This window comes from Streptococcus sp. 20925_1_77, from assembly GCF_041432125.1.
Lineage (GTDB): Bacteria > Bacillota > Bacilli > Lactobacillales > Streptococcaceae > Streptococcus.
Genome location: NZ_JAPVZB010000013.1, coordinates 1 through 57,671 on the forward strand (window position 1 = coordinate 1; position 57,671 = coordinate 57,671).

The window sequence follows — 57,671 nt, forward strand, 5'->3', positions numbered from 1 at the left end:
TTATTTATTCACGTTTTCCCATTTCCAGTTTTGAACTTCTGGAATGTCGTCTCCGTTTTCACGGATGTAGTCATGGTGGAAGGCGATTGTTTCGTCCATTTGAGCTGCGAATTCAGCTGCTTCTGGTCCAAGAGCTGCATTAGCTGCATCTTGTGCCAAGTGGAAGCGATCCAACTCAGACATCACACGCATATCAAATGGTGTGGTGATATCTCCGTTTTCACGGTAACCATGTACACGAAGGTTATGGTTGTGACGGTTGAAGAAGATATCACGAATCATGCCTTCGTAACCATGGAAGGCAAAGATGACTGGTTTATCAGTTGTGAAGACTTTGTCGAACTCTTCATCTGAAAGTCCACGCGCATCAACGGATGGGTGACGCAATTTCAAGATATCGATAACGTTAACAAAGCGGATCTTCAATTCTGGGAAGGCCTTGTGCAAGATTGTGATGGCTGCAAGAGCTTCTAAGTTTGGCTCTGTACCTGCAGCGGCAATAACAAGATCTGGCTCTTCATCTGCTGAAACAGTTGATGCCCAATCGATCACCTTGTATCCTTCACGAACCAATTCTTCTGCTTCAGCTGCTGAATAGAATTGAGGACGTGGGTGTTTAGAAGAAACAATCAAGTTGATCACATCTTCTCCCTTGAAGGCTTCATCCATCACTGCAAGCAAGCTATTGGTATCTGCTGGCAAGTACTCACGGATGTATTCAGGAGTTTTCTCAGCCAAGTGAGTCAAGATACCTGGATCTTGGTGAGTGTAACCATTGTGGTCTTGTTGGAAGACAGTTGAAGTTGCAATCAAGTTCAAGGCTGGGTAGTTTTTACGCCATGTTGTATGGGTCTTAGACTTACGCAACCATTTGAAGTGTTGAGTGATCATAGAATCTACAACACGAAGGAAGGATTCGTAAGAAGCGAAGAATCCATGACGACCTGTCAAGACATATCCTTCAAGCATACCTTCTGCTTGGTGCTCTGACAATTGAGAGTCAATGACACGACCAGCAGGGCTCAAGGCTTCATCGTAGTCTGGTTTCATACGTCCTAACCATTGACGGCTTGTACGAGTGAAGACTTCTTGAAGACGGTTTGATTTGGTTTCGTCTGGACCAAAGATACGGAAGTTATCTGGGTTCGCATCTACCAAGTCTGCCGCATACTTACCAAATTCGATCATGTCTTGAGCCATGATTTCACCTGGTGTGTTGAATTGAAGGGCATGTTTCTTCCAATCAGCTGTGTTCATTGGTTTGATCACACCAGCATTTGTGATTGGGTTCATCGCCATGCGACGGTCACCTTTTGGTGCAATTTCCGCAATTTCAGGAACTAGTTTACCAGTTTCGTCGAACAATTCAGCTGGACGGTAAGATTCCAACCATGAAAGAAGGGCATCAACATGCTCCATGTGGTGAGCATCTACTGGGATTGGCACTTGGTGCGCACGGAATCCACCTTCGATTGGTGTTCCTTCCCATGCTTTTGGACCAGTCCAACCTTTAGGAATACGAGCAATCAAGACAGGGTATACTGGTTGAGTTGCTTCTTCAGCAGAACCTTTACGAGCTTCTGCTTGGACTTTCTTGATTTCTTCAATTGCTTCGTCCAATTTTTCAGCAAACAAAGCGTGTGCAGCTTCGTGGTCTTCTGAAATTGCAGTAACATTCGCAAAGATTGGTTTCCAACCAAGACCTTCAAAGAAGAGGGCCAATTCTTCGTCTGTTTTGCGCTCGAAGATGGTTGGGTTGTGGATCTTCCCACCATTGAGGTAGAAGATTGGAAGGATAGCCCCATCGTTGACTGGGTTCAAGAAGGTATTTGACAACCATCCTGCCATCAATGGACCTGTTTCTCCTTCACCGTCACCGATAACTGTAGCAGCAATCACATCTGGATTATCCAATACAGCACCTGCAGCGTGAGAAAGGGCATAACCAAGTTCTCCACCTTCGTGGATAGATCCTGGTGTTTCAGGCGCCGCGTGAGAAGCGATTCCTCCTGGGAATGAGAAGATCTTACACAAGTGTTTGAAACCTTCTTCATTTTGTGGGATGTTTGGATTTAATTCAGTATAAGAACCATCTAAGTATGAGTTCGATACCATTACTTGTCCACCGTGACCAGGTCCTTCAATATAGAACATATCCAAGTCGTATTTGTTGATGGCACGGTTCAAGTGAGCATAGATAAAGTTTTGCCCTGGTACAGTTCCCCAGTGTCCGATTGGGTGAGCTTTCAAGTCATTTTCAACGACTTCGCGCTTCAACAATGGGTTATCTTTCAAGTACATTTGAGCAGCTGAAATGTAGTTGGCTGCACGCCACCAAGCGTCTACTTTATCCAAGTAAGCTTTGCTGTTATAATCGACAGTCATCTTGTCTCCTCACAATTTCTAGACAGGTCTGTTGAACAACCTGTTCGTTTGATCAATAGTTTAAACAATCTGTTTTCACGTCAAACAGATGATATTGAAGAAAATATTCAATATTACCTCTATTTTATCAAGAATTTCCCTTTTTGTACATCAGAAAGTAAGAAAAATATTCTTTGAACGTCAAATTTTAATTTCCCACTAAAGTGGTCCTATTCCCTACAGGGATACGTTTTAAAAAAAGACTTCGCTGATTTTTACAAACCAGCAAAGTCCCAAATGAAATGGAGTCGGTTAAATGACTTTTTGACCTTTCTTGTAGACATCTGTCACGAGATTTGTCGCAAAGAAATAGAAGAGATAATCTAGATTTGGTGCATCAAAGATGGTAATGTCAGCCTGTTTGCCAACATCGAAAGAGCCGATTGTTTTAGCACGATCAACTGAATAGGCTGCATTGATGGTCACCGCATTGAGAATTTCTACTGGAGTTAGGCGCATCATGAAGCAACCCAGATGCATGGCAAACTGAAGATTGGCTGTTGGACAAGACCCTGGGTTGCTGTCCGTTGTTAGGGTAATGGCCATGCCAGCGTCCAACATCTTACGAGCCGGTGCATAGGTATCTTCCATGAGGCTGAAGGTTGTAGCAGGCAAGAGATTGCCGATAACTTTTGCTGCAGCTAGTTTTTGAATGCCTTCATCGGTAATCACCATCAGGTGTTCTGCGCTGGTGGATTGCAATTCAGCCGCTACGTCAACACCTCCAATAGACTCAATTTCATCCGCATGGATCCGTAACTTGAAGCCCATTTCCTTAGCTTTCGAAAGAAGATAGCGAGATTCATCTGCTGTAAAGACCCCTTTTTCACAGAAGATATCACAGAACTCAGCTAACTGTCCTTCTTTCACTTTCGGAAGCATTTGTTCCACAATAAGATCTAAATATTCTTGGGAACGGCCCTTGTACTCTGTAGGAATCGCATGGGCTGCCATAAAGGTAGATACCAAGTCTATTTGATGATCCCGATCCAGTGCAGCGACAACATCCAACTGGCGTTTTTCAGTTTCCCAATCCAAACCGTAACCGCTTTTCGCTTCAACGGTTGTCACCCCATGGCGCAACATGTAGTCCAACAGTCGTTTGGACTTGTCATAGAGGGTGTCAAAAGAAGCTTCCCGTGTCGCCCGAACGGTGCTTAGAATCCCTCCGCCTTGGGCGAGGATGTCTAAGTAAGAAACACCTGCTAATTTTTTAGCAAATTCATGCTCCCGACTGCCTCCATAGACTAAGTGGGTGTGGCAATCAATCAGGCCAGGGGTCGCAACTTTTCCTTCACAGGATTTTACTTCTGTATGGTCATCGATCAGTTCTGGGGCTGGTTGCCCTGTCCCAACTGAAAGAATCTTTCCATCTTTAATGGCGATATAAGCATCTGAAAGAATTTTTGCCTCTGTCATCTCCTTCCCATAGAGAGGATGACCCAGATCATTTGGACAAAACAATTGGTAAAAGTGGGTTAATAGGATATCAGCTGACATATGAAACATTCCTTTCTATTTCCATCGTTATTCATTTTACAATTCTACAGAAAAAGCGTCAAAAAAAAGTCAAAAAGTTTTCCTCTCATTTTTTTTTGCTTTATTAAAAATTATATTTTTTTTTGACTCTTTATTGACGTTTCTTGGATACAATAAAGAAAATACAAATTCACAGTCCAACTATAAGGAGGGTTCTGCTATGTCATTTATAGACGAGAAAGAAATTGCAGCTGCTATGTCTGTCAAACTTGACTTTGATGTCCTACCTGAAAAGGCGACTTTTCAAGAAGGCATTCGTCGTGCACCGGATAGAGGCTTCCGCTTAACGCAGGCTCAGACCGAAATTGCCCTTAAAAATGCTTTGCGTTACATTCCTAAAAAATTCCACCAAGAGTTGATCCCAGAATTCCTAGAAGAACTGAAAACTCGCGGTCGGATCTATGGCTATCGCTTCCGTCCAAAAGATCGCATCTATGGAAAACCAATTGATGAGTACAAAGGAAAATGCACTGCTGCTAAGGCTATGCAAGTCATGATTGACAACAACTTGAGCTTTGAGATTGCCCTTTATCCTTATGAATTGGTTACTTATGGAGAAACAGGATCTGTCTGTGCCAACTGGATGCAATACAACTTGATCAAGAAATACTTGGAAGTGATGACAGAAGACCAAACCTTGGTCGTTGAATCTGGTCACCCTCTTGGCCTCTTTAAATCGAAACCAGAAGCTCCTCGCGTCGTCATTACTAACGGTCTCTTGATTGGTGAGTATGACAATATGCACGACTGGGAAATCGCTGAAGAAATGGGCGTTACCAACTACGGTCAAATGACGGCTGGTGGCTGGATGTACATCGGACCTCAAGGGATCGTTCACGGTACCTTTAACACCCTTCTCAATGCTGGTCGTCTTAAACTCGGTGTGGCTGATGATGGCGACTTAACTGGTAAACTCTTTATTTCATCTGGTCTCGGTGGGATGAGTGGCGCTCAAGGGAAAGCAGCTGAAATTGCAAAAGCGGTTGCCATTGTCGCTGAAGTCGACCGCTCTCGGATCGAAACGCGCCACTCTCAAGGCTGGATTAGTCAAGTGACCGACAGTGCGGAAGAAGCTGTAAAATTAGCTCAAGCAGCACTGGAAGCTGGTGAATCAACTTCGATTGCCTACCATGGTAATATCGTAGACTTGCTTGAATATGTCAATGAACACCAAGTTCACGTTCATCTCTTGTCTGACCAAACCTCTTGCCACAACGTCTATGATGGTGGCTATTGCCCAGTTGGTATCAGCTTTGAAGAACGGACACGTTTGTTGGCAGAAGACAAAGAAACCTTCCATCGTTTGGTCGATGAAACCTTGGCTCGTCACTTCGCAGTGATTAAAGATTTGACGGCTAAAGGCACCTACTTCTTCGACTATGGTAATGCCTTCATGAAATCTGTTTACGACTCAGGGATCAAGGAAATTTCTAAGAATGGTTTGGATGACAAAGACGGCTTCATTTGGCCATCTTATGTAGAAGATATCATGGGACCTATGCTCTTTGACTATGGTTATGGTCCATTCCGTTGGGTCTGCCTCAGCGGTAAACACGAAGACTTGATTGCAACTGACCACGCAGCAATGGAAGCGATCGATCCAACTCGTCGCTACCAAGACCGCGATAACTACAACTGGATTCGCGATGCTGAAAAGAACCAATTGGTAGTGGGTACACAAGCTCGTATCCTCTATCAAGATTGTATGGGTCGTGTCAACATTGCTTTGAAATTCAATGAACTCATTCGCCAAGGCAAGATTGGACCGGTCATGATCGGACGTGACCACCACGACGTATCTGGTACAGATGCTCCATTCCGTGAAACATCAAACATCAAAGATGGATCAAACGTTACTTGTGATATGGCGGTTCAATGTTACGCCGGTAACGCTGCTCGCGGTATGAGTCTTGTTGCTCTCCACAATGGTGGTGGTACTGGTATCGGTAAAGCTATCAACGGAGGATTCGGTCTCGTTCTAGACGGTAGTCACCGAATCGATGAAATTATCAAATCTGCGATTTCATGGGATACCATGGGCGGGGTTGCTCGTCGGAACTGGGCACGGAACGATCATGCTATTGAAACAGCGATCGAATACAACCGTCTCCATGCAGGAACAGACCACATCACTATTCCTTATCTTGCAGACGAAGATTTGGTCAAAGATGCGGTTCAAAAATTGTTTTAACATCAAAAAATAAAAATCTGAGAAAGGGGAGGAAAATGCAAAAGACTCCTCCTCCCCACTTCTCCTATAAAAAGAGGTAATTATATGGCAAAAATTGTTGAGTGTATTCCGAACTTTTCTGAAGGACGCAATCAGGCTGTGATCGACGGATTGGTAGCCACAGCAAAAAGCATCCCAGGTGTCACTTTACTCGACTACTCGTCTGATGCTAGTCATAACCGCAGCGTCTTTACACTCGTTGGGGATGAAGAAAGCATTCAAGAAGTAGCTTTCCAATTGGTGAAATATGCATCTGAAAATATCGATATGACCAAGCACGAAGGCGAACACCCTCGTATGGGGGCAACAGACGTTTGTCCATTCGTTCCGGTCAAAGATATCACTACAGCTGAATGCGTTGAAATCGCTAATAAAGTGGCCGAACGCATCAATCGCGAATTAGGTATTCCAATCTTCCTTTACGAAGATGCCGCAACTCGTCCAGAACGGAAAAACTTGGCTAAAGTGCGCAAAGGACAATTTGAAGGAATGCCAGAAAAATTGTTGGAAGAAGACTGGAAGCCAGACTACGGCGAACGCAAGATTCACCCAACTGCAGGGGTTACAGCCGTTGGTGTCCGTATGCCACTCGTTGCTTTCAATATTAACCTTGACACAGACGACCTAGATATTGCCAATAAAATTTCTAAAATCATTCGTGGATCAAGCGGTGGATACAAATACTGTAAAGCGATCGGTGTCATGCTAGAAGATCGTAACATCGCCCAAGTCTCTATCAACATGGTCAACTTGGAACAATTCCCATTGTATCGTGTCGTTGAAACCGTTCGTTTCGAAGCACAACGCTATGGGGTTCGAATCATCGGAACAGAACTCATTGGACTGGCTCCTGCTAAAGCTTTGATCGACTCAGCTGAATACTACTTGCAATTAGAAGACTTTGACTACAGCAAACAAGTCTTGGAAAATCACTTGTTAGGTTAGAAAGGGGATCTATGAAACTAGTTGACTTAAGTATTACAGAGTTTGCCAAGGTCCTTGGTTCAGATGCTCCAGCTCCAGGTGGTGGTTCTGCTGCTGCCCTATCTGCTGCGAATGGGATTTCCCTTACAAAAATGGTCTGTGAACTGACCATTGGTAAGAAAAAATACGCTGAATTTGAAGACCACATCAAAGGGGTTCACGAAAAAAGTGCCCACCTCCAAGACAAATTACTAGAAGCCATTGACAAAGATACAGAAGCTTTCAACGTCGTATCAGCTGTATTTGATCTTCCAAAAGAAACGGAAGAAGAGAAAGCCGCTCGTCGTGAAGCCATGCAAAAAGCTTTGAAACAGGCAACTGAATCTCCTTTCTCTATGATGGAGCTCATCGTTGAGGCGCTTGAAACCACCAAAGAAGCTGTTGGCAAGTCCAACACCAATGCGGCGAGTGACTTAGGGGTGGCTGCTCTGAATCTCAAAGCTGGCCTTCAAGGGGCTTGGCTCAACGTCCTGATCAACATTTCAGGAATCAAGGACCAAGACTTTGTCCAAGAATACCACGGCAAGGGTCTCGAACTCCTCCAAACAGGCTCTGATCTTGCAGACAACATTTACCAAACCATTTTAGAAAGTCTATCTTAAACCTAGCAAACAAATATTATCTTAAACCTAGCAAACAAATATAAAGAAAGAAGGGATTCTATGGTTTTATCGGATATTGAAATTGCCAATTCTGTCCAAATGAAGCCCATCACCGATATCGCTGCTGAACTTGGATTGACCGAAGACGACATTTCGCTCTACGGAAAATACAAGGCCAAAATCGATAGCAACCAACTGGAACAACTCAAGGATAAGGAAGATGGAAAGCTGATCCTCGTGACAGCCATCTCTCCGACACCTGCTGGAGAAGGAAAGACAACCACCTCTGTCGGCTTAGTCGATGCCCTCTCAGCTATTGGTGAAAAAGCCGTCATTGCTCTGCGCGAACCTTCTCTTGGCCCTGTCTTTGGGATCAAGGGTGGAGCTGCCGGTGGTGGATACGCCCAAGTGGTTCCAATGGAAGATATCAACCTTCACTTTACCGGAGACTTCCATGCCATTGGGATTGCCAATAACCTGCTTGCAGCTTTGATTGACAACCACATTCACCATGGAAATGAGTTGGGCATCGATTCTCGTCGCATCACCTGGAAACGGGTGGTCGACATGAACGACCGTCAACTCCGCCATATTGTCGATGGCCTTCAAGGAAAAACAAACGGGGTTCCTCGTGAAGATGGCTTTGACATCACAGTGGCTTCTGAAATCATGGCTATTCTCTGTCTCTCAGAAAATATCCTTGACCTCAAAGAACGCCTCGATCGCATCATTATTGGGTACAACTACCAAGGACAACCAGTCACAGCTAAAGACCTCAAGGCTGGAGGTGCTATGGCAGCCGTCCTAAAAGATGCCATCCATCCAAACTTGGTACAAACCTTAGAACATACTCCTGCTATCATCCACGGCGGACCTTTTGCCAATATTGCTCATGGCTGTAACAGTGTGCTGGCTACTAAACTAGCTCTCAAATATGCAGACTATGTTGTGACAGAAGCTGGTTTTGGAGCAGACTTAGGCGCTGAAAAATTCATTGATATCAAGTGCCGCATTGCCGGACTCAAACCTTCTGCCGTAGTCCTCGTCGCAACCATCCGAGCCCTCAAGATGCATGGTGGAGTTGCCAAAGCGGACTTGGCTACTGAAAATGTCCAAGCTGTTATCGATGGTCTGCCAAACCTAGACAAACACTTGGCCAACATCCAAGAAGTCTATGGCCTACCTGTGGTCGTTGCCATTAACAAATTCCCACTGGATACAGAGGCAGAGCTAGAAGCTGTCTATGAATCTTGTAAGAAACGCAATGTAGATGTTGTCATTTCGGATGTCTGGGCACATGGTGGTGCTGGTGGACGCGATCTAGCTGAAAAAGTCATTCAACTAGCTCAAGAAGAAAACCACTTCTCTTATGTCTATGACCAAGAAGACAGCATCGAAACAAAATTAACCAAGATTGTCACAAAAGTCTATGGTGGTAAAGGTATTAGCTTAACACCAGCAGCCAAACGCGAACTCAAAGAATTGGAAGCTCTTGGCTTCTCAAACTACCCAATCTGTATGGCCAAAACGCAATATTCCTTCTCAGATGATGCCAAGAAAATGGGAGCACCAAAAGATTTTACTGTTAACATCAGCAATCTCAAGGTAGCTGCGGGAGCTGGCTTCATTGTAGCTCTCACGGGTACCATCATGACCATGCCTGGCCTACCAAAAGTACCTGCCAGTGAAAAGATTGATATCGATGCCCACGGCAATATCACTGGTCTCTTTTAAGAAAGAAGGCGTCCTATGGTGACTATCCTTCATCTTACCCCCGCAGATTATCAAATTTCTACCTGGTCCGGTGGCCAAACCACCCAACTCTTTCTCTCCCCAGAGGGAGGAAGCTATCTAGATCGGACATTTGACTTCCGCCTCTCCACTGCAACGGTAGAGGTTGAAAAAAGTAACTTTACCGATCTCACTGGCTACCACCGAATCTTGATGCCCTTGAATGCCTCCATTCGACTCAACCATCAACAGAAAGAAGTGGTTTTGAACCCCTTTCAAAGCTACTTCTTTGATGGGGGAGATCCTGTATCTAGCCAAGGGACTTGTCAAGACTTTAATTTGATCTACAAACCTACTTATCAGGGGCATATGAGTGCTATATCCCCAAAAAAGAGTGTCAAAAGTCAGAGTCGCTATCAATTGATCTATGCTCTCTGTCCGCTAACACTAAAATGGGGAACAAATCATTCTCAAATCCTCCAAACTCACGAGCTCCTGGTGATCGAACAACCATCTCCCCTTCAAGAGATGACAATCACGTTTTTACCCCATCAGTCTGGGGAGCAACCGATTGCTATCTGGACTGGACTACAATAATGTTCACAAAGGAGAAACATTATGAACGGAGCACATAAACAGTCGATTGAGGAACAAGAAAAAGCGAAATTCAGCTTTAGTGGTGCCACTCTATACGGTATCAACGCCGTAATCGGATCTGGTATCTTCCTCCTCCCTCAAAAAATATATTCTGGCCTCGGACCAGCCTCTCTAGCTGTCATGTTCGGAGTAGCTATTCTTGTCATGCTACTATCAGCCTGTCTAGCTGAAACGGCTGGCTACTTCGATAAAAACGGTGGAGCTATGCAATACTCAAAAGCCGCTTTTGGAGACTTCGTTGGCTTTAACGTTGGGATTCTCGGTTGGGCCGTTACTATTATTGCCTGGGCTGCCATGTTAGCCGGCTTTGCTAAGATCTTCATCATTACCTTCCCAGCATTTGAAGGCTACAACCTTCCGATCAGTATCGGTATGCTGATTCTCTTGAGTCTGATGAACATCGCCGGTCTGAAAACCTCTAAGATGTTCACTCTGACAGCTACTGTTGCAAAATTAATTCCAATTGTCCTCTTCTCGCTCTTTGCCATCTTCTTCATTTCTGGCGGGGTAAGCAAGGGCAACTTCACACCTTTCCTTCAATTGGAAAGTGGAACAAGTCTCTTCAGCTCTATTTCTAGTACAGCCGTCTACATCTTCTACGGTTTCATCGGATTTGAAACCATGTCTATCGTTGCAGGGGAAATGCGCAACCCTGAAAAGAACGTTCCTCGCGCTATTCTAGGTTCTATCAGTATTGTATCTGTTCTCTACATGTTGATCATCGCTGGAACAATCGCCATGCTTGGTGGTCGCATTATGCAAACCGGTGCACCGGTACAAGACGCATTTGTCGAAATGATTGGCCCTATCGGAGCTCCACTCGTTTCTTACGGAGCCCTCATTTCAATTGCCGGTCTAAACATTGGTGAATCCATCATGGTCCCTCGTTTTGGTGCCGCATTAGCAACTGAAAAACTCTTGCCAGAGGGTCTTGGAAAAACAAACTCTAAGAATGCTCCTGTCATTGCTATTATCATTTCTGGTATCTTCGCCTTCTTACTCTTGTTATCTGGCTCTTTCGAATCATTAGCAACCTTTAGTGTTGTCTTCCGTTTCTTCCAATACATTCCAACTGCTTTGGCAGCCATCAAACTCAGAAAAATGTACCCCGACAAAAAGGTTACCTTCCGAGTACCATTTGGTCCTGTTATCCCTGTTCTAGCTGTTGTGATCAGTATCTTGATGATCGCAGGGGACAACCTAATGAACTTTGTCTGGGGGGCCATCGGTCTCGTGATTGCAAGTGGACTTTACTTTGTTTTCCACGGCGATAAACTACATAAATCGAAAACCCTTCCTCACTAATTTTCTTTACACAGTAGATGGGAACGTAGACGGGAGCGAAGCTCGGTTTTGCTCCCTAACCCATCTAAGACTCCACGAATGTCAAACCTGAGCCCTTTTCTCTAAGACTCTTCTCAAACTTCTTAAGATCAATAGACAATGGGCTCATGTTTGGTATTCAAACTGAAGTATACACATCTACTTCCACAGAACAATTATTCATAATCGGAGGTTTTATATGACTCAATTGATTCATTTAGACGGCAATAGCTTAACACTCGAAGACGTCATCGCTGTCGCTCGCCATGGTGCCCAATGTGAGCTTGACGAACAAGCAAAAGAAGCTGTCGTCGCATCCCGTAAAATTGTCGATGATATCGTCCGTGAAAAACGAGTTGTCTATGGTGTGACCACTGGCTTTGGTTCCCTCTGTAATGTCAGCATTTCTCCAGAAGATACAGTTCAACTGCAAGAAAACTTGATCCGAACACACTCATCTGGCTTCGGTGATCCACTTCCTGAAGATGCCGTTCGTGCCATCATGCTGATCCGTATCAACTCGCTCTTGAAAGGCTATTCTGGCATTCGTTTGTCAACTGTTGAAAAGCTGTTAGAATTACTTAATAAAGGAGTCACTCCTTATATTCCTGAAAAAGGCTCTCTCGGAGCTTCTGGAGACCTCGCTCCTCTATCTCACATGGTTTTACCAATGTTGGGACTTGGACAGGCCTACTACAAGGGGCAACTCTTAAGCGGTCAAGAAGCTCTCGACCAAGCTGGTATTGAAAAAATCCAATTGGCTGCCAAAGAAGGGCTTGCCTTGATCAATGGTACAACCGTTCTAACCGGTATCGGAGCTCTTGCGACTTATGATGGTATCCAATTGCTCAAACTCTCTGATATCGCTGGTGCTCTCTCAATGGAAGTCCACAATGGGATTACCAGTCCATTTGAAGAAGACCTTCATACCATCCGTCCTCAAAGTGGACAATTGGCAACCGCTCGCAATATCCGCAACCTCCTTGAAGGAAGCAAGAACACAACGGTAGCAACCCAACAACGGGTCCAAGACCCTTACACACTCCGTTGTATCCCTCAAATCCATGGAGCTAGCAAGGATTCTATTGCTTATGTAAAAGAAAAAGTTGAAATCGAAATCAACTCTGTGACAGATAATCCAATTATTACTAAAGAAGGCCACGTCATCTCCGGCGGGAACTTCCACGGAGAACCAATGGCACAACCATTTGACTTCCTAGGGATCGCCCTTTCTGAAATCGGAAACGTATCTGAACGTCGGGTGGAACGCTTGGTCAACAGCCAGCTTAGTAAATTACCATCCTTCTTGGTTAAACACCCTGGACTCAACTCAGGCTTCATGATTACCCAGTATGCGTGTGCATCCCTTGCATCTGAAAACAAAATCTTGTCTCACCCAGCTAGCGTCGATTCTATCCCATCTTGTGAAAACCAAGAAGACTTCGTCAGCATGGGAACAACAGCAGCTCGTAAAGCGGCTGAAATTCTTAAGAACTCCCGTCGCATCGTTGCTACTGAAATCATGGCAGCCTGCCAAGCCTTGGATCTCAAACCAGAAAATCATGAACTTGGTAAAGGTACAAAACCTGCCTATGACCTGATCCGCAACAAGGTTTCCTTCATTGAATTTGACAAAGACATCGAAATCTTTGAAGAACTCAATAAGGCATCTGCTGTTGTCGAAAGTGAAGAATTCTTAGCAACTATCGAAAAAGTAGTTGACTTAAGCATTCAATACTGATACAGTAAAGATATAACAAAAACAGAGGCTGGCGATTTTCTCAGCCTCTGCATGCTTTCAAAAAATATAAGGGAGGCAACGACCTTGCTCACAAACTACTATCCAATGACCTATAGCTACTACCAAGGTAGCATCGAGGACAATCCCTACACTGCCAAATGGGGAATGGTCACCAAATTTTTAGACCTAAACGATGAGACCCTCACTCCATTTGAGGGGATGACCTTTGGGATCATCGGCTTTAAGAGCGACAAAGGAGTCTATATCAACAATGGGCGCGTAGGAGCGGTCGAGGGTCCTACAGCTATCCGTTCTCAAATCGCTAAACTTCCATGGCACTGGGGAACCAATGTAACAGTGTATGATGTGGGAAATATCGACGGGCCCAACCATTCGCTAGAAGAACTCCAAGAAAGTCTCTCACAAGCGATCCAGCGCATGTACCAATTAGGAATCCAACCCATCGTCCTAGGAGGCGGTCACGGAACTGCTTACGGCCACTACCTAGGGATCCAATCGAGCTTGAAAAAGGATGAACAACTGGCTGTGATCAATCTGGATGCCCATTTTGATCTGCGTCCTTACGACCAAACCGGGCCCAATTCTGGAACGGGATTTCGTCAAATGGCTGATCACGCCAAAGAAAAAGGTCAGGACTTCCCTTACCTCATCCTTGGGATCCAAGAACACAATAACAACCTCTTCCTCTTTAATTATGTCGCTAAAACACCAAGCATTGATTTCTTAACTGGCCAAGATCTCTTCCAGATGAGTCACCAAGCCATTCTTGATCGAATCGATCAATTTTTAGAAAACCAAACCGCGATCTATCTGTCTATTGATATGGATTGCTTTGCGGTCGGCTCTGCTCCTGGTGTTAGTGCCATCCAATCACTTGGTGTCGATCCTAAACTAGCCCTCCTGCTTCTCCAACACATTGCTGCCAGTGGCAAACTAGTCGGATTTGATGTCGTGGAAGTTTCTCCTCCTCATGACATTGACAACCATACTTCAAACCTTGCTGCGACCTTTATCTTTTACTTGACCCAAATATTGGCGCAACAAAAACTGAACTAGGAAGATTTCTACACACATAAAAAGCATAGAAACACCCATTACTAGGGTATTTCTATGCTTTTTCTTCATTTTCAGACACAACGATTTTTGCCTGAAAAGAGGACAGGCCACTTAGCCTTCTCTTATGATTTAGACAAGAGACACTACAGGTCTTTTAATTTCTTAAGAAACTGACGATCTCTGTAAGGATTCAAGTGTTGCTCTGCTACCTTCTTGTAGTAATTCTTATCTTCTTTCAAGAAGGTACTCAAGGCAGGAGCGAGCTCTTCTCCTTTCCCCTTTTGATCAGATAAGTAAGCTAATAGATAATGAACCATTCCCTTATCCCGAGAATTGGCAGATTGTTTCATCGTCCTTTCTTTTCGAGCCAGATAATCCGCAACCTTCTCCTGATCCCCTTGCTGACAAGCAATCAAGGATTGGTAAAATTCGAGCAATTCTTCCTTCCAAGGGAAACGAACACTGGACAAAATCTTCTGAGCTCTGTCAAAACAGAGGCGAGCTTGAATCAAATCTCCCTTCCAATAATAGGCGATCCCAAGATCAATATCAAAGACGACACGGACAGAATCAACAGCTTGATCTCCCACCAAACGCAGAACCTCTTCTAAGTGGGTGACCGCTACTTGGAAATGGCCTCTCACTTGCTCGATTTCAGCGAGATAGGCCAAAGAAGCCGCAATTTGAATGGCATACTTAGTCTGCATGCTATTGGTCAAACTAAAGCAATCAATGGAGCGATACAGATGCCGAGTCGCCTGCTCCTCATCCCCAACCATCAGGTGATACAAGCCTTTCAAACGCAACTGGATCGCGATGACCTCATGATTATTAGCTTGGATGGCATCTTCCAAAGCCAAATCTGTATAATAAGCCATCTCAGAGATATTTTCCGTTTGAATGCAATAATAAATGATTTGCCGATAACCCTCTAAGAGGAAGTCGGATTGCTTGAGTTCCCGCGCATAGGAGATGACTTTTTGGATATCATGAATCCCCTTTTGATACTCCCCACTTCGAATAAAATAGCGACCTTCTAGGTACAAGTAACGCAGTTGTAAATGCTTGTATTCTCTATCTCTTTGGTGCCTTGAAAAGAGATTATCTAATTCTTGGCGTATACGGGATAGCTCTCCAAAAATGTCCAAACGGCTATTTGTACCATCTGATAGGAACCCCTCATCTACCTTGGAATAAATCGGAAACAGTTCATGCTCCAGCTGAAGGATTTCTTCTAAGTAGGTCAACTCAAACGATAAGGAACGCAAAAGATTTTGGGATCGCTTATATTGGTAGGCAATTTCCTTATAAAGAAGAAGGTCCGTCGAATCTTCTAAGCTTTCTTCCAATTTTTGCGCAATTTGTTGGTGGAAGAGCCGCCGTCTAGCTGGCGAAAGAAGATGGTAAAAGTACATAGCTACCAATTGCTTGCAGAATTGAACCAAGAGAGCCTCGTCTTCTTCTACGATTGAGACGATCGCTCTTTCAGATAAAGGCTCGATTAATTCAGTCAAAACAGGAAGCTCTGTAGCCGTCAATTCTGCCAAGATAGACAGAGAAATTGGCTTATGAAAACAAGATAGGTAGTGAAGAAGGGCCTCTTCTTCACTGCTCATATCCCCAAGTTCCTGAGAAAGATAGGCTTGAATGATATCAGGCAAGGGTTCTAAATTTTCATTTTCTTTCCACTCTTCGATATAGCTGGACAGTAAGAACGGACTGCCTTCACTCCATTCGACCATCTGCTCCATCACTGCCGGCTCTATTGCTCCCAGTTCCCCTTTCAAGAGAGCACGACTTTCACTTGGATCAAAATTGGTCAACTCTAGTTGAGACAGCCTTTTCTCTACCTTCAAGCTCCCCAAGAAGTTGACGAAAGAAGCTGGCAGAGGCTCTTCAGCTGTAAAAATCAGTTGCCATTTCTCCTGGTTTCTTCTCTCCTCTAGTTGTTTCACTTTTTCTAGAGACACTGCATCGATCCACTGGGCATTTTCAAGCAGAATCAGGAGCGGTTTTTCTTTGCTAAGGATCTGAAGCTGATTCCATACCGAAATGAGATCATCCTCCTCTTCCAGAAGGGAAATCCCCATCTCATCCCCCATTTTCTCTAGAGCTTGTCTGAGATCATTCCAGGTGCTTCCTTCGTAGCGTTGACTAGTAGCTTTTCCTTCAACCTTGATAAAGTTAAAACTGCGATTGGACATCAAGACCAACTGTCGTAACAGACGTTTCTTACCTGTCCCAGATTGTCCCATCACGAGAAAAGGACCTACTGCTTCACCCGTCTCGACTAAGGAAAGGTATTCCTCAAGTTGTGAGAGTTCTTGTTTCCGGCCAAAAAAGGAAAGTTCACGGATATTCAAGCGATTCGTCAGTTTATGAGTTCGTTTGGCTTCCAAAACGGAGTGATAAAGTTCCTCAATCGCTCGACTGGGACGCACACTGAGCTCGCGATCCAATAAATCGACAAGTTTATAATAGGTCTCGAAAAATTTTCCTAACTGGTGATGGAAACTATAATACTCCATCAAGAGCTGGTAGTTTTTCTCTTCAAATTCATCCAGCTCTACCAAATGATGGAGCAAGAGTTCTATACTAGGATCTCCGAAACCGACCTTTTTAATTTTTTGATAGCAGCTTTCGACGTAGAGCTTCCTATAAGCATCCCGTTTGCGAGAAGCCCACTGATCAAATTCTTCATCATCTTTGACATAGAAGCCCTCTAAAAAGTCTCCCCGATATAGATCCAAGGCACTTAGTGGATCTCTTTCAAAGAACTGGACATCCAAAGAAAGACTCAAATCAGGATTAAGAGCCAAACTGCTCCGGTTTGGAGAGACAATGATATCTCCCTCAAAGATTTTATTGGCTTGGTAAACCGTATTCCGTAAGTTTTTGCGGGCTACTTGGTTTTCCTTAGCTCCCCAAAGAATACCGGCGATTTCATCACGGTTTACCTGGCCCATAACTGCTAAATAATAAAGTAAGGCCTCCATCTTCGAAAAAGAAAAACGAATATCTTTCTGATTAAAAACAACCTTAGGGGGTCCAAATAATTTCAGCTTAAGCTCTTTTTTCATTGCAAGCGCCTCCAAAAACTTCATATTAATACTATAAAAAAAAAGTTGGTTTTTAGCAAGTGATTGACCCGAATAAAAAGAGACTGAGAACTATTCTTTCTCAATCTCTACACTTCCTACTAAAAGTGTTGATTAATTCACTTCAAAATTCGGTTGATGAGCAAATAAGGCCTTTGTTGCTTGGTAGACGTGGTAAGCGACATCTTCATTGTTCATGGTGTAAAGATGGACACCTGCCACATCTTGAGTAACCAAATCAACGATTTGATCGACTGCATAAGCCAAGCCAGCTGCGCGAAGAGATTCTGGATCATGCTCATACTTGTCTAAAATGGCTTTAAACTTCCGTGGGATATGAACATTTTCACAAGTTTTGAGGAGACGAAGGGCCTGGTTTCTGTTAAGAATCGGCATCACTCCTGCATGAATAGGAACATTGATCCCAGCTAAAGTACACTTATCTTGAAAATCATAGAAACGCTCATTGTCAAAGAAAAGTTGAGTCACTAGGCTCGAACATCCAGCATCCACTTTCTTTTTCAGATTTTGAATATCTGAAATTTGATTTGGAGAATCTGGGTGACCTTCTGGGTAACAAGCACCAATCACATCAAAGTGAGGAGCTTCTGTTTTAATAAATTCAATCAAGTCCGTTGCATAACGAAAGTCTTTTAAAGGTTCCACACCAGGAATAATATCTCCACGAAGGGCCAAGATACGGTGAACTCCTACTTGATCTAACTCATGAAGGGTATCTGCTACCTTTTCCTTACTGAGATAGATAGCTGGTAAGTGGGCAATGGTCGGAATAGACAATTCATTCTGAATATGATTGGCTAAAGCAACCGTCGTCTCTTTGATATTGTATTTGTTATTGCTAGCGGTCACACTAATAAAGTGAGGGGCTAGCTCCTGCATATTTGCCAAGGCCCGGAGGAGTTTGGCATTGCCTACTTCAGGATTTGGAGGAAAAACTTCAAATGACAGAGACGGTGTGTGTTGTGACATATTCTATCCTTTTCTTTTGTTTCGTTGATCAAGAACTCTGAGCCACTGTTTCTAGGATAAGGGATGAGTCGAAAACCCTCTACACGATGATAGAAGGTCCTCGAAACATTTTCTTACAAGTGTTCACGCGCTTCTTTAGCAGCATTAACTAGTTTGATCAAGCTTTCTTTTGTTTCTTTAATTCCGCGAGTCTTCAAACCACAGTCAGGGTTGATCCAAACTTTGCCACTTGGTACTTTGGCCAAGATCGCTTCGATAGTGTGATCAATTTCACCGTCTTGTGGGACACGTGGTGAGTGGATATCGTAAACCCCAGGTCCAACTTCTGTTTGGAAGTTTTTGGCTTTCAACTCATCCAAGATTTCAAGGTTTGAACGGCTAGCTTCAAATGAGATGACGTCCGCATCCAAGTTATCGATCGCTGGGATGATATCTGTAAATTCTGAGTAACACATGTGCGTGTGGATTTGTGTATCTGGCGCTACAGTTGAGTGTACCAAACGGAAGGCTGGAATCGCCCAGTCAAGGTAATCTTCGTACCAGTCGCTACGACGAAGTGGCAATTTCTCACGAAGAGCAGCTTCGTCGATTTGGATGATTTTCACGCCTGCAGCTTCAAGGTCAAGAACTTCATCCTTGATAGCAAGAGCGATTTGAAGAGTAGAATCCTTGATAGAGATGTCTTCACGTGGGAATGACCAGTTAAGAATGGTAACAGGTCCAGTCAACATCCCTTTAACAGGTTTATCTGTACGGCTTTGTGCGTAGCTAGACCATTTCACAGTGATTGGGTTAAGACGAGTAACATCTCCCCAGATGATTGGTGGTTTCACCCCACGCATACCGTATGATTGTACCCAACCGTTTTTAGAGAAGAGGTAACCAGACAAGTTTTGACCGAAGTACTCAACCATGTCGTTCCGTTCAAATTCACCGTGTACAAGAACATCAAATCCAACTTCTTCTTGCCATTTGATCCATTCATCAATTGTTTCAGCAAGGAAGGCATCGTATTCTTCTTGAGTCAATTCACCCTTACGGAAGGCCAAACGTTTAGCACGAACTTCTTTCGTTTGAGGGAATGAACCGATGGTTGTTGTTGGAAGCGCTGGAAGTTTGAAGGATTCTTTTTGGATTTCTTCGCGTTCTGCGAAAGCTGGCAAACGAGTGTAGTCTGCTTCTGTCAACGCTGCGATACGAGCATGAAGTTCAGCATTTGCTCCGACACGTTCGGTTGCAAAGAGTTCTTTGTTGGCAGCAAGAGCTTCTGCACCTTGACCATTGCGGATGGCATCCAAATCACGCAATTCACCCAATTTTTCAACCGCAAAGGCGAAGTGGTCCAAAATAGCTGGTTCAAATTCTTCATTAGCAGTTGTAAATGGCACATGAAGAAGGGAGCAAGAAGTCGTCAAGACAACCTTTTCAGCTGGAACTTGATCCAAGATTTCTAAGCTCTTTTCATAGTTGTTGCGCCAGATGTTTTTCCCATTCACAATACCAGCATAAAGGGTCTTATCAGCTGGGAAGCCACCTTTCACCAATTCAAGTGTTTTCTTCCCTTCAACAAAGTCAAGACCAATACCATCTACTGGCAAGTTCACAAGGTCAGCGTAGACATCACGAACATCACCAAAGTAGGTTTGAATCAAGACTTCAAGGCCTTTCTTGTCCGCCAAGAGTTTGTTGTAGAGGTTCAAGAAGAGGGCTTTTTCTTCAGCTGACAAATCTTTGACAAGAGCTGGCTCATCGAGTTGGATACGAGTCGCACCAAGCTCTGCCAATTTTGCAAAGACTTCTTGGTAAGCAGCAACCAGGCTGTCGACGAAGTCTTCCGCTTTCACACCATCTTCAAAGTCAGATAATTGAAGGAATGTGAAGGGTCCAACGACTACTGGACGAGTGTTGATTCCCAATTCTTTAGCTTCTTGGTACTCATCAAAAATCTTGTGACCTGCCAATTTCACTTCTGTTGTTTTTTCAAATTTAGGAACAATGTAATGGTAGTTCGTGTTGAACCATTTTTTCATTGGAAGGGCACGCACATCCCCTTTTTCACCTTGATAACCACGCGCCAAAGCAAAGTATTGTTCAAGGTCTGTCAAATCCAAGTTTTGAACAGATGCAGGCACGACGTTGAAAAGGAAGGCTGCATCAAGAAAATTGTCGTAATGTGAGAAGTCATTTGAAGGAATCTCTGAGATGCCTTGCTCTTTGACAATGTTCCAGTGTTTTGCACGCAAGTCTTTGGCAGCTGCCAAGAGCTCGTCTGCTGAGATTTCTTTTCTAAAGTATTTTTCAGTTGTAAATTTTAATTCACGGAATTCACCCAAACGTGGGAAACCGATAATTGTAGTTGACATGTTGTGTCCTCCAAAAATTCTAATTGACACTATCATATCAGAAGATAGCCATCTTGTATAATTGCTTTTACACGAATTTTGATATAGGCAAAAACTATAACACGGATTTAATAGGCCTTGGGACCAGAGATCAAAAGCAAAAACTAGGACTACTTATAAATATTTCCTATATCCCATGCATCACCGAACCATTTTTGAGAGGATTTTGAGCGGATTCTGCTAGAAGAACAACCCCTAAAAAGCAAAACAGGCCTTCTCTATTGAGAAAGACCTGCTTTTATAAGGAGGTTCGTTCCTTAATTTTTCATTTGCTTCATTAGGCTAATTTGACACAGAAGGCATCCCAAGGGGCTAACTTGCCCGATTCGAGGACTTGCTCCACCTTGGTATTGGCAATGAGAACCTCTTCAACCCCATTGACAAGCGGTAAGTCTTGCTCTTGGCTTGAAAGATTGACAACAACCAAATAGGCTTGGTCTCCTTCTACCCGCTTGTAAGCAAAAACCTTGTCTACTGCGTCCACCAATTCATAATCAGCCGTCACAAGCCAAGGATGCTCTTTTCTCAAGGCCACCAGAGCTTGGTAGGTATAGAAAATGGAGTCCGGATCTGCTAGGGCAGCCCCAACATTGATCTCTTTGTAGTTTGGGTTGACCGCAAGCCATGGTTGACCTGTCGTAAAGCCAGCTTCTGCTTCATCATTCCACTGCATCGGTGTCCGCGCATTGTCCCGACCAATATGGCGGATCTGATCCATGATCACTTCGAGTGGCACTCCTTTTTCTAAGGCTTCATGGGCATAGTTGATTGACTCGATATCTTCTACATCCTCGAGGGTCTTAAATGGATAATTGGTCATCCCAATTTCTTCCCCTTGATAGATATACGGAGTTCCCTTCATCAAGTGAAGCAGAATCGCCAAAGCCTTGGCAGATTTAACACGGTAGTCACCATCATCCCCCCAAGTTGACACAATCCGTGGGAGATCGTGGTTGTTCCAAAAGAGGGAATTCCAGCCTTCGTCTTTTCCTAATTCCGTCTGCCACTTGGTGAAAATTTCTTTCAATTTTGGCACATCCAATTCCTTAGCGTAGTGCCACTTTGGTTGACCCGGTTGGTATTGAAGGCCTATGTGTTCAAATTGGAAAACCATGGACAATTCTTGATTTTTTGGATTGGAGTATTGCTTGGCAATCTCTGGAGTTGCTCCCCAAGTTTCTCCCACTGTGAGCAGATCCTTATCGCCAAAGGTCGCTTGATTCATTTCCTTCAAGTAAGGATGGAGCATGGGACCATTGCTGATGATTTCCTGATCTGGGATCTTACCGATCATATCGATCACATCCATACGGAAGCCACCAATTCCCTTGTCAATCCAGAAATTCATCATGTCATAGATCTGATGACGGAGCTCCTCATTTTCCCAGTTGAGGTCTGGTTGCTTCTTACTAAAGTTATGCAGGTAGTATTGACCAGAAGCTTCATCGAACTCCCAAGCAGAGCCACTAAAAGCAGAAATAATGCCATTGGGCTCATCGCGCCAAATATAGAAATCCCGCTTTGGACTGTCTGGATTTTCACGCGCCTCGATAAACCAAGCATGCTCATCAGAGGTATGGTTGACCACCAAGTCCATGATGATTTTGATCTTGCGTTTCTGACCTTCTGCGATCAATTCTTCCATATCTTCCATGGTACCAAAGATGGAGGCAATATCCTCGTAATCCGAGATGTCATAGCCGTTATCATCCATGGGACTCTTGTAGACTGGTGAGAGCCAGATGGCTGTAATCCCTAGCTTTTCCAGATAGTCTAGCTTGCTCGTGATCCCCTTGAGATCCCCTATGCCATCGCCATTACTATCCTTGAAACTTTTTGGATAAACTTGGTAAATTACGGCGTTATGCCACCATTTTTGTTCCATTTTTTCTTCTCCTTTATGATTGTGAAATCATTTTCATCATACAAAAATAGGGGTGAAATTGCAAGAGTTTACAAGTCTTCTCCCTCTTCACTGGAATAAATCACTTCAAAGAGACGTTGGCGCAAGCCTTCCTCCAAAGGTGTGATGACCTTCATCAACTGTTTCCAATCCTTCGCTCTTGAACAAGCCGCAAATAATTCATTTTTCCTATCGTAGGCCAGGTTGGCAGATTTCAAGAGTTCAAACATCCGATCTTCTTTAGCAATCGGATGCGATTGCAGCTCACCCATCGCAATTTCCTGACTTTGATTGTCCACTAAAATAGGGGCTGTCTCAAAGGTATGGAGCAAGAAACGGTGCTGTCTCTTTTCAGGAAGCAAGGCTAGATCACCTGACAGATCCATCCTAATCTTTTTTTCATCCCAATCGACTGTTAGGCGGGTTTCAACCTTGCTAGCTCCTTCTCCTTCGACGAGTACGAAGGAACGATTGTCACCTGGGAAGAGATGCCAGTCCAGCATTTCTGGAAGGTCTACTCCTGTCTGTGGTTGTGCATCCATAGGGATGATGGCTCCTGCACGTGCAAAGACCGGAATATCCTGGCTGGTCCTAAAGACCGTAAGCTTGCCTCTTCCTTCATACTTCCAATCATGGAAGAAATCGTACCAAACGCCGTCTGGGAACCAAACGCTCACAGAAGCACTATGAAAGACAGGATCCAGCGCTTCGGTAATTGGTGCCACCATGAGTTCACTACCAAAGAAATATTGATTCTTCGCTTCATAAGCCTCTTCTTCATTTGGATAGTGGTAATAGAGGGGTTGAACCAAAGGTAGCCCTTCTTCATGCGTCGCCACATTCATGGTGTAAAGATAAGGCAGTAAGCTGTGACGCAGGCGCAAATACTGCTTCATCCAGCGACAGGTCTCAGGCGAGTAAAACCACGGTTCCTTGCTGTTAAAGGCATTACAAGAACTATGGAGACGATTGATCGGGCTAAAGACCCCAAATTGCAACCAGCGAAGAGCCAAGTCTTCATCATAGTAACCCCGCATATGGCCACCAATATCGTGACTCCACCACGTATAACCGATATTTGAAGCTGTGCTGGTAAAATAGGGTTGAAAGGCTAGGGATTCCCAAGTCACAATGGTATCCCCTGAAAAACCGATCGGATACCGGTGGCTGCCAGGACCCCCATAACGCGATAAGATGAGACCAGCTTGGCCTTTTCGACAATTGTCTAGATAATGATAGTGATTTAACAACCAAAGGGGATCCATCTTGCCATGACTACCTTGCTGCCAATCAATCCACCAAAAGTCCACTCCTTGATCTTCCAAGGGATGGTGGACATCTTCGAAATAGGCTTCGCGAAAGGCTGGACTGTAAAAGTCAAAGCTAGCCGCTTCTTCTTTTTTCGCATCTAATCCCAAGCGTTTTGCGACCATAGGGTAAGCATCTTCGAAGGCGCGAATGCCATCTGCTGGATGGACATTTAAGGTCACCTTTAAACCACGCTCATGAAGACCATGTAAGAAGGCAGCAGGATCAGGAATCAAGTCCCGGTTCCAACTATAGCCCGTCCAACCACTTCCAAAGCGAGCAGGAATTGCTGTCTTGTGCCAGTCCATATCGATCACACTGACAGCCAAAGGCACCCCTTCAGCCTTGAAACGATCCATCAAATCTGTGTACTCCTGACTGGTATAAGGCCAATACCGACTCCACCAGTTTCCCAGAGCATAACGTGGCAAGAGGGGTGGTTGTCCCGTCAGATGGTAAAAATCTTTCAAGGCCCCTAGATAATCGCGCCCATAACCGAAGAAATACAGATCCACTTCTGGACATGGCCGTGCTCTAAATCCGCTTTCGACATCATACAAGTAGGAACTGGAATCATCCAAAAGAGCATAACCGGCCTTGCTCAAGATCCCATCTTCCAACTCCATAGCTCCATCGACCTCGTCAAGCGTCCGACTGGTCCCCTTCAAGGTCTCAGGCTGATCTCCATAGTGCCACCGGCTACCATAGACTGCATACTGACCCTTGAGCTCGATAAAAAGTCGATCCGGTGTAAAAGGTCCCTTTTCAAAATGAAGGTGGAGATTCTCCGTATGCAGATCGAGGACCTCTTCTGTCTCTACGACCTCACAGGCTACAGGTCCAAAATCACGATTTTGCACAACTTGCGTCTGACCATCCTCAAAAACACCATCCTCTGAGTATTCCAAGCGCACCAAAGATTCCGTTAATACGGAGATTCGGTAGTTCTCTCCCTGTATCACTGATCCTGCCATTTGTCGTTCCTCCGCTTTTATGGGCATCTGACTGCCCGCTTTTTATCTGCTTCGCCTCGCTGTGTAAGCGTTTACGGTTATACTATAGCACTCAAAAAAAGGCCTGTCAACACCTGACAGAGCCTTTCCTAAAATTTTATAAGATCAACTTCCCCAACGGATCAAGAGATACATGAGACTCGAACCAAACATATCTGCCAAGGCATGCATGAGGAAAAATGGCAAGAGATTCTTGACGACCTTGAGGACGGACGTTAGGTGAAATTATCCAGTGGATGATTTCAGCAATCCAGGAAGTTCCATGACTAAATTAAGATACAGAGGGCGTCTGCGGAGTAAAAATTAAAAATCATATTTCTGCAGAACCATTTCACCTATTTTAGTTAAAAAATAGGTGATCAACATTCTGAGGCTAGGACAAAAGTCCTAGCCTCTTAATTGTTTTTGGATTGTTGAGCAAAACGCAGTGGTTGAGTGGGCTCTACTACGCTGATTTCATCAGCTTTTACAGCCCTACTCAACTGTGCGGAGGTGGGACGACGAAATCGAATTCTAATGAATTACCGATTTCTGTCCCACTCTCAATTACACGATTAGTCTAACAAGTCTTGGATTCTATCCAGATACTGGTTGTCTGTCACCGCCATCACGCGCACCCCTTCTGGCCAGATAAAGTCGGGAGCAATCTGAATATGAAGCGGTTGATCTTCCGCATCTCGATAACCAATAATGTTGAGATGGTACTCCTCTCTGACAGCCAAGTCCTGAAGACTTTTTCCTACCCAGCTGGATGGAACCGTAAACTCGACTACTACCACTTCTTCATCCAACTGGAAAACTTCAATCCGGTGTTGGAAAAGAACCATTTTAGCGAGGGACATGCCTGCTTCTACCTCTGGCAGGATGACCAAATCAGCCCCAATCTTTTCCAGAATTTCTTTGGTCACTTCATTTTTGACCTTGGCAATGACATGCTCGACTCCAAGCGCCTTACAATGCATGACAGCCAGCACACTGGACTCCAGGTTTTCACCCGTCGCGATCACGACTGTGTCACAGTTCCCAATATCTGCTGCATCCAAGAGGTCCAACTCCGTAATGTCTCCAACAATTCCAGTTGTAATCATAGATTCATACTGATTAATCACATCTTCGTGATCATCAATTGCAACAATATCCACATCCTGGTCCTGCAGAGTTTTCAGGACACTCTGTCCAAAAATTCCTAATCCTAATATTCCAATGGTTCGATTCACCATAAGTCTCTCCTATCCGATAATGATGTCTGCTTTAGCATATTGCAAGGCATCTGCCTTCTTAGCTTTGTAATTTTTCAAACTGACCATGAGGGTCAAGGGGCCGATCCGACCGATAAACATGAGCACCATGATGATCCCCAGCCCTGCTCCATTTAAGGTCGAGGTCACATTGGCTGTCACGCCTACTGTCGCTAGAGCCGATACTGCCTCAAAGACCAGGTACAAAAAGCGTTGACCATCCGGAGTCACGAGACAAAGACCAAAGAGTCCAAGGAGAAAAGTCAACTGGAAAATTACTGCCGTCCCCAAAGAGCGTTGGACCAAGTCTGGTGCGATGGTGCGCTTACCCAGGTTGGTATGTGGCAAGCCGAGCAACTCTTTGCGCGCTAAGAGAATCAGCACCAAGAAGGTGGTGATCTTCATCCCCCCTGCTGTCCCGCCTGGTGCTCCTCCTAGGAACATCTGTAAGAGATAGATAAAGAGCGTTACTGGCCGGACTGCTGTATAATCTAGCGAAGCAAAACCAGCTGTCCGCATACTGACAGTTTGGAAGAAGCTGACCAAGATCTTCTCTCCTAATGGAAGGGACCCAATCGTTGCTGGATTAGTAAACTCGGTCAAAAGACTAGTCACTGTCCCAAAGAGAAGGATCGCAGCTGTTAACCAGAGAACCACCTTGGTATGGAAGCGAAGAGTCCGCCGTCCTGATTGATTGCGGGCCTTGGTGGCTAGGTCAAACCAGACCATGAAGCCCAAGCCCCCAGTAATAATAAGGGCAGACAAGGTCAGATTGACCAACCAATCGGTCTGGAAGCTCATCATACTATCACCTCCAAAATTATCAAAGCCCGCATTACAAAAGGCCGAGACCGCAACAAAGATGGAGTTAAAGATCCCATGCCCCCAGCCAAAGCGAGGGATAAAGCGGGTCATGAGGAGCAAGGCCCCCACCCCTTCGATGGTAAAGGTGGTAATAAAGATGGAGCGGACAAAACGGGCCAAGCTCTGGTTATTGCTAAAACTAAAACTGTCCCGAATGGTCTGCCGGTCCTTGTAACTAAGTTTTTGGCGACCTTCCATAAAGAAGAGACCGATAAAGGTCAAGATCCCTAGGCCTCCGATCTGGATCAAGAGCATACAGATCAATTGCCCCAAACCATTATAGGTCGAAGCCACCGACTGGGTAAAGAGCCCCGTCACACAGACCATGGAGACCGCTGTAAAGAGGTGGTCGATATAGCCTGCTTTTGAGCTCGCTTGCTGGACAAAAGGCAGACTCAATAAGAGCGAGCCCACCAGGATAACCAAGGCAAAGCTGAGAAAGATTCGCCTTGCCGGAGACAGGCTTTTAATTTTGGCCTGCCATTGTTTAAAAAATAATTTGACTAACATAGCTTCATTGTATCATAAAAAGTGAAAAGACCTACAAGTGATGAACCATCTCTAGGCACAATTCTAGGGCCTTCTCAAAAGCTTCAGCCCCCCAGTCACGCTGGTCATAATTTTCTAGGTCTGCAAGAGAATCTGCGGTAAATAGGAGCAAGCCCCAAACTGCATCACGAAGCTGGGCGACTGCTGCAAGTGAGGCACACTCCATCTCCACAACACGACACCCTTCTTCAATGCGATAGGCCACCTTGTCAGGTGTTTCTCTATAAAAACCGTCCGTCGACCAGGTCATGACCTCTTGATAAGGAATGGCCTGCTGTTTTAGAACTGTTTCAATGGCGGTCAGTGCACGACTGTCCACTTCGATATAACGAGAAGGCGCTACATAATGGTAACTAGCTCCCTCATCTCGCAAGGCCTTGGTCGGGATCAAAAAGGCATTTTCTTCTATATCTACCAAGACGCCACAGCTACCCGAGGAAATGATCTTCTTCACCCCATAGCCAATCAACCAATCCATGAATTGGGCAGTAGCTGCAGATCCAACTGGCGCTTGTGCCAAGCAGACTTCCTCCCCTTGATGCTTCAGAACATAGACTGGATAAGCCTTGGTAGCTGAGACAAAGGTAGCCACTTGCTCAGCTCCAACAGTTTTGGAAAAGCGGTCAATCTCATCCCCTAAGAAAGCATAAACGCATTTTTCAGGCAGGTGCAGGTCTAACCCCTCATGGGTCGGCATAATGACTGCCTGCGGGTTGTCATCAAACTCTAAAATAGGAATTTCATGTTTTTGGATCATCCCTTCTCCTTTTTAATGGGTATTTCTTTGATGACACGGGCTGGGTTTCCTGCAAGGACCACATTGTCTCCAAAAGACTTGGTTACGACTGCCCCAGCGCCAGCGACCACATTATCACCCAGCGTGACACCAGGAAGGATGGTGACCCCTCCTCCTGCCCAGAAATTGTCTCCTATCGTAATCGGAGCTCCGTACTCAAGACCCGAGTTGCGCTCATCTGGATCCAGCGGGTGTAAGGGGGTCAAAAATTGGCAATTAGGACCAATCATGGCATTCTTTCCAATCGTAATGGGACAAATATCCAACATGGTCAAATTGTAATTGGCATAGAAATGCTCTCCCAAATGGATGTTGACGCCGTAATCCACAAGAACCTGACGATTGAGATAGAGTTTGTCGCCAGTAGAGCCAAACCACTCTTTGATGATGGCCGCTCCTTTTTTAGGGTCCACCTCTTGATTAAAGGCTTCCTGCTTCTCCCGAGAAGCTTTGGCTAAAGCCCGTAATTCAGGGTCCGCAGGTCTATAATAGTCACCTGCAATCATTTTTTCATATTCACTGGCCATAAGGAAACCTCCACGTTAGTTTGACATATTATAGCAGAATTCCCCCTTTAAAACAAACGTCAGTAATAAGGTTTTCTAAGAAAAAGATCATAAATACTTAAATACGCTCAAGAAAACTTGCAATCGCTTACAAAATGATGTACAATAAAGACAAGAACAGCAATAAGGAGCGAATTCATGTACCAGGAACAACGGCTCGAAAAAATCCTAGAACTTTTAGAAGAGAAAAAACAGCTATCCGCTAAAGAAATGGTCGATTATTTCAAGGTCTCAAAAGATACTATCCGCAGAGACTTTGCCCTTCTGAGCCAACGCCAGCTTGTCCGTAGGACCCATGGTGGACTTCTCCCCTTAAACAAAGAACCCGGCCCTTCTTACCTAGACCGCAGTCAGAAAGCCAACAAGGAAAAGACTGCCATGGCTCAAAAGGCCCTGCAATTGATCCAAGATGGACAAATGATCTTTCTCGATGTTTCCACATCGATGACCCTGCTTGCTGGCATGCTGAATAAGGAAGTCACGGTCTATTCACATTCTCTTGACAATGCCATCCAGCTCAGTGGCCATTCCCAGGTTGACGTTCATCTCTTAGGCGGTAAATTCTACCCTAAAAACCGCTTCTACTATGACGCGAATCAAGCACACATACTGGACAATCTTCGCTTTGATCTTGCTTTTTTTGGAGCGAGTAGCTTAACCAATGGCGAAGTCACCTTTGAGGATGCTGAAGACGTTGCAGTCAAGTCTCTCGTTTTTGAACGGACTCGTACCAAGGTGCTGGTAGCAGAATGTGCCAAGTTCCACCAACATGCCAACTACTATCTCGCTCGTTTCCAACAATTTGACTATTGGATTACTGATCAAAAACCAAGTCCTGACATCCTTAAACAAATCGGCAGTGAAACCACTATTCTCTATTAGGAGGTCCTCATTATGTCTTACATTCGTCTCATCATCAGCGATATCGATGGTACCATCTTAAATGACCACCATCAGATCGATCCACAGTTGGCAGCATTGATCCCGGATTTAAAACGCGAAACCATTCCTTTCGTACTGGCCTCTGCTCGCTCTCCAAAAGGGATGGCTCCCATTGCCAGAGAACTCGGTATAGAAGACTGCCCCATGGCTTGCTACAATGGTGCCTTGATCCAAAAGGGAGAGCAGGTGCTTTTCGAGCATCCTTTGGACAAGACGGAGGCCCGGAACTTTATCGACTGGGCCAAAGCACACTTTCCTCAGGTTTCGATCAACCTCTATAGTGGAAAAGACTGGATGACCGACCGCCTTGACCAATGGAGTCAAGAGGAGGCCCGGATTACAGGAGAAAAACCTCTCATTCTTCCCCTATTGGATCCTTTGCTGGATGCGACAAAGCCCCTCCACAAATTGCTCTTAATTGGAGAGCCAGAAGAGATCCAAGCTCTCTATCGCACTATTTCTGCTGACGACTTCCCTTCTACCGCCTTTTATCTCTCCAAAGCCAACTACCTAGAAGTCACAGCTAAGAACGTTTCCAAAGAAGATGCTCTGATTGAGCTCGCCAACTACTACCACTTGAACTTAGAAGAAGTCCTCACCATGGGAGACAACTTCAACGACCTTCCTATGCTCAAAAAAGCAGGCATCGGAGTCGCTATGGGCAACGCTCCACAAGAAGTGAAAGAGGGAGCGACTGTCGTGACAAAGACCAACAATGAAAACGGGGCTGGGCAAGCAGTTGAAACCTATGTGTTGATTTAGAAACATAAATAAAGTGACTAGCTAGTATTTTTTACGGATAAAAAATATAGTAGAAATGCCGATAAAATAAGGATTCCTGCAAATTTGTAGGAATCCTATTTCTTTTTATATAATTTGTATATTAAACCTATTTTATGCATATTTCTCTAGTTTGGTTTTTTATTAATAATTAGGGATATAAAAACCAACAAAACCCTTGATTATTATACCGTTGACAACTTTGTGAAAAACCTGTATGATAGAAAAAAGTTTATTAAAAAGGGGACGTATTTTGAAAAAATATACTATTTCACGTAAACAAACTTTAACATTAGCTTCCGTTGTTTTAGGAACGGTCTTCACAGGAACGACTATCGCTTCTGCTGATGACGTTGCACCTAGCACAACCCAAGCTGCTCCTGCAGCTACTACAGCAACAAAATCACCTATCACGGCTGCAACAGAAGAAATCAACGCTAAAGCAAATACACCAGTTGTTCCTGCTGATAAAGCAAAAACCGGTGATGTCATCGCTGTGGACGTCAAAAAAACTGGCCCAGCTACTAAAACAGATGGTGCGGATACAACCACTACTTCAACAGCAACCATCAAAACCACTAGCTTAGCCGATCAAGACACACCTGTTGGCACTTCAAAACCAGTCTCTTCTACCAAGACAGCTACATCAACCAAAGAAACAGCTGACTACACTGAGACAACTACAGAAACCGTCAACAAAACAACTGTAGTCGAAGTCACAAAAGAAGCCGATGTGGTCAATAAAAAAGAAGTCCAAGGAACATCCGACATCGTCTTTGTCATTGATAAATCAAGTTCGATGGATTCTCACATCAATGATACGATGAAAAATGTTGAGACATTCGTCCGTAATTTATCTGCAAAAAATATCCAAGCACGCTTGGGATTGGTTGATTATGAAGACTCAAAGCATACCAACTACCATGATTTTAATGGATCAAAATTCACAACAGATCCAGAAAGCTTTATTTCTGCTTTAAAAGCAATCAAAACCTACGGTGGTTATGAAAATGCTACTGTTCCATTGCACCATATCGCTACTTCAGCGGATTATAACTGGGGGACTGGAGCAAACAATCATCGCTTTGCTTTCTTGATCACAGACGAAGACATTGATCTTACAAAAGATACACCAACCAAAGAAGCAACACTGAAGGCCCTTCAAGATGCAGGTATCTCTTTGACCGTAGTTGGTAAAACATATACATATATTAAAAAAGACTTTGCTCCATTGGTCAATGGGACAAATGGTCTCTACCTAGATATTGACAAAAACTTTGCTGACTTGTTGAACGTTCAATTTGCCAATAAAGTGGTTGAAACTGTCCAAAAAGGTCGTGTCTTTAAGGTACAAACAGACAAGTATGAGTTGATTTCAAAAACTCATCGCGTGGCGAAAGCAAAACCACAAACACCTAGCATCCAAACGCCTGCAACACCGACTCCTACTCCTCAAAAACCGGCTGTTGTAACACCTGCGAAACCGACAGTCTTCACACCAGCTAAAAACGAGCCTGTGAAAACAGAAGTCTATATCGCACCAGCAGCTCTTCCTCAAAAAGAAGCAAGCCTTCCAAATACAGGAAGCAAAAACTCCATTGCTTTGACGACTCTTGGCCTTGGTCTTCTTAGCATGGGTGCTGCCTTTGGTCTCTCTCGTAAAACAAAGAAAGACTAACGTTAACAAGCCTAATCTGTAGATTGGGCTTTTTCGCTCTGTCCGAATGATTCCTGTTTGCCATTCTCATTAGAAAGTAGAAATCTTCAGCTTCTACCAAAAGATTCTTGTCCTCCGCTATGATATAATGGGGACAGTACAAGGGAGGAAACCAATGTTACAAGAACTAGCCTTTACAGGCCAATGGAGACACTATCAAAAACGCGTTCTCGATAAGAGTGACGCTTTTATGGCGGATGGCCACCTGCATTTGGTAGCAGCTCCTGGATCGGGAAAAACAACCCTGGGAATCGAATTTATCAGACGCTTTGGTCAACCAACCCTAATCTTGGCTCCTACGGTCACCATTCGTCAACAATGGGTGGACCGGATTATCCAAGCATTCTTGAAAGATGAAAGCCAAGCGGAACAATTGATCTCTCAGGACCTCAAACATCCTAAGCTGATTACAGTGGCTACCTATCAGGCCCTACACAGCGCCATGAACCAAGTCGTCGGTCAATCACAAGCTGAGGATACCGATGACCAGGCAGAGATTGAAACATTTGATTTCAAAGGCTTTGATATCTTTACTACTTTCCAAGCCATCTCACTCGGAACCCTTTGTTTGGATGAGTGTCATCACCTGCGTAATGAGTGGTGGAAGAGTTTGGAAGCCTTTCGTCAAGCCTTCCCTGACTTAAAGATGATCTCCCTTACTGCTACCCCTCCCTATGAAGGGGATCCTGCCCTTTGGGATCGCTATATCCGCATGTGTGGTGAGATCGATGAGGAAATCACCGTCCCCGAATTGGTCAAAGAAGACACCCTTTGTCCCCATCAAGACTATGTTTACTTTGCCTTTCCAACCAAGGAAGAGCAAGAGCAATTGGATGCTTTTAGCCAACAAAAGAATGCTCTCTTGCAGCAACTGACTTCCGATCCCCTCTTTTGCCAACACCTTCAAACCTGCCAGGCCTTATCGGGTCAGATCAGCAATGATGAATTGCTCAATGAGCCTAAGTATCTCTCTGCTACCCTGATCTTTCTTCGAAGCAAGGGAATTGAATTTCCCAAACGTTTCCAGGACCTTTTAGGAGCCAAGAAACTACCTGCTTTCACCCTGGACTGGCTTGAAATTCTCCTGCAAGGTCTGCTCTTTCAGGTGCCTCAATGGTACAATCTACCTGAGGAATACGAGAAGCAACTGCTTCATGAATTAAAAGCAGCCAGCTTGATCGATCGAAAACAAGTTAAACTAGTCCGCAACAAAAAACAAGACCTTCTACTCAACCAATCCCTCGGAAAACTCAATGCGGTTCGAGAGATTTTCAAGGCCGAATACCAGGCTCTTGGAAGCCGACTGCGCCAACTGGTCCTAACAGACTATATTCGTCAAGATTTCGAAGTTCATCTCGGAGATAAAGACGCCCAATTTACTCAATTGGGAGTGCTCTCTTATTTCGAATCCATTCGCAGGGAAAGCATAGAGCAAGCAACTCCTCCTGCCATCGCTGTATTGACCGGTAGCATTGTCATCATCCCTACGATCGCTAAGCCAAGACTAGAGGAGCTGCTAGGAGGGAATAGACTGACTTATCAAAGTGTTGGCCAATTATCTCCTGATGACTTTCTCAAGGTTCGTTTGGTCGGTTCTCAACATGATTTGGTGACAGCTGTGACCCAGCTCTTTCAAGAGGGCCTCATCCAGGTTGTTATTGGAACCAAGTCTCTTCTAGGAGAAGGCTGGGATGCTCCCTGCGTCAATTCCCTGATCCTAGCGAGCTTTGTCGGCAGCTTTATGCTCAGCAACCAAATGCGAGGTCGTGCCATCCGAGTGTGGCCTGAGGATCCAGACAAGACCAGTAACATCTGGCACCTGGTCTCCATCAATCTTTCCCTAAAGAAATGGTATGAAAAGTCCGATCTTGAAAAGGAAGAGATCGAAGCCCTCACTGATCAGTTGAAAGAATACAGTCCTGATCTGGAGCTCTTAGAAAGACGGATGAAGCAATTTTTAGGTCTCCATTACAAGGAGCCCTTCATCGAATCCGGTATCGAACGTCTAGCCTTTGACAATATCCGCTATACTAAAAAACAGTTACAAAAACTAAATGAAGATACCTTGGAGCGCTCCACTCATCGTCAAGAACTTCGGGATGGCTGGCAAAAAGCTCTTCCGATTCTGGAGAATATAGAGATTGCAAACGAGGTCCAAGTGGATAAACACTTCCTGCCCCTGGCCCTATTTTTTGATGCTAGAAAGCTAGCTCGTTGGCTGACGGCTGCTACTTTGACCGATTCTTTCGCCAACCTGATTTACTATTCACATAGAGGTGGATGGAATACAGCTTCTCTTATTCTTCTATTCGTCTTAGCTGTTCTCGCACTCCTTGCTTGGCTCCGCTACTACCTCTATAAGAGTCCTTATAAACGTCTAGAGGTCTTTGGCCAGGCCATTCACCAAGCTTTACTCCTTTCTGGCCAGATCCAGACCCAGGAGACCCGTATCCAAGTGGTCCGAGATAAGAAGGATGCCATCAACACGCTGATCTATATGAAGGGCGGAACCATGCGAGAGAAAGAAGTCTTCTCGCAAACCATGATCGAGTTTTTCGCACCGATTGAAAATCAGCGTTATATCCTGAAAGCACAGGAAAAGGTATCCGATCAAACAGAATATTTCGCTGTACCAAGCCTCTTTGACAAACGGAAAGAGGATGCCCAAGCCTTTGTGGAGCAAATCCGAAAGAGCCTAGGTAAGTATGACCTCGTCTATACCCGAAGTGCCGAAGGTCGCGCTATTCTCCTTGATGCGCGCATTAAGGCCTTAGCTAATAAACAAGAGCGCACCTTCACCAAGAAACAAGTGATGTCGGATTTGAAGTAAAAATTTATTTCACAATAAAAGAAAAGTCTAGTAGATTCATTTCTACTAGACTTTTTCGTTACTCAATCACAATCATAGCCTTAATAGTCTTGCGTTCATCCATATCTTTATAAGCTTGATCAATCTCATCCAAGCTATAGCTATGAGTGAAGACACGTCCTGGATTGATATCGCCATCCAGAACGGCCTTGAGCAAGAACTGCTTGTCATAGGTGGTGACAGAGGCTGCTCCACCTGCCACAGAAATATTTTGGGCAAAGGTCGAACCTAGAGCACGGTTCTTGTAATGAGGCACACCGACAAAACCTAAACGTCCACCATTGTGAAGGACCCCAAGGGCTTGATCGACAGCTGCTGCGGTACCGACACATTCAAGAGCTGCATCTGCTCCACCTCCGAGGATTTCACGAACCTTGGCAATGCCTTCTTCACCACGCTCAGCGACAACTGCTGTCGCGCCTGACTCCAAGGCCATCTGTTGACGGTCTTGGTGACGGCTCATAAGGACGATTTGTGATGCTCCCCGCATTTTGGCTGCGATCACTGCACATTGACCAACGGCACCGTCCCCGATGACCACTACTTTGTCAGCAGGCTTCACGTCTGCTACACGCGCTGCATGGTAGCCCGTCGGCATGACATCAGCCAGCGTCAAGAAGGATTTGAGCATAGCTTCTGTATAATCAGATGGTTGACCTGGAATCTTGACAAGGGCCCAATTAGCAAAGTGGAAACGGATGTACTCCGCTTGCACTCCATCAGACCAGTTGGTGCCGATATGACGGTCACAAGTCCCATCGTAGCCAGCACGACAGGCATCACACTCTCCACAGCCATGGGTGAAAGGTGCGATGACAAAATCTCCCGGTTTGACCGTTGTAATGGCCTCACCGATTTCTTCGACAATCCCAATGGCTTCGTGGCCACTATTTTGGTGCCCCGCTTCAATATCTGGATTACGGTAGCTCCATAGATCGGATCCACAGACACAGGTGCGAACGATACGGAGAATGACATCATCTGGCGCTTCGATCTGTGGACGTTCCACTTCTACAAGGCCCACTTGCCCAGCTTCTGTATAGACTGTTTTCTTCATAGGGACGACCTACTTTCTATTGCTTACTTATCTATAGTATACACTTTTTATCGAGCTTCTGCTCATACCAAGTCGTCATTAATGGTGGTGATGATCATGCCCATGACCTTGATCAGTTTCCAGGTCTTCGATATTTCTCTTGTGAGCTCGGTGGGTTGCCAAGTCTTCATCTACCTCAATGGTGACGTTTTGAAAGCCACAATCTTTGAGCAAGGTACGAATCGCTTCTTTACAAACCTCCATGTGGTTGACATGCTCTAGACAAACATGGACAATGGCGTTCTTTTCCAGCCCATCCATGGTCCAGAGATTAAGCTGATTGATACTAGCCACATGGTCCAACTGTTCCAAATCACTCTTGACTTGCTGGATATCTACTCCTTCTGGCACGGCATCCAGGAAAATCCTGAGCGTGCTCCAAAAACGTGGAATGGCTTTTGACAGAATAAAGATGGAAATGGCAAGAGATAAGAGCGGATCCAGGATATACCAGTCGGTAAATCGGAGAACAATGGCCATTAAGATGACAGCCACCCAACCTAAGGTATCTTCCAGAAAGTGCAGGCTGAGAATGGATTCGTTCTTGGTTTGCCCCTTGCGAATGACGAGACTCGCTAGCACATTGATGCTGACGGCTATGATTCCAAGCCAGAGGATGCCCTCATCGTTGACAGGTTGTGGGTGAACCAATTTCGTTATATTTTCCAAAATGACCAGAACAGACCCTGTCATGAGAATCACAGCTGTTACCATGGCCCCTAAAAGGCTAAAGCGCTTGTAGCCCAAGGTATAGTGGCTGTCTTCTTCACGATTGGAAATACTCTCCAAAAAGGCGGAGATCCCAATAGCGATTGCATCCCCCAAGTCATGGACCGAATCCGCAAGGACTGCACTGGATCCAAAAATCCCTCCTGCAATAAACTCAACAATGGCATAACTCAAATTCAAGAAAAAAGCGATCCAGACCGCATGTTTTGTCTTCATAATCCTTAATCCTCTGATATAATAGATTCATGAACATCATGTTCATTATCTATTATCCACTACTATCAACAGAAAGGATAGGAGCAAACTGTTTAGGGTGTACGTTACTGAACAATTTGTTCAAATTGTCCATATGAATACTCAGGATCGTCGCATCACCAAAACTCGAAAAGCTATCTATCAAGCTTTCTTACACTTACTCAACCAAAAAGACTACGAGGCCATCACCGTTCAGGAAATTATAGACCTTGCTGATGTGGGGCGCTCGACCTTTTACAGCCATTACGAGAGCAAGGAATTATTGCTAGATGAACTCTGTCAAAAACTCTTTCACCATCTCTTTGAGCGTGCTGAACACCTCTCACCACAAGACTATCTGGCTCATATCTTTCAGCATTTCAAGAAAAATCAAGATCATGTGACCAGTCTCTTGCTCTCTAAAAACGATTATTTTATCCGGCAACTGCGAAAAGAACTAGAACACGATGTCTACCCAATGGTTGCCGACGAACTCATCAAGGCCCATCCAACTCTCCCTCACTCTTACCTCAAACACTTGGTCGTCAGCCATTTCATCGAAACCCTCAGCTGGTGGTTGAAAAAAGGCAAGTCCTACACCGAACAAGAAGTGATCCAATTTTATTTGGAGATTTTAAAAGTGGGCTCGAACTAGAAGGGAGTATTTTCAATGACCAGCGTGCAATTTTACTTTCTATTTCCATCACTCTTCATGCTTCACGAACTGGAAGAAATCGTTTGGATGCCATCCTTTGTCAAAAAAATATCAATCCAGTATCCAAACAATCGAATCCTAACTTATTACACTCCTTTTGCTTTCAACTTTATTGTCTTGGAGCAATTTCTCATCCTAATGACGTCTCTATATCTTAGTTACCAGTTTAATAACTATAGCATTTACGCAAGCATCATAATCGCTTATATCTACCATGTATTCGGACATCTGATTCAAACAATCGTTATACGAAAATATGTGCCTGGGTTGTTAACGGGCATTTTAACAAGTTACTTTTCTATCATTTCCCTCAAAAATGAAATTCCAATTACACTTTATGGTTACTCTCTTTTTACCTTATTGGTTATTATTTTAAATCTTGTAGTATCATTTATGATTCTTCATAAAATCAGTCATAAAAAATAGTACTCAGGCAATCATATCTTAGAAAGGAAACCGTATGTTCTTCCCCATTCTTCTCGGCTTTTTGACAGCCTTCTTTGCCCTTGCTTTTGCTCTTCTTCACTTATTGGCTTCTCTTTCTGAAGTTAAAAAAGGAAATCACACTCTAGGAAATACATTTCTCCTCATCGGAAGTAGTCTTGCGACCTTATCTCTCACCCTCTACTTCTTTTTACCGATTATCACTCTAGTTCTTTGGCTGATTGGTTGTGGTTTGATTTGCTACGGGGCCTATTGGAATGGGAAACACAAAGGAAACTTCCACCCAGTTCATCACCTGATTCGGATGTGCATCGCTCTAGTCCTTACCATCTTGTTAGCCTTGTTATAAGAAAAGCTCAAGTTTTAAGAAAAAACTTGAGCTTTTGTATTTTCTATTGATCAAGCCATCAACAGCATGAGAATAGGGATCACCACCATGGTTGCAAGGGTCGTCTCTGTCACCATGACTGCTGCATAATCACTATCAGCTCCGTAGAGTCTGGCAACAACTGGCGCATTGGTCATCACAGGCATAGCGGACTGGATGATAAAGACTTGCTTCATCAAGTTTGGAAGAGGCATCCAGTAAACGATGGAAGCCATCAAGAGAGGAGCAACCAGGAAACGACCTAGTAGAATCAATAGTTGCTCTTTTCCAAGAACCAACTGCTTCACACCTACATGAGATACTGATAAACCGATGAATATCATGGACAAGGGGGTCGTTAAATTGCCCAGATACTGCAAATCACTAGCCAGAAAGGCTGGCAACTTGATCTGCAGCATCACCAAGACTAGTCCCAAGAGAAAGCCCATCAGAGGCGGAGAAAAGACTTTTTTCAGACTCGTTTTGAGATCAAACTGAGCTTCTCCCTCACCATCCCGCTGAATCAGATAGGTCCCCAAAGTCCAGAAAAAGGTCGTATTACACATGTAATAGATCAAAACATAGGGAATACTGGCATCTCCAAAGAGGGCTTGGTTAATAGGAAGCCCCACGAAGATGGTATTGGAGTTAAAAAACATGGAAATAAAGAGGCCACGACGGTCCTGTCTCACTGCAAAGATCCTGGCTACTCCTGTCGCGATGCCAAGCAAAATAACCATAGACAGGGCAGGAAACCGCAAGGCTGGCAACATTTTTAGAAGGTCAGCTGCTGTGAAACGCTGTGTGATGGTGTAGAGCATATAGCAGGGAAGAGCGACTTGAGTGACCAGTTTAGCGAGTAGGCCACGCGACTTGTCATCGAACCAGCCTTTTTCACCAATGACAAAGCCCACTAAAATCATGCCCAGGATGACCAGGATCCCTGATATGCTCTTCAAAAAGATGTCCATGTTCTCCCCTTTTCTTTTTTAAATTTGAACTAAAAAAACATTTTTTACAAGTCTCAAAAACTACTCTAGTATATCATAAAAAGAGGTGGGGCAACATTGCCCAACCTCATGCATTTTATTAATTGTCACTAATACCCCTTCTTAGCTGCCTTACTCCATTGGTACCAACCAACGAGACTGTTGATAAAGTAAATCAAGAAAAACCAATAAAATGGTGGGGACTATGGCGAAAATAGATGATTCAGTTAAAAAGAAAGTTCCAGAATTGCGATTTAAAGGATTCACGGATGAATGGGAACAGCGTAAGTTGGGAGACAAAGTTCGAATAGTGATGGGACAGTCTCCTAATTCAGAAAATTATACTGATGATCCTAATGGGCGCTAAAAATGCGAAGACCTATGAAGACCTATTTTGTATTAGTCAAACAAAAGATCCAAAAGAAATGGTATATGATTATGACCATGAAATAAAGTAAAACCAAACCGAGTGATCTGAGGAAGCACCCGATGATCATGAAACGTTATTAAATACAAAAGTCACCCATGTGAGTTCTTGCCAGAAGCTGAAGTTAATCCTTCAACCTGGAAAACCCGCAGAGGTGACTTTTTCTATACATCTCGATTTTTCTGGCAATAATCATTAACCGATAAATATGTCTGTGAATCACCCAGCGACTTCGCTATGTCCATAATCCGCGGTGGTAGTAATCCCACTCGCTGGACAAGTTCGTGATCGCTGAATAATTCCCGTGGACTGCCGGCGAAGCCAAACTTCCCGTGTTCCATAACATACACCGACTCAAACTCGGCGGCGACCCAATCCATGTCATGGGTGATGGTCACAACTTGGTGGCCCGAATCAGCCAACTGATGGAAAATTGCGGTCAACTTGCGCCGGCTTTCCCAATCAAGCGACATCATCGGCTCATCAAATAAATAAATCGCCGGATCCACTGCCAAAACTGTGGCAACGCTCAACAGCTTGCGTTCCGACAATGACAGGTCATATGGACTTTCAGCTGTTTTATCATCCAAGCCAACTCTTTTTAGAGCCGCTAAAGCCCGCCTCGTAATCGTGTCGTGGTCATCCATGACCTGCGCGACACTCCACTCCACCTCTCGTTGAACGGTCGGGTTGAAAAGCTGATCGTCAGGATTCTGAAAAGTAATCCCAACCTTCAGTAACTTTTCGACTGGTTTAAGATCATTAAAATTTTCTCCATCGATCTTAATCACACCGGTTTGTGGTGTCAGCAAGCCCGTCAACAATTTGAAGAGCGTTGATTTACCGGCACCATTTTGGCCGACAATCGCCACCATCGGATCGGCGAAGTGTTTGTCTTCAACATCCAAGCTAAAGGACCGTTCCGGATAAGTGAACGTCAGGTGGTTCAGTTCAATTGTGGACATAAAAAACCTCCTTCAGTTCAGCGTCATTCACCGGATACCGGCCATCAGCCAAGTGCCAATCCATTTTTTGAGCAAGTTGCTGGATTGTTGGGGCTGGAATCTGCCAGTCAGCTTCCAAATGATTAAACACCTCACCCGGCCTGCCCTGGGCTACCATTTGACCCTCGTGCAGCACCCACACAACGTCGGCGACTTCGCACAAATCGTCAATTTCACTGGTGACAATGAAGACAGTCGTCTCTTTGACTTGGGCCAGCCATTGGAAAAATTGCCGGCGGCCAAGGGGATCCATCTGACTGGTCGGATCATCCATAATCAAAACAGCCGGATTAGCCACAATCGCCGTGGCAATTGCCAACCGCTGGATCTGACCACCAGAAAGGCTCTCGGGACGCAAATTCAGCTGTTCAATCAGCCCCATTTGCGTGGCAACTTCTTCAACCCGTTTTTGAATCAGTCCTTCAGCCATTCCCTGATTAATCAAGTCAAAGGCAATTTCATCGGCAACCGTGTCTGCCAACCCGCTTAGTTGGCCAGCTGGATTTTGCAGTACAACTCCATTCATGGCATTATAAACGGGCCAATTGTCGGACACTCGCTGGCCAAACATGTGCCAGTCGCCCTCAATCTCAGCAGACACCATTTTGGGAATGACCCCTGCCAGCACACGGCACAAAGTCGATTTGCCGGAGTGGCTATTCCCGATAATCCCAACCACCTGGCCAGTATGAACCTCCGCGTTAATCTGACGCAGTTGTGGTTGCTCAGTACCCGGATAACGGGTGGTCAAATTTTCAATTACAATCCGTTTATCTTCGTCCATATCTTCCACCCAATCAATAAAATTGCCAATCCAGTCAGACCAATGTGCAGCGTCCGCGACAGGCGATACACGCGCTGGGAGGTTCTGACAGTCCGGTTGGGATTATCAAAACCTCTCAGTTGGAGAGAAATCGACCGCGCCATCGATTGATCCAAGGTCTTAATCACCAATGGAATTAGAACCGGCAGGACTGACTTTAATTTCTGAATCAACGTTTTTTGCGGATTGGTTCCGCGAACTTTTTGTGCCTGCTGGATTTTCCGCATATTGCGCATCATTTCCGGCAAAATATAACAGACCGACATCAGAACGTAGACGGTTTTATAAGACAATCCGGACAGTTCCAAATAGGCCGCGTTTTCTGAAATACTCGTGGTCACCATAAAAAAGCCACTGGTCAAAATAATCACCAATACTCGACAACCCAGAGTGGTGGCGTAAATCAGGCCTTCTTTGTAGAACGACACCCCAAGCACAGAAAACAGCACAGTTTGATTCCGACTGTAAAATAACCCTTGGATGATCAGCATAGTGCAAATCAGAAACAGACTGAATCCCAGCGCCTTAAAGATGGTAGAACTCAATTTGGAAAATAACAATAGCAGTGTTGCGACAAGAATTAATCCGGCCTGAAGTAATAAATTCATACTGGCAAAGCTCAACAACGTCATGTCCAAGATGAACAAGAGCTTAGTAATCGGATCGATCACCTGGTACCACTTGAGCTTGACCCGTGGCGCTCCAGAAATCAATGTTTGATCAGTCATCATTTATCACCGCTAAAGAAGTGCACCATCCGCTTCGGCAGCTGACGATAGATGAAGAATGCTAGGTAGGCCACGCAGACTTTATCCAAAATATCCAAGACAAACTCATCGGTAAATGAGGCTAGCCACACTGGTGCATGATTGGCGACCATTACCGCAAACAATGAGTCACCCCAAGCGATACCGGTCTGACCACCCCAAAAGATGACGTTGAGTGGCGTTGAAATGACAGCTGAAACGATGGCAATAATAATAGCAGAAACAAATACTCGTCGCGCTGACGAGAACCACCCATTGGCGTGCAAAACTCCGACAGCAATCCCAATTCCGATGCTGGTAATCGCATACACGGTTGAAATTGGCGATAAGGTCAGCCCATAGATCACATTGTTGATGAAACCACTGATGGCACCGGCAACCGGCCCAGCCAACATGCTGGCAAGAAAGGTTCCCAAAGACCCCAGCCAAACGGGCAACTTTAACCCCTCCGCCAAGGCTTTAGCAACATAGTTAATCCCCACGGCAGCGGGAATCAAAGTCATGGTGGCAGCACTTAACTTAAATTTCCACATACTGGTACGATGAATCGGTTCTGTTTTCATAATCTTCTCCTTTTGTTTTTAAAGAGCCGTGTCTGTTTAGACTTTCGGACGCAACGCTCTATAGATTTTTATGGTTGAACTGCCTTCATTCTAGCAGAATCACCTTAGTCGACATCGGATCCTCTCCTTGAAAACACTTGTTCAACAGTTCACAATTAATCATACTCCCTTTCCCTAAAATGTCAAGGATTTTTTAAAATTTTCTTGAAAATGTTCGGAAAATGGGTTTCAACTACTCCCCTAACCCTAATTGAAAGGGTTGTCCCCCCATCATCCGATCATTTAAGGCCAGAAGAACAAAAACAAACACCATTTCTGGTGTTTGCTTCATTTTAGACTAGCTTATTTTTTCTTTTTCTTCAAAATATAAGCAGCGATACTTGCCAAGACAAAGGCTAAGACAAGACTAATGATAGAGATCGTCGTACCCGTATTTGGTAAGAATCCTAAGATTTTGCCTGGTTTCTTCGGCTCTGGTTGGCTTGGTTTTTTAGGTTCGGGTTGACTCGGTTTCTTTGGTTCAGATGAACTTGGCGGAGTTGGTTGTTTCGGAGTTTCTTTTGGAACATGCTTGTTTGTAATCACCACATTTCCTTTACCATCCTCGTCATTACGAGCTTCATAGCCCTTTGGAACACTGACTTCTCTCACTGTATAAGTGATTGTGTTTCCATTTGCTTTTTCATCCAAATCTGCAAAGGTATGGGTCCACTTGTTTTCAGCTGATAATTCTATTTCTTGGCCAACTCTTTGATCATTGGCATAGAGCTGAACGTGAATGTTCTTCGGACGAAGACCATCCTTGTCATTCTCATCATCCCACTTCTTGGTAACAGTGATGCTTGTCTTACCAGGTGCATGGGTGTTGGTAATGGTATAAGCAGTTTGATCGATCGCAGTTGTATATTCAGCTACTTTCTCTTCTTGAATTGTATAGACGATTTCTTTACCATCCTTGAATTTTGGAAGACCTGTGAAGTTCTCTTTCCAATCTGTCGCATTGGTGAGTTCTTTTTGGGCAACTTTTTCACCATTGGCTAGAAGATTTACCACGATACTTGCTGGGCGTAGACCATCTTGATTGTCTTGGTCATTCCAGATCTTAGTCACTGGAATATCGATCACATCTGGCGTATGCGTATTGGTCAAGATCGTGTGAGCAGGATCAGAAGTATCAGCAGTGACTTGGTAGCCTTTTGGAAGATCTACTTCTTCCACACGGTAGCTGATCGCTTGACCAGCTTTCTTTTCAGCTAATTTGCTAAAGGTATGGGTCCATTGATTGTCCGCTGACAATTGAACCGGATCTCCTACTTTTTCATCATTTGCATACAATTGAACCTTGATGGATTTTGGACGGAGGCCATCTTGGTCATTGGCATCATCCCACTTCTTAGTGACTTTCATCTCTGTAAGAGCTGGTTCATGCGTGTTGGTCAAGACAACATTAGCCTTGTCCTTATCATTTACCGTTACTTTGTAACCATCTGGGACAGTTACTTCTTTGACTGTATATGCAATTGCTTTTCCAGCTGCCTTGGCATCAAGGTTTTCAAATGCACCTTTCCAGTCATTCGCGGCTGAAAGTTCTAATACTTGGTCTGTTGGAAGGCCATCTTTGTACAATTGAACTTGAATGCTGGCTGGACGGAGACCATCTTGGTCGTCTCCATCTTCCCATTTCTTGCTCACTTCTACTTTGGTCTTTTCTGGTTCGTGCGTATTGGTCACGACTACTTGACCTGGGTTCGTAGCTTCGACGGCTTGTGTGTAGCCTTCTGGGACATCGATTTCTTTGACGGTATAGTTGATAACTTGGCCAGCTTTCTTCTCGTCTAGGTTTGAGAAGGTATGGGTCCATTTGTTATCTGCTGACAATTCAACAGCTTGACCAACTTTTTCATCCCCAGCATACAATTGAACCTTAATCGTTTTTGGACGGAGGCCATCTTGGTTATTGGCATCTTCCCAGTTTTTGGTAACGGTGAGGCTTGTCTTACCAGGTTTGTAGCTATTGGTGATCGTTGTTCCATCAATCTTAGTGGTGTAATTATCCACCTTGTCTTCTGTCACTGTGTAGACAACTTTTTGACCATCTTTATAGACTGGTAGATCTGAGAAGGTATGCGTCCATTCATCTCCTTCACCAGTCAGATCAAGAGCTTGCACCTCTGTTCCATTTGCCAAGAGGTGAACTTTGATAGTTGTAGGTCGAAGACCGTCTTGGTTATCGGCATCATCCCAGACTTTCTTGACGGTAACTGTCGTGGTCTCAGGAGTGCGTTTATTGGTAATGGTTGCTTTTCCATCAGTGAAGCTGGCTTCTTCTGTATCAACCGTATAATGAGTCGGTACTTTCACTTCTTTGACCGTATAGGTATTGAGCTTGCCATTGCTGTCTTTATCTGGAAGGTTCGTAAAGTGAGCTTTCCAGTCTGTTGCAGCTGAGACCGTGACTGGTTTTCCTTGCGCTTTTCCATTCTTATAGAGTTGGAATTCGACACTTTCTGGGCGAAGCCCTTCTTGGTTGTCTTGGTCATCCCAAACTTTTGAAGCTTCAAGATCGATATACTTGATATCTGCTTCATTCGCGATTTCTAGAGGAAGAGCTTTTGAGCCGACAGCTTTTCCATCCACCGTGACGTGGTAGATTTGCTTGTCTGCATCATAGGTCACAACCACTGCATGTTCTGTTTCATCCAACTTGTAATTTGCAGGTGCCTGTGTTTCTTTGAGCGTATAGGTTCCTTCTGTCAAGGTACTGAATGAAAGTTCTCCATTCTTATCAGAAGTTGCCGTCGCAACAACAGCTCCATTTGCATCTGTTAAGGTGAATGTAGCACCTTCAAGGACTTTCTTTGGATTGTCCTTATCCACTTTCTTGACTTGGAAAGCTGCTGAGAAAATTTGTGCAGTTACGGTATTGGACTCACGGTTTCCTTCGTGGCCTTTGGCCTTGTATCCAAATTGGTTATGGGCTTGGACCACTCCTGAACGTCCACCGTTGTCTTCATTATCTTTGGTGCGTTTTTGCATCAAGTCTTTGACGTCTTTGGTCAACTCCGTTGGGTTAACAACTGGGACACCAAAGTTTGCTTCGCTACGGGCTGGGATCGTCGTTCCTTTATCCGCCACAAACTTGATACCCGTCACTTGACTGTAATCTGCTACAGCTGTCGTCCAGATATCCTTATCTGCAGCCTGCTCCATGGTGTCACTTGTGACACTAGGATCTGTCGTGTAGTAGACTGTCCAACCTTCAGGGGCAGCTATAGGTCCACGGAGGCTAACCGTATATTCCGTCAAACGATTTGACCCATCTAGGGTATTGACATCGTGTACTTTTGGTAGAGCATCGTAAACAACTCCGTCTTCGACTGGCTTGTCTGTATTGTTTTTAATGGTGATCTTGTAGTTAAAGGTTTCACCAGGTTTGAAGGTACGAGTAACAGTAGATGCATCGGATAGATCATCATTTTTAGCGATGTATTTGCGGGCATAAATCCCTTCTGCTGCGACAATTGTATAGTTTGATTGAGCATAAGGAATCTTATCCGTTGTTGAACCATTCCCGTTTAGGTCATACACATCTTCGGTAACTCGGTCAGGGTTGGCATTTTCAAGATCGTGGATTCCGTCTCCTGCGACATATACTTTATTGGTGAAGGTCCCACCGTCATCTTTTCCTTTTAAATCGGCCACGATAAACGGTAAACGCACACGATTAAGATCCATAAGAGAAGCTTTAATAAACTCTTTTTGGTCCAAATGCATCACAATAGCGGTTCGACCTGAATTGTGGTAATTTTCAATGACCTCGTAGCTCTTAAGGAATTTCATACCTTTTTCACTAGAGGCAAGGTTTCTCTCAAAATCTTTAAAATCGACTTTAAGGGTATTCGGATCATAAAGATCAATAATCCGTAGGTCTCCATAATTCTTATCAGGATCTAAAACTACTTTGGTTACCATCAAACCAAAACGAATATTTTGTCCATCAGTATAGCGAACATCATTGTAATCAGTCGTTTTTGCAATTTCAAAGCTTTCCTTCATAGGGATCAGCTTGAAAGTCCAATCTGCTGACTGATCTTTGGCAACATTTGACTGTGTTTTATAGGTCACACGGCCTGTGTTCTTGTAAACATTTTTGGTCGCATCCGTTTCATCGTAACGCGTCTTTTCAGGATCCTTGAAGCTTGTATAGCTATTGAGGGTAATTCCCTGACCAGATTGAAGGACAAAATCATCCTTCATTTCCATCCGCCAGCCCACAACGGTTCCATACTTGGTCAAATCAATTAGACCGTTCCCGTCTTTATCTGCTTCTGACTGAATTTCTTTCGTACTACCATCTTCCATAGTCAGGATGATTCGTTTGACAATGGTATGGATTTGTTTCCCAATCCCATAGTTTCCTTCCATCAGGCGACTATAATCGATCCTGGTAAACTTCAAGCGAGGGTCCACAGTCTCATCGTAAAAAACAAAATTCTTCTGAGGTGAAGGGGTGTTATTATGAAATTTTAGAATCCACTTGTAATTAGCAGCCTTGTAGTCTGTTGAATCATAAACATCCCCTTCAGCCCGTTTGGCAAAGCTTCCGGCTCCTTCAAGGTCACGTGAAGTCAAACGGAAAATAAGGGAATCTTCCGCAGTAATATCTGGTTCTCCCTCTCCACGGTTGGCAGGAATTCCTACGATGCTACCAGTATTGGTCAAATCCTTACTAAGAACGTCCTTGAGGGTTTGGTCTTTTTCTAAGACCAAATCAGGGAATTTCAAGTAGAGGTAACTTGTATCCTTGATTTTGGTCATAAATTCTTGGTGATAAGCTGCTGGATTGTCGTTTGCATCCGCCTTGAACGTCTTCGAAACAGTTCCATCTCCATTGTCTACCCAGCCTTCAGACTTGGCTGTATCGAGAACAGCTGTGCGAGTCTTCCCACCCTTATCTGTATAGGTTGGTAACTTATCAGTGATCGTTGCTGATTCTAACTGACGGTATTGACCACCGTATTGACCATGCATTCCGTCCAATTGGAAGGCAAATGGGACAGAAGTTGGTGTTTCAATATAGTTCTTTCCATCTGCACCTTTGACAATACCTGGCATTGCTTCCGCATAGTCCTTAGACATGGCTTCGTTCAAGTTTTGGTTGATGTACTTGGTGAAACGATAATCGTTATACTTAGGCTTCCAAATGATATCATTGAGCGCTGTTTCTTGCCCATTGATGTTCAATGTTCCTGTGATATCTAGCGAGTAATTCGTCGGTGGATACCCGATTGTAAACCTCCCGATAAAAGGCAAGGTCAACACTTCTGATTTTTGGTAATTGCTAAAGTGAAGGGTGACTTGATAATCATCACCAACCTTTGTTACCGTTGGTTTATCATGCTCTGAGGCACTATTAAAGTCTGGAATGCTGACTTCTCTGAGGTACTTGCCTGGTACTTTCAAAGTAATCGCGACATCGTTAATGTCGGTTGTCAAATTTTTAGGGGTAATCTGGATATAGCCAGACATGGTATCCCCTGTAAAATAGGACATGCCACCTGGATGGTCTTGTTTGTCCCCATACAAGAGGGTAACATCCAAGGCCCCGTTATCTCCAACTGCTAGCTGGTTGGCATAGGCAGTTACAGCCCCTTGACCAATCTGGCCTAGCATCATGAGAATCGTTAAAATGGCAAAACCTTTTTTGAAAAAGGTTTTCCATAATGAACTAAGCTTTTTCATGTTTTATCTCCTTACTTTTGTTAGCCTTCCAAAAAGGCCCTCCCTTTAATTTTATCAATTATTTTTTAGAATATCTATTGCTTTTCAAATTAAATAATAAATAGTTAATAATATAGACATTGTTTGCACTAATGTCTATATTATAAGTCACTATCTGGTAATGATTTCCCCTTTCTTCTATCCAAGGGCAATCAAATGAAACATCTATAAATGAGGTGGAGCAGACCTAACAATCCTTATCCCCCTTAATTTGTCCATACAAAAAACCTCAAACACAACTGTTTGAGGTTTGTACATCCTACTATTGGTTGGTTATTTCATCTAACTCTTCACCATTTGAAGGAATCTTTTGTTTTTCCCTTCTATCTCGTACCCACAGCATGGCCACTCCAAAGAGATGGCTTCCAAACAAGGCCACCACAAAAATCAGCTTGCCCCTATCGGGATAAGAAAGAGGGAGAGTTCGAAAGCCATAGCGCGCCAACTCGATAAAGATAGGATGGGAAAAGTAAAGGGCCATACTCATCTGTTTTAAATACTGTAGATCATAGGTTTTTAGAAAAGACGATCGCAGGCAAGCATTGACCAAATAGACCGTCACAAAAGGAAGGAGAAAGAAAAAGTTCTTATCGATTCCTTCATTTCGAAAAATGATCATACCTTCTAAACAGAAGATTCCAAAGGCAAGAGCTACTTTTTGCCAACGGTGAACCCTAAAGCTTGGTGAATCAAAATGATCATACAGATAATATCCCATAAAGATAAAAATAGGCGTATAGAAGAGACCATTTCGCGCTGTGAAAAATAGGTTGCTATAGAGCTGGTAGCCTTTTAGAAGACTCGTGGTGTCCAGGTAAGCCGAATAGGTCTCGATCAAGCCCCAGCAATAGAGGAGCAAGGTGATCACCCCTGCCCAAACCATGCCCAAACGTTTGACTAATTGATTGACCAAAAACAAGCCCAGCAAAAAGGCTGGGATATACCAGAGTTGGTAGCACATCCCCAGGTAGACCAGAGCAATCAAGATTCCTGCTGGAAAGAGATAAACAGGAAGATGGAGACTAGAGAAAAAGAGCCAGGCATAAGGGAGGTAAACGAAACTCCAAAACAAATAGTTTTTTACGATTTTGACCAGATAGGCCTTCATTTTCTTAGAATTCCCTAGGGAGTGTTTGAGGAAAAAGCTGGCACAGACGATAAAAAATGGCACCGCTAGCCGGCCGAGCATACTCTTGAGACCAAAATGCAGTGGCTCATAAGAGGTCAAGCGACCACTATGCACCAAAATCACTGCAATCGCAAAGAGGTATTGAAAAAAGCTGATACTAGAGGTGTTATAGAGGGGATTCTTTTGCATAGTCCTACTCCTTGCCCAAAGCAGTTTCTATGGTTATTTTAGCATGAAAGGGAAGGCCAAGCAAGGAATCTTACATCCTTATCTACCTTTTTTCCTCTATTTTTGATATACTCAAAGCATGCATAAACAAACCATTATTGATTTTAAAGAGCTTGGATTGCGATACCTTTTCACCAAGCCCATAAAGGAATTAAAAACTAGAAACCTCGACCAGGTAGAGGATCTTCTTAGAGAAGTCGAAGCCTACCAGGAGCAAGGCTTTTATGCTGTTGGCTATGTCAGCTATGAGGCTGCTCCTGCTTTTGAGAAGAAGTTTGCTGTCCATCCAGCTCCTCTCATGGGAGAGTATCTCCTCTATTTTACGATCCACGAGGAGGTCGAAACCCTTCCTTATCCAGAGGACTATGAAGCTGTGGATCTTCCAGCCAATTGGAAGGAAGAGGTAGAGGAACCTGCTTATCAAGAAGCTATCGAGACCATCCATCACCATATCCGCCAGGGAGATACCTACCAGGTCAACTACACCGTCCAGCTTTCTCAAGAGCTAAAGTCTGATCCTTTGGCCATCTATAATCGCTTGGTGGTAGAGCAAAAGGCCCATTACAATGCCTTCATCCAGCACGATGATGTCTCCATCCTCTCTATCAGTCCTGAGCTCTTTTTTGAGCAAGACGACCGGCTACTGACCACGCGCCCTATGAAGGGAACGACGCGCCGTGGTCTCACTAACCAAAAGGATCTTCAGGAGGCTGCTTGGCTAGAAGCCGATCCAAAAAATAGAGCAGAAAACATGATGATCGTCGACCTCCTCCGCAATGACATGAACCGGATTTCGGAGATTGGAAGTGAGCAGGTGACCCGTCTTTGCCAAGTCGAGCAATACTCCACTGTTTGGCAGATGACCTCGACCATTGAAAGTCGCTTACAAGCTGAGGTCGACCTGGTCCAAACCTTCCGAGCTCTCTTTCCTTGTGGCTCGATTACAGGAGCACCGAAGATCTCCACTATGGAAATCATCCACAAGACAGAGAAGGCTCCTCGAGGTGTCTACTGTGGAACGATCGGCATCCTTCTTCCAAAAGGGAAACGGATTTTTAATGTAGCCATCCGGACCCTTCAAATGCAGGGGAATCAAGCCATCTATGGCGTGGGAGGAGGCATCACTTGGGACAGTCAATGGGAAGGTGAATACCAGGAAACCAAGCAAAAATCAGCTGTCCTCTACCGGCAAGAACCTCGCTTTGAGCTCCTGACAACTGGCCGCATCCACCAAGGAGAGTTGACTTTCCTCGACCAACATGTAACACGCTTGAGAGAAGCTAGTTGCTACTTTGCCTATCCTTATGATGAGCCCAAACTCCTGAAAGAACTTCAAGAAGAACTCGCTCATTTAGATCTCAACCTTGACTATCGTTGTCGGATTGCCTTGCAAAAAAACGGGACCTTCCACCTAGAGATCACGGAGCTGACCGACTTGCCCGCTAGCTATCTACAGGCCCAACTGACAGAGCAGAAGCTTGATTTAGCGACGCCATTTACTTATTTCAAAACGAGTCAGAGAGACCATCTCAACCAGTCAGATCACGAGCAAATTTTCCATCTGCCAGACGGAACCTTGCTAGAGACGACGATTGGCAATCTCATCCTTGAGATTGACGGCAAGCTCTATACCCCACCAGCTCACCTCCCCTTACTCGATGGCATTTATCGGCGTCATCTTCTTGAGACCCAGCAGGTGGAAGAAAAACTCTTAACTCTGAACGATTTAACAGACGCTGATCGTATTTATGCCTGCAATGCTCTTCGTGGTCTCTACGAACTCGATTTTCAAAGAAAGGATTCCTGATGAAACTGATTTTTTTACATGGACTAGGGCAAGATGTCCTCTCTTGGCAAGGAGTCCAATTTGCACTTTCACCCTTGCACTCCAAAACTTTTGATATTTTCTCCCATCCAAAAGAAAGCTATCAGGAAGTCAAAGAAAGGTTGACGGAGCGCCTCCAGCAAGAAAGCGAACCCTTTATTCTGGTAGGACTCTCACTAGGTGGCGTGCTCGCTCTTGATCTCTCCAGACAAGACTTCCCGCAACTCAAGGGCTTGGTCCTTGCGGGAACTCAATACAAACTCAACACCAATCCCCTCTATCGGCTCCAGATCCTTCTCTTTCGTCTACTTCCCAAGCATGTCTTTGAAAAGCAAGATGCCAATAAACAACAGATGCTTCAAATCTTGACCGAATTAAAAGGGATGAATTTAACCGATACCGTTAAAGCTTGCCCTCTCCCTAGCTTGGTTGTTTGTGGTAGCAGAGATTGGGCCAATCAATCTTCTTCTAAAAAATTGGCCAAGCTCCTGCCAAAAGGCCACTATCAAGAAATCGCAGACGGAGGTCATCTACTCAATACCGAGAAACCCTATGAACTGGCCCAAGCCATCAAGGAGTTTGTTGCTGGGTTTTAAAATGAAGAGGCTGGGACAAAAGTCCTAGCCTCTCAATTATTTTTGGATTGTCGAGCAAGACGCAGTGGTTGAGTGGGCTCTACTATGCTGATTTCATCAGCTTTTACAGCCCTACTCAACTGTGCGGAGGTGGGACGACGAAATCGAATTCTAACGAATTACCGATTTCTGTCCCACTCTCTTTTTTTAGAAATATTTGAGAATTGCTTGATAGTTATTTGAAAAGCAAGCTGTATACTAAGAGTGTAAAGAAAACAACTAGTCATTTGGACGAAGGAGAAAACCATGGAAAAAGTATTAGAAATTTCCCATTTGAGTAAAAAATTTGGTCATCAATACGCCTTAAATGATGTGAATCTCACCATTCGCAAAGGCGACGTCTACGGCCTGATCGGCAAAAATGGTGCAGGGAAAACCACCCTCATCAAGGTCATCACCCAGCTGATTCAAGAAACTGATGGAAGCGTCTCTCTCTTTGCTTCTACAAATCGCTCCCAGTGGACCCAAGCGCTTAAACGGGTTGGATCCGTCATTGAGAGTCCCGTGGCCCATAAGCATATGACCGCTTATCAAAACCTGGTCTACTATTGCAAGGCTCGCCATATCCCCAATCCCGACCAGGTCATCAAAGAAACCCTGAACTATGTTGGCCTGAATAATACGGGTAAGAAGAAATTCCGTGACTTCTCACTAGGAATGAAACAACGGTTGGGAATTGCGATTGCTCTCATTGCTAAGCCAGATTTCCTTATTCTGGACGAACCCATCAATGGCCTTGATCCAGTCGGAATCAAGGAATTCCGTCAGATGATCAAACGCCTCAATGATGAACTCGGCATGACCATCCTCATTTCCAGTCACATCCTCTCCGAACTCTATCTGGTTGCCAATCGCTTTGGTATTGTCGACCAAGGACGCCTGATCAAAGAAATTAGCAAGGCTGAATTCGAAGAACAAGGAGAAGACTACATCATCCTCAAGACTAGCCAGCTAGCCCTTGCGAGTCAACTGATTCAGGATCAACTCCATCACCGCATCAAGGTCATCGATAAGGATGGAGAAATCCATATCTTCGGACAGACTCACGATATTAAAGTCATTGTCAAAGCCCTCGTTCAAGCCGATATTGACGTGGACGAAATCTACTATGCCCGCCAAGATCTGGAAAAATTCTTTACGGACTTGGTAGACTAGTCCAATCACCGTCTTCCTCTATTACCTATCCCACATATTTCATTTAGGAGATTTATCATGTTGCATACCATTCAAGCAGATTTTTACAGACTTTTTCGCTCCAAAGGTTTTTGGATTACAGAAGCCATTCTCGTTCTCAACATCCTGTCTGGAGTCATCTTTGGAGCTACTGGCCACGTCGGCGTCAATACGGAATCCAAATTGCCCCAAGCGACCGAAGTTTGGACAGGCTTTAAAGCTTTGACCAACTACTCTTCCAGCATCAGTGTGACCATCCTCTTTACCATTATTGTCATCACCTTGGTCCTGGGAACAGACTTAACGCAAAACTTATACAAGAATAGTCTGGCCTATGGCGTTTCTCGCACCAGTTACTACTTTGCCAAAAGCGCCGTTGTTCTGACCATTGCTCTCTTCCAATTTCTTGTTTCTTATGGTCTCGTCTTCTTGATCGCGACGCTCTACAATGGACTTGGCACCATGCCAGAGCACTTCTTGGCTCATTTTGGACTGACCGTGCTGATTCAGTTCCTTTCCACCTTGGCTTGGGTCAGCATCATTTCCTTCCTTCTTTATGCCAGCCAATCCATCACCTTGGCCTTCGTTGGCTACTTCATTGGAAATATCCTCTTAAGCCTTCCTGCGCTCTTCCTTAAAGATATTGATATTCTCCACTATCTAAACTTGGAATTCCAATATTCCATGGTACAGAGCACAACAGCAACAACCAACACCCTCTCGATCGCCCTTGGATTCATCCTTGTTTTCGGCTTCCTAGGACTGGCTACTTTTAAACACAAAGATTTATAACAAAAAGACTTGAGCAGTGCTCAAGCCTTTTTTCTTAGTGTAATGGTCAAGATAAACCAGTCTGCCTCCGTTGCCAGTTGCAAGTCTCCCCCTAAGATCTCTACAAAATTTTGAATAATGTAGAGACCCAAGCCAGAAGACTCCTCTGTATCCGAGAGATTTTCAGAGTAGAATCGACTAGCCAATTGGTCTAAGTGCTGGATCGGTTGTTGCACAATATTGCGCAGCTCGACCCGAATCGTGTCCGCGTCTGAGGTCAAGGTCAAACGGGCCTGCTCCTTTCCATGCTTGAGGACATTGCTGAGCATATTTTGCAAGAGGCGCTCCCAGAGCTCTGGATCCGTAGCATAATGAAGATGCTCTTCTAGCTCTACCTCTAAGGCAATCCCCGCCTCAGACAGGCTGTCATAATACTGGAACAACTGCTGAGTCAGGACTTGGCTGAGATCGACGTCTGAAATCCGAGGCTGAATGGCTCCCTCCATCAAGCGTCTGTATTCCAAGAGAGATTCCAGGCGTTTTGAGACGACTTGAAGATTGGAAGCAATTTTCTTCAGCTTTTCCTCTTCCTGCGTCCCACCCTTGATGATTTGTTGGGTATAGCCCGATGCAATGGTCAAAGGCGTCCGGATATCGTGGGCAATATTACTAATGGCCATATCCAAGGTCTTTTTCTCTTGAAAGGCAATCCGATTGGTCCGCTCGATCTGATCAAAGAGATCACTGACCTGCTTGGTCAAGGCGACCAATTCTTTTTTTGAAACACGTGACGTTAACCGTACTCCACTCCCATTTTGGAGCTTCTGTTGAATCTGCTCCTGCAAATCTTTGAGAGCAGAGAGTAGGCGAAGGTAGCCCAGTCCCAAGAGAAGGACAAGGACGACAAGAATTAGAACTAAAACCCACATTACTTGTCTCCTTTCAAGCGAACACCCAAGCCCCAGACCGTTTCAATATAGTCCTCATCTGGGTCAAGCTGGGCAATTTTCTTTCGAAGATTGCTTAATTGGGCATTGAGGGTATTGTCTCCAGGCAGATAGACTTCTTCCCAGACAGCTTCATACAATTCTTCTTTGGTGAAAATCTTCTTTGGATGCGCCAGCAAGGTCTCAAAAATTTGAAATTCTTTTTTGCCCAATCGAAGCGTCTGTTCGCCGGACTCCAGTTCAAAGGTTTCTGGATTTAAGACCAAATTCTTAAAGGATCGCTTTTGCGACGCTTGAGATTCCTGTGCTACCGTCGGTTGATTTCTCAACTGCACCGTCACCCGAGCCGCCACTTCGTCCAGATTAAAGGGCTTGACAATATAATCATTGGCACCTGCAAGGAGATACTGGCTAATGAGGTGTTTGTCTCCCAGAGCGGTCATCATGATAACCGGTGTCTGACTCTGCAAACGGATCTCCTCAAGGACCTGATCCCCATTTTTCCCTGGAAGCATGATATCCAGAAGGACCAAATCAACGGCTTCTTGCTGGAAGAGCCGCAGCCCTTCTGTACCTGAAAAAGCCTGAAGGACCTCATGATCTTCACTTAAGAGACTGTATAAAATTTCTTGGATATCATTATTATCCTCGATTAATAAAATCCGTGTCACTTGCCTCGCTCCTTTTTTCTTTTCTTGCGAAATCAGTTCTATTCCCCTAGCCTATCAAATAAAGGGACCTTCGTCAATGAAAATCTGATAAAATTCTATTGTACCCAGCTAGATCTGCATGTTAGATCATCACAAGATGAACTTGACGATCTTTTCTTTCAAAGGGTATAATAGGACCAATGACACAATAGGGAGACTCATCTATGAAAAATCATGCTAAAACTAAAATCAGTCTTGTATCCATCCTTGTCATCCTGGGCGTTGCTGCAAGAATGATGCGAGTCATCCACCGCCAGCAAATCAGGGAGCAAAACAGACAAACCATTCAAACGACTAAAAAGGTTGCAGAGTTTCAGAAAACACTAGACGAGGAAGAAACGAAGAAACGCAACGAAACCTTCAACAAGATTTATAATGAATCCCTTGTTCGGAATAAGTTTGAGAATTGGCAAAAAGTCGATGAACTCCATGGTTTGGGACAAAGAACTGGGCAATTTTATATCTATAACTTTGAAAAAAAAGAAGAGATTCTATTAGAGAATACTGATCAAGCATTTGTTCTACCTATTCGAGACAAGAGTGATAACGTCACATTTCAGGCTATCTTTGCCCACAAGGACGGTCAGTGGCACATCATGAAACCAGACGGAAGTTCGCAGTTGCAACTAGGAGAAGCCAACATTTCCGCTGAATCTAAGTTTGTCATCGAAAACAATGTCTTAGACTACGACCAGTAAATCAGTAAGGACTTGCCTTGACTACATACAAAAAGCTTAGGACCCCAACTTGTGGTTAGAATTCTAAGCTTTTTAGCTTGCTGCCAGAGAGTCATCCAGAAGATAGTTTAGCTCTAGAGGAGACTTTTATTTAACAGATGCACCATTGGTCGCAATGACTTCTTTGTACCAATAGAAGGATTTCTTACGTGAGCGAGCTAGGGTCCCCTTGCCTTCGTTGTCCCGATCAACATAGATGAAGCCGTAGCGCTTCTTCATTTCTCCAGTCCCGGC

44 protein-coding genes and 1 pseudogene (1 of these 45 running past the window's edge) are annotated in these 57,671 nt (G+C 44.4%); 21 read left to right on the plus strand and 24 right to left on the minus strand.

Annotated elements, in window-relative coordinates; translation table 11 throughout:
- Both O3626_RS07490 and hutI read right to left on the minus strand, forming a co-directional pair.
- Positions 1–2,385, minus strand: a complete 2,385-nt coding sequence (locus tag O3626_RS07490) for a phosphoketolase (protein ID WP_371496180.1) — start codon at positions 2,383–2,385, stop codon at positions 1–3.
- 291 nt (positions 2,386–2,676) lie between these two features.
- Complete coding sequence (gene hutI / locus O3626_RS07495) at positions 2,677–3,924, minus strand: imidazolonepropionase (protein ID WP_371496183.1); 1,248 nt, start codon at positions 3,922–3,924, stop codon at positions 2,677–2,679.
- Positions 3,925–4,123: 199 nt separating this feature from the next.
- Here hutI and O3626_RS07500 point away from each other — a divergent pair, with 199 nt between their 5' ends.
- The 8 genes from O3626_RS07500 (at position 4,124) to hutG (ending at position 14,308) form a co-directional block, all read left to right on the plus strand.
- The gene (locus tag O3626_RS07500; protein ID WP_371496185.1) at positions 4,124–6,154 is read left to right on the plus strand and encodes a urocanate hydratase; all 2,031 of its coding nucleotides are present in this window, start codon (positions 4,124–4,126) and stop codon (positions 6,152–6,154) included.
- Positions 6,155–6,238: 84 nt separating this feature from the next.
- On the plus strand, positions 6,239–7,138 hold the full coding sequence (gene ftcD / locus O3626_RS07505; protein ID WP_049515960.1) for a glutamate formimidoyltransferase: 900 nt from the start codon (positions 6,239–6,241) through the stop codon (positions 7,136–7,138).
- Positions 7,139–7,149: 11 nt separating this feature from the next.
- A complete protein-coding gene (locus O3626_RS07510; RefSeq protein WP_371496187.1) occupies positions 7,150–7,779 on the plus strand; it encodes a cyclodeaminase/cyclohydrolase family protein in 630 nt (209 codons plus the stop codon).
- A 60-nt stretch (positions 7,780–7,839) separates the two neighbouring features.
- Entirely contained in the window at positions 7,840–9,513 is a 1,674-nt protein-coding gene (locus tag O3626_RS07515) for a formate--tetrahydrofolate ligase (protein ID WP_315377439.1), read from the plus strand.
- Between the two features lie 15 nt (positions 9,514–9,528).
- A complete protein-coding gene (locus tag O3626_RS07520; RefSeq protein WP_371496189.1) occupies positions 9,529–10,107 on the plus strand; it encodes a HutD family protein in 579 nt (192 codons plus the stop codon).
- Positions 10,108–10,128: 21 nt separating this feature from the next.
- The gene (locus O3626_RS07525) at positions 10,129–11,472 is read left to right on the plus strand and encodes an APC family permease (protein WP_371496192.1); all 1,344 of its coding nucleotides are present in this window, start codon (positions 10,129–10,131) and stop codon (positions 11,470–11,472) included.
- 217 nt (positions 11,473–11,689) lie between these two features.
- Complete coding sequence (gene hutH / locus O3626_RS07530; protein ID WP_342977409.1) at positions 11,690–13,231, plus strand: histidine ammonia-lyase; 1,542 nt, start codon at positions 11,690–11,692, stop codon at positions 13,229–13,231.
- A gap of 84 nt (positions 13,232–13,315) precedes the next feature.
- Positions 13,316–14,308 (plus strand): formimidoylglutamase, encoded by a 993-nt coding sequence (gene hutG, locus O3626_RS07535; protein ID WP_371496195.1) that lies wholly within the window; start codon positions 13,316–13,318, stop codon positions 14,306–14,308.
- Positions 14,309–14,451: 143 nt separating this feature from the next.
- Here the strand turns inward: hutG and O3626_RS07540 are convergent, their stop codons facing one another.
- The 10 genes and pseudogenes from O3626_RS07540 to O3626_RS07585 all read right to left on the minus strand — a co-directional run bounded on the left by O3626_RS07540 (position 14,452) and on the right by O3626_RS07585 (position 28,996).
- A complete protein-coding gene (locus O3626_RS07540; protein WP_371496197.1) occupies positions 14,452–17,388 on the minus strand; it encodes an AAA family ATPase in 2,937 nt (978 codons plus the stop codon).
- A 132-nt stretch (positions 17,389–17,520) separates the two neighbouring features.
- Positions 17,521–18,396, minus strand: a complete 876-nt coding sequence (gene metF, locus O3626_RS07545; protein ID WP_049490369.1) for a methylenetetrahydrofolate reductase [NAD(P)H] — start codon at positions 18,394–18,396, stop codon at positions 17,521–17,523.
- A 113-nt stretch (positions 18,397–18,509) separates the two neighbouring features.
- Positions 18,510–20,759 (minus strand): 5-methyltetrahydropteroyltriglutamate--homocysteine S-methyltransferase, encoded by a 2,250-nt coding sequence (metE, locus tag O3626_RS07550; RefSeq protein ID WP_371496199.1) that lies wholly within the window; start codon positions 20,757–20,759, stop codon positions 18,510–18,512.
- Positions 20,760–21,075: 316 nt separating this feature from the next.
- Positions 21,076–22,683 carry an alpha-glucosidase gene (locus O3626_RS07555; RefSeq protein WP_371496201.1) on the minus strand — a complete coding sequence of 536 codons (1,608 nt, stop codon included), beginning with the start codon at positions 22,681–22,683 and terminating at the stop codon, positions 21,076–21,078.
- 68 nt (positions 22,684–22,751) lie between these two features.
- Positions 22,752–24,983 (minus strand): TIM-barrel domain-containing protein, encoded by a 2,232-nt coding sequence (locus O3626_RS07560; protein WP_371496203.1) that lies wholly within the window; start codon positions 24,981–24,983, stop codon positions 22,752–22,754.
- 144 nt (positions 24,984–25,127) lie between these two features.
- Positions 25,128–25,220, minus strand: a pseudogene (locus tag O3626_RS07565) (CPBP family intramembrane glutamate endopeptidase); the annotation flags it as partial.
- 356 nt (positions 25,221–25,576) lie between these two features.
- Entirely contained in the window at positions 25,577–26,242 is a 666-nt protein-coding gene (locus O3626_RS07570) for a TrkA family potassium uptake protein (protein ID WP_371496205.1), read from the minus strand.
- A gap of 9 nt (positions 26,243–26,251) precedes the next feature.
- Entirely contained in the window at positions 26,252–27,634 is a 1,383-nt protein-coding gene (locus O3626_RS07575; protein WP_371496207.1) for a TrkH family potassium uptake protein, read from the minus strand.
- 31 nt (positions 27,635–27,665) lie between these two features.
- Positions 27,666–28,430: a nucleoside phosphorylase gene (locus O3626_RS07580; RefSeq protein ID WP_371496209.1), complete on the minus strand. Its 765-nt coding sequence runs from the start codon at positions 28,428–28,430 to the stop codon at positions 27,666–27,668.
- Entirely contained in the window at positions 28,427–28,996 is a 570-nt protein-coding gene (locus O3626_RS07585) for a sugar O-acetyltransferase (RefSeq protein ID WP_295334814.1), read from the minus strand. Before O3626_RS07585 ends, O3626_RS07580 begins: the two co-directional genes overlap by 4 nt.
- 177 nt (positions 28,997–29,173) lie before the next feature.
- On the opposite strand from O3626_RS07585, the gene O3626_RS07590 reads away from it, so the two are divergent.
- From O3626_RS07590 to O3626_RS07605, 4 genes are all read left to right on the plus strand, one after another.
- Positions 29,174–29,917: a DeoR/GlpR family DNA-binding transcription regulator gene (locus O3626_RS07590; RefSeq protein ID WP_021153820.1), complete on the plus strand. Its 744-nt coding sequence runs from the start codon at positions 29,174–29,176 to the stop codon at positions 29,915–29,917.
- A gap of 12 nt (positions 29,918–29,929) precedes the next feature.
- A complete protein-coding gene (locus tag O3626_RS07595) occupies positions 29,930–30,739 on the plus strand; it encodes a Cof-type HAD-IIB family hydrolase (protein ID WP_021153821.1) in 810 nt (269 codons plus the stop codon).
- A 271-nt stretch (positions 30,740–31,010) separates the two neighbouring features.
- Positions 31,011–32,435, plus strand: coding sequence for a vWA domain-containing protein (locus O3626_RS07600; RefSeq protein ID WP_371496211.1), 1,425 nt, complete (start codon positions 31,011–31,013; stop codon positions 32,433–32,435).
- Positions 32,436–32,589: 154 nt separating this feature from the next.
- Positions 32,590–35,304, plus strand: a complete 2,715-nt coding sequence (locus O3626_RS07605) for a DEAD/DEAH box helicase family protein (RefSeq protein ID WP_371496213.1) — start codon at positions 32,590–32,592, stop codon at positions 35,302–35,304.
- 58 nt (positions 35,305–35,362) lie between these two features.
- Here the strand turns inward: O3626_RS07605 and O3626_RS07610 are convergent, their stop codons facing one another.
- Together O3626_RS07610 and O3626_RS07615 are read right to left on the minus strand one after the other, a co-directional pair.
- Positions 35,363–36,400: a zinc-binding dehydrogenase gene (locus O3626_RS07610; RefSeq protein ID WP_371496215.1), complete on the minus strand. Its 1,038-nt coding sequence runs from the start codon at positions 36,398–36,400 to the stop codon at positions 35,363–35,365.
- 78 nt (positions 36,401–36,478) lie between these two features.
- The gene (locus O3626_RS07615) at positions 36,479–37,384 is read right to left on the minus strand and encodes a cation diffusion facilitator family transporter (protein WP_070665585.1); all 906 of its coding nucleotides are present in this window, start codon (positions 37,382–37,384) and stop codon (positions 36,479–36,481) included.
- 133 nt (positions 37,385–37,517) lie between these two features.
- Between O3626_RS07615 and O3626_RS07620 the strand changes: the two genes are divergently transcribed.
- From O3626_RS07620 to O3626_RS07630, 3 genes are read left to right on the plus strand one after another with little or no spacing between them, the layout of a single operon-like run.
- Positions 37,518–38,057: a TetR/AcrR family transcriptional regulator gene (locus tag O3626_RS07620; RefSeq protein WP_223325458.1), complete on the plus strand. Its 540-nt coding sequence runs from the start codon at positions 37,518–37,520 to the stop codon at positions 38,055–38,057.
- 15 nt (positions 38,058–38,072) lie between these two features.
- Positions 38,073–38,543: an HXXEE domain-containing protein gene (locus O3626_RS07625; protein ID WP_003008702.1), complete on the plus strand. Its 471-nt coding sequence runs from the start codon at positions 38,073–38,075 to the stop codon at positions 38,541–38,543.
- A gap of 34 nt (positions 38,544–38,577) precedes the next feature.
- Entirely contained in the window at positions 38,578–38,910 is a 333-nt protein-coding gene (locus O3626_RS07630; RefSeq protein ID WP_371496217.1) for a glucuronide permease, read from the plus strand.
- Positions 38,911–38,960: 50 nt separating this feature from the next.
- On the opposite strand, the gene O3626_RS07635 is transcribed toward O3626_RS07630, so the two are convergent.
- Positions 38,961–39,899 carry an AEC family transporter gene (locus tag O3626_RS07635; RefSeq protein ID WP_049490417.1) on the minus strand — a complete coding sequence of 313 codons (939 nt, stop codon included), beginning with the start codon at positions 39,897–39,899 and terminating at the stop codon, positions 38,961–38,963.
- A 223-nt stretch (positions 39,900–40,122) separates the two neighbouring features.
- Between O3626_RS07635 and O3626_RS07640 the strand changes: the two genes are divergently transcribed.
- Positions 40,123–40,284, plus strand: coding sequence for a hypothetical protein (locus tag O3626_RS07640; protein WP_173018768.1), 162 nt, complete (start codon positions 40,123–40,125; stop codon positions 40,282–40,284).
- A 224-nt stretch (positions 40,285–40,508) separates the two neighbouring features.
- On the opposite strand, the gene O3626_RS07645 is transcribed toward O3626_RS07640, so the two are convergent.
- From O3626_RS07645 to O3626_RS07670, 6 genes are all read right to left on the minus strand, one after another.
- A complete protein-coding gene (locus tag O3626_RS07645; protein ID WP_371496220.1) occupies positions 40,509–41,309 on the minus strand; it encodes an energy-coupling factor ABC transporter ATP-binding protein in 801 nt (266 codons plus the stop codon).
- Positions 41,296–42,132, minus strand: coding sequence for an ABC transporter ATP-binding protein (locus O3626_RS07650; protein WP_371496222.1), 837 nt, complete (start codon positions 42,130–42,132; stop codon positions 41,296–41,298). Before O3626_RS07650 ends, O3626_RS07645 begins: the two co-directional genes overlap by 14 nt.
- A complete protein-coding gene (locus O3626_RS07655; protein ID WP_171963570.1) occupies positions 42,108–42,899 on the minus strand; it encodes an energy-coupling factor transporter transmembrane component T in 792 nt (263 codons plus the stop codon). Before O3626_RS07655 ends, O3626_RS07650 begins: the two co-directional genes overlap by 25 nt.
- Positions 42,899–43,501 carry a hypothetical protein gene (locus tag O3626_RS07660; protein ID WP_021153833.1) on the minus strand — a complete coding sequence of 201 codons (603 nt, stop codon included), beginning with the start codon at positions 43,499–43,501 and terminating at the stop codon, positions 42,899–42,901. Before O3626_RS07660 ends, O3626_RS07655 begins: the two co-directional genes overlap by 1 nt.
- Positions 43,502–43,843: 342 nt before the next feature.
- A complete protein-coding gene (locus O3626_RS07665) occupies positions 43,844–49,243 on the minus strand; it encodes a Cna B-type domain-containing protein (RefSeq protein ID WP_371496224.1) in 5,400 nt (1,799 codons plus the stop codon).
- Between the two features lie 301 nt (positions 49,244–49,544).
- Positions 49,545–50,600 carry an acyltransferase family protein gene (locus tag O3626_RS07670; RefSeq protein ID WP_371496226.1) on the minus strand — a complete coding sequence of 352 codons (1,056 nt, stop codon included), beginning with the start codon at positions 50,598–50,600 and terminating at the stop codon, positions 49,545–49,547.
- 118 nt (positions 50,601–50,718) lie between these two features.
- Between O3626_RS07670 and pabB the strand changes: the two genes are divergently transcribed.
- The 4 genes from pabB (at position 50,719) to O3626_RS07690 (ending at position 55,064) form a co-directional block, all read left to right on the plus strand.
- Positions 50,719–52,446 carry an aminodeoxychorismate synthase component I gene (gene pabB, locus O3626_RS07675; protein ID WP_371496228.1) on the plus strand — a complete coding sequence of 576 codons (1,728 nt, stop codon included), beginning with the start codon at positions 50,719–50,721 and terminating at the stop codon, positions 52,444–52,446.
- The gene (locus O3626_RS07680; protein ID WP_371496230.1) at positions 52,446–53,060 is read left to right on the plus strand and encodes an alpha/beta fold hydrolase; all 615 of its coding nucleotides are present in this window, start codon (positions 52,446–52,448) and stop codon (positions 53,058–53,060) included. The genes pabB and O3626_RS07680 overlap by 1 nt, the downstream gene beginning before the upstream one ends.
- A gap of 285 nt (positions 53,061–53,345) precedes the next feature.
- Entirely contained in the window at positions 53,346–54,254 is a 909-nt protein-coding gene (locus tag O3626_RS07685) for an ABC transporter ATP-binding protein (protein WP_070505273.1), read from the plus strand.
- A gap of 57 nt (positions 54,255–54,311) precedes the next feature.
- Positions 54,312–55,064: an ABC transporter permease gene (locus O3626_RS07690; RefSeq protein WP_006595651.1), complete on the plus strand. Its 753-nt coding sequence runs from the start codon at positions 54,312–54,314 to the stop codon at positions 55,062–55,064.
- 20 nt (positions 55,065–55,084) lie between these two features.
- On the opposite strand, the gene O3626_RS07695 is transcribed toward O3626_RS07690, so the two are convergent.
- Both O3626_RS07695 and O3626_RS07700 read right to left on the minus strand, forming a co-directional pair.
- Positions 55,085–55,972, minus strand: a complete 888-nt coding sequence (locus O3626_RS07695) for a sensor histidine kinase KdpD (protein WP_150906529.1) — start codon at positions 55,970–55,972, stop codon at positions 55,085–55,087.
- Positions 55,972–56,661, minus strand: coding sequence for a response regulator transcription factor (locus O3626_RS07700; RefSeq protein WP_070586883.1), 690 nt, complete (start codon positions 56,659–56,661; stop codon positions 55,972–55,974). The genes O3626_RS07695 and O3626_RS07700 overlap by 1 nt, the downstream gene beginning before the upstream one ends.
- Positions 56,662–56,864: 203 nt before the next feature.
- Here O3626_RS07700 and O3626_RS07705 point away from each other — a divergent pair, with 203 nt between their 5' ends.
- Entirely contained in the window at positions 56,865–57,398 is a 534-nt protein-coding gene (locus O3626_RS07705) for a hypothetical protein (RefSeq protein WP_371496234.1), read from the plus strand.
- Between the two features lie 126 nt (positions 57,399–57,524).
- Here the strand turns inward: O3626_RS07705 and O3626_RS07710 are convergent, their stop codons facing one another.
- Positions 57,525–57,671, minus strand: the end of a protein-coding gene (locus O3626_RS07710; protein ID WP_371496236.1) for a 6-phospho-beta-glucosidase. 1,293 nt of this gene lie beyond the right edge of the window; 147 of the gene's 1,440 nt are visible here — the last part of the coding sequence; its start codon lies beyond the right edge, outside the window — the gene reads right to left on this strand; it ends in the stop codon at positions 57,525–57,527.

Excerpts from the sequence above, each read along its gene's own strand:
- O3626_RS07490 (WP_371496180.1), bottom strand. The coding sequence starts at position 2,385 with ATGACTGTCGATTATAACAGCAAAGCTTACTTGGATAAAGTAGACGCT.
- hutI (WP_371496183.1), bottom strand. The coding sequence starts at position 3,924 with ATGTCAGCTGATATCCTATTAACCCACTTTTACCAATTGTTTTGTCCA.
- O3626_RS07500 (WP_371496185.1), top strand. The coding sequence starts at position 4,124 with ATGTCATTTATAGACGAGAAAGAAATTGCAGCTGCTATGTCTGTCAAA.
- ftcD (WP_049515960.1), top strand. The coding sequence starts at position 6,239 with ATGGCAAAAATTGTTGAGTGTATTCCGAACTTTTCTGAAGGACGCAAT.
- O3626_RS07510 (WP_371496187.1), top strand. The coding sequence starts at position 7,150 with ATGAAACTAGTTGACTTAAGTATTACAGAGTTTGCCAAGGTCCTTGGT.
- O3626_RS07515 (WP_315377439.1), top strand. The coding sequence starts at position 7,840 with ATGGTTTTATCGGATATTGAAATTGCCAATTCTGTCCAAATGAAGCCC.
- O3626_RS07520 (WP_371496189.1), top strand. The coding sequence starts at position 9,529 with ATGGTGACTATCCTTCATCTTACCCCCGCAGATTATCAAATTTCTACC.
- O3626_RS07525 (WP_371496192.1), top strand. The coding sequence starts at position 10,129 with ATGAACGGAGCACATAAACAGTCGATTGAGGAACAAGAAAAAGCGAAA.
- hutH (WP_342977409.1), top strand. The coding sequence starts at position 11,690 with ATGACTCAATTGATTCATTTAGACGGCAATAGCTTAACACTCGAAGAC.
- O3626_RS07540 (WP_371496197.1), bottom strand. The coding sequence starts at position 17,388 with ATGAAAAAAGAGCTTAAGCTGAAATTATTTGGACCCCCTAAGGTTGTT.
- metF (WP_049490369.1), bottom strand. The coding sequence starts at position 18,396 with ATGTCACAACACACACCGTCTCTGTCATTTGAAGTTTTTCCTCCAAAT.
- metE (WP_371496199.1), bottom strand. The coding sequence starts at position 20,759 with ATGTCAACTACAATTATCGGTTTCCCACGTTTGGGTGAATTCCGTGAA.
- O3626_RS07555 (WP_371496201.1), bottom strand. The coding sequence starts at position 22,683 with ATGGAACAAAAATGGTGGCATAACGCCGTAATTTACCAAGTTTATCCA.
- O3626_RS07560 (WP_371496203.1), bottom strand. The coding sequence starts at position 24,983 with ATGGCAGGATCAGTGATACAGGGAGAGAACTACCGAATCTCCGTATTA.
- O3626_RS07570 (WP_371496205.1), bottom strand. The coding sequence starts at position 26,242 with ATGGTGAATCGAACCATTGGAATATTAGGATTAGGAATTTTTGGACAG.
- O3626_RS07575 (WP_371496207.1), bottom strand. The coding sequence starts at position 27,634 with ATGTTAGTCAAATTATTTTTTAAACAATGGCAGGCCAAAATTAAAAGC.
- O3626_RS07580 (WP_371496209.1), bottom strand. The coding sequence starts at position 28,430 with ATGATCCAAAAACATGAAATTCCTATTTTAGAGTTTGATGACAACCCG.
- O3626_RS07585 (WP_295334814.1), bottom strand. The coding sequence starts at position 28,996 with ATGGCCAGTGAATATGAAAAAATGATTGCAGGTGACTATTATAGACCT.
- O3626_RS07590 (WP_021153820.1), top strand. The coding sequence starts at position 29,174 with ATGTACCAGGAACAACGGCTCGAAAAAATCCTAGAACTTTTAGAAGAG.
- O3626_RS07595 (WP_021153821.1), top strand. The coding sequence starts at position 29,930 with ATGTCTTACATTCGTCTCATCATCAGCGATATCGATGGTACCATCTTA.
- O3626_RS07605 (WP_371496213.1), top strand. The coding sequence starts at position 32,590 with ATGTTACAAGAACTAGCCTTTACAGGCCAATGGAGACACTATCAAAAA.
- O3626_RS07610 (WP_371496215.1), bottom strand. The coding sequence starts at position 36,400 with ATGAAGAAAACAGTCTATACAGAAGCTGGGCAAGTGGGCCTTGTAGAA.
- O3626_RS07615 (WP_070665585.1), bottom strand. The coding sequence starts at position 37,384 with ATGAAGACAAAACATGCGGTCTGGATCGCTTTTTTCTTGAATTTGAGT.
- O3626_RS07620 (WP_223325458.1), top strand. The coding sequence starts at position 37,518 with ATGAATACTCAGGATCGTCGCATCACCAAAACTCGAAAAGCTATCTAT.
- O3626_RS07625 (WP_003008702.1), top strand. The coding sequence starts at position 38,073 with ATGACCAGCGTGCAATTTTACTTTCTATTTCCATCACTCTTCATGCTT.
- O3626_RS07630 (WP_371496217.1), top strand. The coding sequence starts at position 38,578 with ATGTTCTTCCCCATTCTTCTCGGCTTTTTGACAGCCTTCTTTGCCCTT.
- O3626_RS07635 (WP_049490417.1), bottom strand. The coding sequence starts at position 39,899 with ATGGACATCTTTTTGAAGAGCATATCAGGGATCCTGGTCATCCTGGGC.
- O3626_RS07640 (WP_173018768.1), top strand. The coding sequence starts at position 40,123 with ATGGCGAAAATAGATGATTCAGTTAAAAAGAAAGTTCCAGAATTGCGA.
- O3626_RS07645 (WP_371496220.1), bottom strand. The coding sequence starts at position 41,309 with ATGTCCACAATTGAACTGAACCACCTGACGTTCACTTATCCGGAACGG.
- O3626_RS07650 (WP_371496222.1), bottom strand. The coding sequence starts at position 42,132 with ATGGACGAAGATAAACGGATTGTAATTGAAAATTTGACCACCCGTTAT.
- O3626_RS07655 (WP_171963570.1), bottom strand. The coding sequence starts at position 42,899 with ATGACTGATCAAACATTGATTTCTGGAGCGCCACGGGTCAAGCTCAAG.
- O3626_RS07660 (WP_021153833.1), bottom strand. The coding sequence starts at position 43,501 with ATGAAAACAGAACCGATTCATCGTACCAGTATGTGGAAATTTAAGTTA.
- O3626_RS07665 (WP_371496224.1), bottom strand. The coding sequence starts at position 49,243 with ATGAAAAAGCTTAGTTCATTATGGAAAACCTTTTTCAAAAAAGGTTTT.
- O3626_RS07670 (WP_371496226.1), bottom strand. The coding sequence starts at position 50,600 with ATGCAAAAGAATCCCCTCTATAACACCTCTAGTATCAGCTTTTTTCAA.
- pabB (WP_371496228.1), top strand. The coding sequence starts at position 50,719 with ATGCATAAACAAACCATTATTGATTTTAAAGAGCTTGGATTGCGATAC.
- O3626_RS07680 (WP_371496230.1), top strand. The coding sequence starts at position 52,446 with ATGAAACTGATTTTTTTACATGGACTAGGGCAAGATGTCCTCTCTTGG.
- O3626_RS07685 (WP_070505273.1), top strand. The coding sequence starts at position 53,346 with ATGGAAAAAGTATTAGAAATTTCCCATTTGAGTAAAAAATTTGGTCAT.
- O3626_RS07690 (WP_006595651.1), top strand. The coding sequence starts at position 54,312 with ATGTTGCATACCATTCAAGCAGATTTTTACAGACTTTTTCGCTCCAAA.
- O3626_RS07695 (WP_150906529.1), bottom strand. The coding sequence starts at position 55,972 with ATGTGGGTTTTAGTTCTAATTCTTGTCGTCCTTGTCCTTCTCTTGGGA.
- O3626_RS07705 (WP_371496234.1), top strand. The coding sequence starts at position 56,865 with ATGAAAAATCATGCTAAAACTAAAATCAGTCTTGTATCCATCCTTGTC.